This window comes from Vibrio sp. Vb0888, assembly GCF_033338835.1.
GTDB classification, from domain to species: Bacteria; Pseudomonadota; Gammaproteobacteria; order Enterobacterales; family Vibrionaceae; genus Vibrio; species Vibrio alginolyticus.
This window is the reverse complement of sequence record NZ_JAWOTL010000011.1, coordinates 115,343-173,013: the sequence shown is the minus strand read 5'-3', so window position 1 is coordinate 173,013 and position 57,671 is coordinate 115,343. Positions and strand designations below refer to the sequence as shown.

The 57,671-nt window shown below is 45.1% G+C and carries 50 protein-coding genes (2 of these 50 running past the window's edge); 41 read left to right on the top strand and 9 right to left on the bottom strand.

The features are described 5' to 3' along the window. A protein-coding gene (rdgC, locus tag R7P72_RS16360; RefSeq protein ID WP_193837474.1) for a recombination-associated protein RdgC crosses the window boundary here: on the bottom strand, positions 1-780 show its 5' portion. The gene continues 135 nt to the left of window position 1, outside the view; 780 of the gene's 915 nt are visible here — the first part of the coding sequence; its start codon is at positions 778-780; its stop codon lies off the left edge, out of view. A gap of 224 nt (positions 781-1,004) precedes the next feature. Between rdgC and phoB the strand changes: the two genes are divergently transcribed. Genes phoB through R7P72_RS16345 form a run of 3 tightly spaced genes read left to right on the top strand, consistent with a single transcriptional unit; the run spans position 1,005 to position 3,992 of the window. Continuing rightward, complete coding sequence (gene phoB, locus R7P72_RS16355) at positions 1,005-1,694, top strand: phosphate regulon transcriptional regulator PhoB (RefSeq protein ID WP_104975874.1); 690 nt, start codon at positions 1,005-1,007, stop codon at positions 1,692-1,694. Positions 1,695-1,734: 40 nt separating this feature from the next. Then, positions 1,735-3,033 (top strand): phosphate regulon sensor histidine kinase PhoR, encoded by a 1,299-nt coding sequence (gene phoR, locus R7P72_RS16350; protein WP_005383667.1) that lies wholly within the window; start codon positions 1,735-1,737, stop codon positions 3,031-3,033. Continuing rightward, positions 3,033-3,992, top strand: a complete 960-nt coding sequence (locus R7P72_RS16345; protein ID WP_285437743.1) for a PstS family phosphate ABC transporter substrate-binding protein — start codon at positions 3,033-3,035, stop codon at positions 3,990-3,992. The genes phoR and R7P72_RS16345 overlap by 1 nt, the downstream gene beginning before the upstream one ends. A gap of 34 nt (positions 3,993-4,026) precedes the next feature. Here the strand turns inward: R7P72_RS16345 and ppx are convergent, their stop codons facing one another. Both ppx and ppk1 read right to left on the bottom strand, forming a co-directional pair. Next, the gene (gene ppx / locus R7P72_RS16340; RefSeq protein WP_033905789.1) at positions 4,027-5,532 is read right to left on the bottom strand and encodes an exopolyphosphatase; all 1,506 of its coding nucleotides are present in this window, start codon (positions 5,530-5,532) and stop codon (positions 4,027-4,029) included. Beyond that, a complete protein-coding gene (gene ppk1 / locus R7P72_RS16335; protein WP_005381748.1) occupies positions 5,516-7,606 on the bottom strand; it encodes a polyphosphate kinase 1 in 2,091 nt (696 codons plus the stop codon). The genes ppx and ppk1 overlap by 17 nt, the downstream gene beginning before the upstream one ends. A 207-nt stretch (positions 7,607-7,813) precedes the next feature. Here ppk1 and R7P72_RS16330 point away from each other — a divergent pair, with 207 nt between their 5' ends. Genes R7P72_RS16330 through phoU form a run of 4 tightly spaced genes read left to right on the top strand, consistent with a single transcriptional unit; the run spans position 7,814 to position 13,272 of the window. Further along, positions 7,814-10,018, top strand: coding sequence for an ABC transporter permease subunit (locus R7P72_RS16330; protein ID WP_047102164.1), 2,205 nt, complete (start codon positions 7,814-7,816; stop codon positions 10,016-10,018). A 30-nt stretch (positions 10,019-10,048) separates the two neighbouring features. After that, on the top strand, positions 10,049-11,722 hold the full coding sequence (gene pstA, locus R7P72_RS16325; RefSeq protein WP_025768855.1) for a phosphate ABC transporter permease PstA: 1,674 nt from the start codon (positions 10,049-10,051) through the stop codon (positions 11,720-11,722). A 2-nt stretch (positions 11,723-11,724) separates the two neighbouring features. Continuing rightward, the gene (gene pstB, locus R7P72_RS16320; protein WP_005381745.1) at positions 11,725-12,543 is read left to right on the top strand and encodes a phosphate ABC transporter ATP-binding protein PstB; all 819 of its coding nucleotides are present in this window, start codon (positions 11,725-11,727) and stop codon (positions 12,541-12,543) included. Positions 12,544-12,573: 30 nt separating this feature from the next. Further along, the gene (gene phoU / locus R7P72_RS16315) at positions 12,574-13,272 is read left to right on the top strand and encodes a phosphate signaling complex protein PhoU (RefSeq protein WP_025768856.1); all 699 of its coding nucleotides are present in this window, start codon (positions 12,574-12,576) and stop codon (positions 13,270-13,272) included. A 62-nt stretch (positions 13,273-13,334) separates the two neighbouring features. Here phoU and ppk2 read toward each other — a convergent pair whose 3' ends face one another. The 3 genes from ppk2 to R7P72_RS16300 form a co-directional block, all read right to left on the bottom strand. After that, positions 13,335-14,111: a polyphosphate kinase 2 gene (gene ppk2, locus R7P72_RS16310; RefSeq protein WP_005381743.1), complete on the bottom strand. Its 777-nt coding sequence runs from the start codon at positions 14,109-14,111 to the stop codon at positions 13,335-13,337. A 70-nt stretch (positions 14,112-14,181) separates the two neighbouring features. Beyond that, on the bottom strand, positions 14,182-14,925 hold the full coding sequence (locus tag R7P72_RS16305) for a copper homeostasis protein CutC (protein WP_148299889.1): 744 nt from the start codon (positions 14,923-14,925) through the stop codon (positions 14,182-14,184). 283 nt (positions 14,926-15,208) lie between these two features. Further along, positions 15,209-15,820 carry a peroxiredoxin C gene (locus R7P72_RS16300; RefSeq protein WP_005381738.1) on the bottom strand — a complete coding sequence of 204 codons (612 nt, stop codon included), beginning with the start codon at positions 15,818-15,820 and terminating at the stop codon, positions 15,209-15,211. 199 nt (positions 15,821-16,019) lie between these two features. Here R7P72_RS16300 and R7P72_RS16295 point away from each other — a divergent pair, with 199 nt between their 5' ends. The 3 genes from R7P72_RS16295 to aceA all read left to right on the top strand — a co-directional run bounded on the left by R7P72_RS16295 (position 16,020) and on the right by aceA (position 20,594). Then, positions 16,020-16,925 carry a hydrogen peroxide-inducible genes activator gene (locus tag R7P72_RS16295; protein ID WP_005383681.1) on the top strand — a complete coding sequence of 302 codons (906 nt, stop codon included), beginning with the start codon at positions 16,020-16,022 and terminating at the stop codon, positions 16,923-16,925. Between the two features lie 606 nt (positions 16,926-17,531). Further along, positions 17,532-19,160 (top strand): malate synthase A, encoded by a 1,629-nt coding sequence (gene aceB, locus R7P72_RS16290; protein ID WP_017820561.1) that lies wholly within the window; start codon positions 17,532-17,534, stop codon positions 19,158-19,160. Between the two features lie 120 nt (positions 19,161-19,280). Then, positions 19,281-20,594 carry an isocitrate lyase gene (gene aceA, locus R7P72_RS16285; RefSeq protein ID WP_005381733.1) on the top strand — a complete coding sequence of 438 codons (1,314 nt, stop codon included), beginning with the start codon at positions 19,281-19,283 and terminating at the stop codon, positions 20,592-20,594. A gap of 124 nt (positions 20,595-20,718) precedes the next feature. Here aceA and R7P72_RS16280 read toward each other — a convergent pair whose 3' ends face one another. Further along, positions 20,719-21,168, bottom strand: coding sequence for a CBS domain-containing protein (locus R7P72_RS16280; protein WP_017820562.1), 450 nt, complete (start codon positions 21,166-21,168; stop codon positions 20,719-20,721). Positions 21,169-21,480: 312 nt separating this feature from the next. Between R7P72_RS16280 and R7P72_RS16275 the strand changes: the two genes are divergently transcribed. From R7P72_RS16275 to secF, 6 genes are all read left to right on the top strand, one after another. After that, positions 21,481-22,647, top strand: coding sequence for a trypsin-like serine protease (locus tag R7P72_RS16275; protein WP_042521159.1), 1,167 nt, complete (start codon positions 21,481-21,483; stop codon positions 22,645-22,647). A gap of 267 nt (positions 22,648-22,914) precedes the next feature. Next, positions 22,915-23,967: a tRNA preQ1(34) S-adenosylmethionine ribosyltransferase-isomerase QueA gene (gene queA / locus R7P72_RS16270; RefSeq protein ID WP_213907327.1), complete on the top strand. Its 1,053-nt coding sequence runs from the start codon at positions 22,915-22,917 to the stop codon at positions 23,965-23,967. 147 nt (positions 23,968-24,114) lie between these two features. Further along, the gene (gene tgt, locus R7P72_RS16265; protein ID WP_005381727.1) at positions 24,115-25,251 is read left to right on the top strand and encodes a tRNA guanosine(34) transglycosylase Tgt; all 1,137 of its coding nucleotides are present in this window, start codon (positions 24,115-24,117) and stop codon (positions 25,249-25,251) included. A gap of 177 nt (positions 25,252-25,428) precedes the next feature. Further along, positions 25,429-25,758 carry a preprotein translocase subunit YajC gene (gene yajC, locus R7P72_RS16260; protein WP_005381725.1) on the top strand — a complete coding sequence of 110 codons (330 nt, stop codon included), beginning with the start codon at positions 25,429-25,431 and terminating at the stop codon, positions 25,756-25,758. A 21-nt stretch (positions 25,759-25,779) separates the two neighbouring features. After that, positions 25,780-27,636: a protein translocase subunit SecD gene (secD, locus tag R7P72_RS16255; protein ID WP_005381724.1), complete on the top strand. Its 1,857-nt coding sequence runs from the start codon at positions 25,780-25,782 to the stop codon at positions 27,634-27,636. A gap of 14 nt (positions 27,637-27,650) precedes the next feature. After that, positions 27,651-28,598, top strand: a complete 948-nt coding sequence (gene secF, locus R7P72_RS16250) for a protein translocase subunit SecF (RefSeq protein WP_005383689.1) — start codon at positions 27,651-27,653, stop codon at positions 28,596-28,598. A 209-nt stretch (positions 28,599-28,807) separates the two neighbouring features. Here the strand turns inward: secF and suhB are convergent, their stop codons facing one another. Beyond that, entirely contained in the window at positions 28,808-29,611 is an 804-nt protein-coding gene (gene suhB / locus R7P72_RS16245; RefSeq protein ID WP_005381722.1) for an inositol-1-monophosphatase, read from the bottom strand. 231 nt (positions 29,612-29,842) lie between these two features. Here suhB and trmJ point away from each other — a divergent pair, with 231 nt between their 5' ends. The 20 genes from trmJ (at position 29,843) to R7P72_RS16145 (ending at position 48,627) form a co-directional block, all read left to right on the top strand. Next, positions 29,843-30,562 carry a tRNA (cytosine(32)/uridine(32)-2'-O)-methyltransferase TrmJ gene (gene trmJ, locus R7P72_RS16240; RefSeq protein ID WP_005383693.1) on the top strand — a complete coding sequence of 240 codons (720 nt, stop codon included), beginning with the start codon at positions 29,843-29,845 and terminating at the stop codon, positions 30,560-30,562. Positions 30,563-30,687: 125 nt separating this feature from the next. Continuing rightward, on the top strand, positions 30,688-31,194 hold the full coding sequence (gene iscR, locus R7P72_RS16235) for a Fe-S cluster assembly transcriptional regulator IscR (protein WP_005381720.1): 507 nt from the start codon (positions 30,688-30,690) through the stop codon (positions 31,192-31,194). Positions 31,195-31,222: 28 nt separating this feature from the next. Further along, positions 31,223-32,437, top strand: a complete 1,215-nt coding sequence (locus tag R7P72_RS16230) for an IscS subfamily cysteine desulfurase (RefSeq protein WP_005381719.1) — start codon at positions 31,223-31,225, stop codon at positions 32,435-32,437. A gap of 38 nt (positions 32,438-32,475) precedes the next feature. Further along, entirely contained in the window at positions 32,476-32,859 is a 384-nt protein-coding gene (gene iscU, locus R7P72_RS16225) for a Fe-S cluster assembly scaffold IscU (protein WP_005381718.1), read from the top strand. A 70-nt stretch (positions 32,860-32,929) separates the two neighbouring features. Continuing rightward, complete coding sequence (gene iscA / locus R7P72_RS16220) at positions 32,930-33,253, top strand: iron-sulfur cluster assembly protein IscA (protein WP_005381717.1); 324 nt, start codon at positions 32,930-32,932, stop codon at positions 33,251-33,253. A gap of 55 nt (positions 33,254-33,308) precedes the next feature. After that, positions 33,309-33,824, top strand: coding sequence for a co-chaperone HscB (gene hscB / locus R7P72_RS16215; RefSeq protein WP_005381716.1), 516 nt, complete (start codon positions 33,309-33,311; stop codon positions 33,822-33,824). 21 nt (positions 33,825-33,845) lie between these two features. Further along, positions 33,846-35,699 (top strand): Fe-S protein assembly chaperone HscA, encoded by a 1,854-nt coding sequence (gene hscA, locus R7P72_RS16210; RefSeq protein ID WP_005381715.1) that lies wholly within the window; start codon positions 33,846-33,848, stop codon positions 35,697-35,699. A 13-nt stretch (positions 35,700-35,712) separates the two neighbouring features. Then, the gene (gene fdx / locus R7P72_RS16205; protein ID WP_005381713.1) at positions 35,713-36,051 is read left to right on the top strand and encodes an ISC system 2Fe-2S type ferredoxin; all 339 of its coding nucleotides are present in this window, start codon (positions 35,713-35,715) and stop codon (positions 36,049-36,051) included. 44 nt (positions 36,052-36,095) lie between these two features. Continuing rightward, a complete protein-coding gene (iscX, locus tag R7P72_RS16200) occupies positions 36,096-36,290 on the top strand; it encodes a Fe-S cluster assembly protein IscX (RefSeq protein ID WP_005381711.1) in 195 nt (64 codons plus the stop codon). Between the two features lie 161 nt (positions 36,291-36,451). Continuing rightward, positions 36,452-37,750 (top strand): aminopeptidase PepB, encoded by a 1,299-nt coding sequence (gene pepB, locus R7P72_RS16195; RefSeq protein ID WP_005381709.1) that lies wholly within the window; start codon positions 36,452-36,454, stop codon positions 37,748-37,750. 95 nt (positions 37,751-37,845) lie between these two features. Beyond that, on the top strand, positions 37,846-38,271 hold the full coding sequence (gene ndk, locus R7P72_RS16190; RefSeq protein ID WP_005381702.1) for a nucleoside-diphosphate kinase: 426 nt from the start codon (positions 37,846-37,848) through the stop codon (positions 38,269-38,271). A 374-nt stretch (positions 38,272-38,645) separates the two neighbouring features. Next, positions 38,646-39,773, top strand: a complete 1,128-nt coding sequence (locus R7P72_RS16185) for a bifunctional tRNA (adenosine(37)-C2)-methyltransferase TrmG/ribosomal RNA large subunit methyltransferase RlmN (protein ID WP_017633913.1) — start codon at positions 38,646-38,648, stop codon at positions 39,771-39,773. 436 nt (positions 39,774-40,209) lie between these two features. Then, complete coding sequence (gene rodZ, locus R7P72_RS16180) at positions 40,210-41,160, top strand: cytoskeleton protein RodZ (RefSeq protein WP_005381700.1); 951 nt, start codon at positions 40,210-40,212, stop codon at positions 41,158-41,160. A gap of 6 nt (positions 41,161-41,166) precedes the next feature. Continuing rightward, positions 41,167-42,285: a flavodoxin-dependent (E)-4-hydroxy-3-methylbut-2-enyl-diphosphate synthase gene (ispG, locus tag R7P72_RS16175; protein ID WP_005381699.1), complete on the top strand. Its 1,119-nt coding sequence runs from the start codon at positions 41,167-41,169 to the stop codon at positions 42,283-42,285. 26 nt (positions 42,286-42,311) lie between these two features. Then, positions 42,312-43,580, top strand: a complete 1,269-nt coding sequence (hisS, locus tag R7P72_RS16170; protein ID WP_005381698.1) for a histidine--tRNA ligase — start codon at positions 42,312-42,314, stop codon at positions 43,578-43,580. 126 nt (positions 43,581-43,706) lie between these two features. Further along, entirely contained in the window at positions 43,707-44,321 is a 615-nt protein-coding gene (locus tag R7P72_RS16165) for a YfgM family protein (protein WP_005381697.1), read from the top strand. A 12-nt stretch (positions 44,322-44,333) separates the two neighbouring features. Then, positions 44,334-45,494 (top strand): outer membrane protein assembly factor BamB, encoded by a 1,161-nt coding sequence (gene bamB / locus R7P72_RS16160; RefSeq protein WP_005381696.1) that lies wholly within the window; start codon positions 44,334-44,336, stop codon positions 45,492-45,494. Between the two features lie 167 nt (positions 45,495-45,661). Continuing rightward, complete coding sequence (der, locus tag R7P72_RS16155) at positions 45,662-47,158, top strand: ribosome biogenesis GTPase Der (RefSeq protein ID WP_005381694.1); 1,497 nt, start codon at positions 45,662-45,664, stop codon at positions 47,156-47,158. Positions 47,159-47,217: 59 nt separating this feature from the next. Next, positions 47,218-48,093: a metal-dependent hydrolase gene (locus R7P72_RS16150; RefSeq protein ID WP_031779073.1), complete on the top strand. Its 876-nt coding sequence runs from the start codon at positions 47,218-47,220 to the stop codon at positions 48,091-48,093. Between the two features lie 309 nt (positions 48,094-48,402). After that, the gene (locus tag R7P72_RS16145; protein ID WP_005381691.1) at positions 48,403-48,627 is read left to right on the top strand and encodes a zinc ribbon domain-containing protein; all 225 of its coding nucleotides are present in this window, start codon (positions 48,403-48,405) and stop codon (positions 48,625-48,627) included. 13 nt (positions 48,628-48,640) lie between these two features. Here the strand turns inward: R7P72_RS16145 and xseA are convergent, their stop codons facing one another. Further along, positions 48,641-49,972 (bottom strand): exodeoxyribonuclease VII large subunit, encoded by a 1,332-nt coding sequence (gene xseA, locus R7P72_RS16140; RefSeq protein WP_005381689.1) that lies wholly within the window; start codon positions 49,970-49,972, stop codon positions 48,641-48,643. Between the two features lie 231 nt (positions 49,973-50,203). Between xseA and guaB the strand changes: the two genes are divergently transcribed. The 5 genes from guaB to R7P72_RS16115 form a co-directional block, all read left to right on the top strand. Continuing rightward, positions 50,204-51,670: an IMP dehydrogenase gene (guaB, locus tag R7P72_RS16135; protein WP_017633908.1), complete on the top strand. Its 1,467-nt coding sequence runs from the start codon at positions 50,204-50,206 to the stop codon at positions 51,668-51,670. Positions 51,671-51,769: 99 nt separating this feature from the next. After that, positions 51,770-53,323: a glutamine-hydrolyzing GMP synthase gene (guaA, locus tag R7P72_RS16130; RefSeq protein WP_005381685.1), complete on the top strand. Its 1,554-nt coding sequence runs from the start codon at positions 51,770-51,772 to the stop codon at positions 53,321-53,323. 165 nt (positions 53,324-53,488) lie between these two features. Then, complete coding sequence (locus R7P72_RS16125) at positions 53,489-55,012, top strand: Na+/H+ antiporter NhaC family protein (protein ID WP_005381684.1); 1,524 nt, start codon at positions 53,489-53,491, stop codon at positions 55,010-55,012. A 212-nt stretch (positions 55,013-55,224) separates the two neighbouring features. Then, on the top strand, positions 55,225-56,907 hold the full coding sequence (locus R7P72_RS16120; protein ID WP_005381683.1) for a chitinase: 1,683 nt from the start codon (positions 55,225-55,227) through the stop codon (positions 56,905-56,907). A 182-nt stretch (positions 56,908-57,089) separates the two neighbouring features. Then, a protein-coding gene (locus R7P72_RS16115) for an acetate uptake transporter (protein ID WP_005381682.1) crosses the window boundary here: on the top strand, positions 57,090-57,671 show its 5' portion. The gene runs 9 nt beyond the window's last position; only the first 582 of its 591 coding nucleotides appear in the window; its start codon is at positions 57,090-57,092; its stop codon lies off the right edge, out of view.

Here is a 57,671-nt window from a genome sequence, read left to right as displayed (position 1 = left end):
ATCTTTCAATTCATCAGAGAATTTTAGACGTTTGATGCCTGCATCTTCCGTCATAATGAACTCAATACGATCTTGCCAATTAAGCGCAAGTTTTGTCACGACTTTATCCGCAGCGATGTGGTTGCGGATTTCATCAGTGGTTAGCTCTTGCTTCTTACAGCGAATCACACCACCTTCTTCAAGTACGGATTTTAGCTCAGCTTCGTCCATCATGCTGATACCTTGAGGTGTGTCACCGCTTTTCACCCACTCGGTTAGCGTAGTTTCAATCGCCACTTCTGGAATAGCAGGAACAACAGGTAAACTACCCATGGTTTTACGAAGCAATGCTAATACATCTTCTGCTTTTTTATAGCTGCTTGCATCAACAAGGATAAAACCTTCTTTTGGCATGATGAGCACGTGAGTGTGGCTGCTGCGGCTGAATGCGCGCGGCAGTAAATCCATTACGATGTCATCTTTCAGGTTGTCTTTCTCTTTCTTCTTCAGAGGACGACCTTCTTGCGCTTCCATTGCTTCTACTTTTGCATTCAATGATTCTTTGATCACAGAGGCAGGTAGCATTTTCTCTTCTTTCTTGGCGCAAATCAGAATGCGGTTTTCTGACACGTGAGTCATCATATCGCCATGTCTACCCATTGCACTGACCCAGCCAAATTTCTGTTTGTCTTGACTGCCACACGGGGTGAATCGGAATTCAGACAGCTGAGTTTCTAGTTGTTCGGCGTTAAAAGTAACCTCGCGGTTAACGCGGTATACCAGACAGTTTTTAAACCACATAAATCTTCTCTAGGCTTGATGACAAGGGACTAATCATAGGGAATTTTTGTGCTGATGTCTTAATAGAAATGAAAAATATCCGAATGAACCTCAAAAGAAAGTTATATGAAAATTTGTTTTCAAAGGTCACAAAAGTGTCATAATTGGTAGTGATAATGCTTATGCATAGAGAGGCGCTTTGTCTCTTAAATTCATTAGCTCAACGAACATAAGGTTACTCAATTATGTCTAGAAGGATTCTGGTTGTTGAAGACGAAGCTCCTATTCGCGAAATGCTGTGCTTCGTACTTGAGCAGAAAGGTTACCAAGCGGTAGAAGCGGAAGATTACGATACTGCAGTAACCAAACTGTCTGAACCCTTCCCTGATTTAGTTTTACTGGATTGGATGTTACCAGGCGGTAGTGGCATTAACTTCATCAAACATATGAAGCGAGAGGAATTAACGCGCAACATTCCAGTTGTGATGCTTACCGCTCGTGGTGAAGAAGAAGATAAAGTGCGCGGTTTAGAAGTCGGTGCGGATGACTACATTACCAAGCCATTCTCTCCTAAAGAGTTGGTTGCACGCCTAAAAGCGGTGATTCGTCGCGTTACCCCTACTGCACTAGAAGATGTAATTGATGTACAGGGATTGAAGCTTGATCCTGTATCGCACCGTGTTACGGCTAATGATGCGCCATTAGACATGGGCCCAACAGAATTTAAGATGCTTCATTTTTTCATGACGCATCAAGAACGCGTATACAGCCGTGAGCAGCTATTAAACAATGTTTGGGGCACCAACGTGTATGTCGAAGACCGTACAGTCGATGTTCATATTCGCCGTCTGCGTAAAGCATTGGAAGCTGCAGGGCATGATAAGCTGATCCAAACTGTTCGTGGTGCTGGATACCGCTTCTCGACGAAGGCATAAATTAACACGCAGCTTATCGGTACCATTTCTGGAGTTATGAGTGGTTGAAAGATTAACGTGGAAAAAGCTGGCCTGGGAGCTGGCTTTTTTTTACACCCCATGGGTGATAGTAGGTTGGATATTCGGTTATATGCCGTGGTTGCTTTTGGCAGCTACGGCATTGCAGCTTGTGTGGCATTTGCATAACCAAGTACGTTTATCTTCTTGGTTATGGGATGAAAAACGCCTCACGCCACCATCTGGTAGCGGTAACTGGGAATCTTTGTTCAATGGGTTGTATCGCTTACAACAGCGCCAACGCCGCAAACGAAAAGAGCTTACTAATCTTATTCGTCGATTCCGAAATGGTGCAGAATCGCTACCCGATGCGGTAGTGGTATTCCGTGCTGAAGGCAATATTGTTTGGTGCAACAAGCTGGCTCAGCACTTACTGGGCTTCCATTGGCCAGAAGATTCAGGTCAACCTATCTCCAATCTCATTCGTACACCTGATTTTATCAAGTACCTCAACAAGAAAGACTTTTCAGAGCCATTAGAAATGCGTTCACCACTCAATGTCGAACGCATGCTAGAACTACGTATCGTACCGTATACCGAAGGTGAACATTTGATGGTGGTGCGTGATGTTAGCCAGTTAAAACAACTTGAGGGAATGCGTCGCAATTTCTTTGCCAACGTATCTCATGAACTGCGTACACCAATGACGGTGCTACAAGGTTATCTTGAGATGACAGAAGACCCTGATATGGTCGTGGGTCCAATGTGGAGCAAAGCTCATGGTGTCATGACGGAGCAGCTTAACCGCATGAACAGTTTGGTGAACCAACTACTGACACTATCTAAAATTGAAGCGGCACCTATGCATGAGCTTGAGGAAGTCGTGAATGTGCCCGCGATGCTTGAAGTGTTAGAAAAAGAGGCGGTTAGCCTTAGTGGGGACAACCAACATAAATTGAAATTTGATGTTGATGCAAGCCTACGCGTGTTGGGCGATGATGACCAGTTACGTAGTGCTATCTCTAACCTCGTTTATAACGCCGTCAAATACACACCACCTGGTGCGAACATTAATGTTCGTTGGTTCCAGACCTCTCAAGGCGCATGCTTAGAGGTGGAAGATAGCGGTGATGGTATTGAACCTCAGCACCTACACCGACTTACCGAGCGTTTTTATCGAGTAGATAAAGCAAGATCACGTGATACTGGAGGAAGTGGTTTAGGGCTAGCCATTGTAAAACACGCGCTGAGTCACCATGACTCTCATTTAGAAATTCACAGTGAAGTAGGCGTGGGCAGTAAGTTTTCTTTCGTATTGCCTGAGCGTTTGGTGGTGAAATAATGGCGTTACGATTGGCAAAAACATTCAGTTTATTCGCGCTTGTTTGTTCCTGTATGGCTGGCGCTCAAGATAAACCATTGCCGAATTATCATAAAACGACTGGGATTGTCGGGAATTTGCTCTCTGTTGGATCCGATACACTTGCAGGCATGACAACACTTTGGGTGGAAGAGTTTAAATCCATTTACCCGAATATTAATGCGCAAGTCCAAGCGTCTGGCTCTTCCACTGCTCCCCCAGCATTGACCGAACAAACAGCTCAGTTTGGTCCCATGAGCCGTCCTATGCGTTTAAGAGAGGTTGAAGCGTTTGAACGTGAACATGGTTACAAGCCAACGGCGCTTAGGGTAGCTATCGATGCTATCGGTATTTTTGTCCATCAAGACAATCCAATTCAAGGGCTCAACTTTGGTCAGTTAGATGCTTTGTTTTCTGCAACTCTGCGCTGTGGTGAAAGTCAATTTGTCACAAACTGGCAGCAACTCGGTCTTGAATCACAGTGGGCAAAGCGAAACGTACAGTTGTTTGGTCGTAACTCCGTTTCTGGAACTTATGGTTACTTCAAAAGCAATGCCTTGTGTGGCGGCGATTTCAAGACTCGAGTTAACGAGCAGCCAGGCTCCGCGTCAGTTGTGCAAGCTGTAGCGTCAACCATCAGTGGAATTGGTTATTCCGGTGTCGGTTATCGAGTGGCAGGCGTGCGCTTAGTCCCTGTGGCTAAAATGGGAAATGACTACGTGACTCCAACGCGAGAACATATTGTTAGTGGTAAGTACCCACTATCACGTTACTTATATGTTTACGTGAATAAGCACCCTGATTACCCATTAACACCAATTGAAGCTGAGTTTATTCGCTTTATCTTTTCTGCTCAGGGACAAGCGTTGGTTGAGAAAGATGGTTATGTGCCCATTACGGCAGACTTTGCAGAAGAAGAGTTAAAAAAAGTCGGCCTGTAAGCCGACTTTTTATTTAGGTATGGACTGTACGAGATCAGAAAGTGAGTGTCCACTTCGCGCTGTCCCAACGTTCTTGTTCTTCCTGTAAATCCGCGTGAAGTAATTTATTGTTTTCTAGCCATGCTTCATCTGTGCATGTGAGAATCCATTCGTCATTTTTGATAGATAAGGTGATATCAGGCAATGGATCTTCATTACGCTGCCCATTTAATACGATAGAAAGTCGTAATATTTTGATGAGGCTTATAACGTCACTCTGTTTATAGAGGTTGAAATCTGGTAGTTCTTGCAATTTGAGCGCTTTACGCTGGAAGCGAGCTAATGTTGCGAGCACTAATTGCTGCTCACGGTTGAAGCCTTGTAGGGTGGAGTGCAACAGAATATAAAAAGAGTGGCGATGGAAACTACGCAAGTTGATACTTAATCCGACTTCATGAAGCAACGCTGCCCACTCTAGTAAGTCAAATAACTCACTCTTTTTCTTAATGCCTAGTTCAGAGCGTACCTGACATAACATCTCACGTGCATGCCCCTTCACACGAGCGGCATGCTCTAAGTCGACCCGGTGCTTGTTGGCTAAATTTTCTGTGGTGCGCATACGAATATCGGAGCGCGCAAAACGCTCTTCCATTTCGTACAACAGGCCTTCGCGTAGAGCACCATCGGAGAAAAACATTTGCTCAATGCGAAGCGCTTTGAAAATCGCGGACAAAATCGCTACGCCTGCTGCGAATACGGGTTTACGTTCTTCTGTTAGACCCGCCAGTTCAATATCTTCAATGGAATCAAATTTACACAGAGTTTCGATAAGTGTATCCAGTCGACTCGCTGTGATCAGGCCATCTTCAAAACCTAATCCTACTAGCACTTCTTGAATCGCTTTGATGGTTCCTGATGAGCCGAGAGCAATATCCCAGCCCTTTTTACGATATGTTGAAGCGATGGACTCGAGTTTTTGTTCGGCCGCTAACATCGCCTTGCTGAAGTTTTTTCCTGACAGTTTGCCGTTTTTAAAGTATTGCTCTGTAAAACTGACGCATCCCATCTGTTTACTGTTGAGAAGCTCAGGCTCAAATTCTTGTCCAATAATCATCTCGGTACTGCCGCCTCCGATATCGATGACTAGTTTGGAGTTGGATTCTACTTGAGTGTGCGCGACGCCTAAGTAAATCAGGCGGGCTTCTTCTTCTCCAGGGATAATTTCTATCGGGAAAGGCATCACTTCTTTCGCACGCTCAATGAAAAGGTGGGCATTTTTAGCGCGTCTTAGTGTGTGTGTGGCGGCGATACGTACATTTGACTCATCAAGCCCTTGCAGCCTCTCAGCGAACATGGCTAAGCATTCTAGCGCACGCTCCATTGCGGCGTGACTTAAGTTCAATTCACTGTCGAGTCCTGATGCTAAGCGAACACGTTGTTTATGACGACTAACCAGTTGTAGGTCACTGCCGACAACTTTGGCCACCACCATATGGAAACTGTTTGAGCCGAGGTCTATCGCGGCAATGTAGCGAGTATCTTGTTCAAGTATTTGAGGCATCTGAATTTTGTTTTCTAGTTTGCTTTTCTATATTTTTAAGATAGTCATAGATAGCGATTTGAGAGCGAACTTTTTTGCGATTACCTCGTGGTACGTAAGCGTTACTCATTTCTTTATCTATTAAACGAGCCTTTACTGTATCGGTAAAATGGATATTCGTTATATCAATAATTCTCTGTTTCAAACGTGGATCACGGACTGGTACTGCTACCTCGATACGGTGATCAATATTTCTTGTCATCCAGTCTGCGGAGGAGATATAAACTTGCGGATCGCCATCATTGTGGGTGATCACCACGCGAGGGTGCTCAAGAAAGCGGTCAACAATACTGATGATGCGAATATTGTCGCTGATCCCCTCAATGCCCGGTACTAATGAGCACATACCTCGAATGATCATGTTTATTTTTACACCGGAAGTACTTGCTCCATAAAGCTTATTGACGATGCCTTTATCGACTAGGTTATTGACCTTGATCGTAAGAGCGGCTTTTTTCCCTAGCTTGGCATTCGCAATTTCATTATCAATTAAGCGGTAGATTTGGGTTCGAGAATTACGAGGAGATACCATAAGGTGATTGAACTTCACTGGTCGGTATGGATTCTCAATGTAACCGAAGACATTACGGACTTCATTAGTGATTTCTTGATCTGCCGTAAGCAGGGAGAAGTCGGTATAAATTCGTGCCGTCTTCTCATGGAAGTTGCCTGTGCCGATGTGTGCGTAGCGAATAATTTCTTCACCTTCGCGGCGGCTAATCATCAGTAGCTTTGAGTGAATCTTAAGACCAGGCGCACCAAAGATGACGTGCACACCCGCTTCGGTTAATACTTTTGACCATTCGATATTGGCTTCTTCATCAAAGCGAGCTTGCAGTTCGACGACCACAGTGACATTTTTGCCGTTGTGCACTGCATCAATTAAAGAGTTCATCAAGCGAGAATCTTTCGCGACGCGATAAATGTTAATCTTGATACTAAGTACTTTGGGATCGAAGGAGGCTTGGCGCACTAACTCACTAATGTGGTCAAAAGTGTGGTAGGGATAATAGAGCAGAATATCTTTCGCTTTAATCGCGTCAAAGCTGTTGGCATAACCTTCGAAATCGGCACATTTCATTGGCGGGAGAGGTTTATTTTCAAGATACTCTCGTCCAACATTTGGAAAGCCGATGAAGTCTTTAAAGTTGTGATAGCGTCCGCCGGGGATAAGGTTATCGTAGTTAGAGATATTAAGTTTGTTACACAGAAACTCTAACATTTGAGGCGGCATATCGCGTTCGTAGACGAAGCGAACGGGCTTTGCTGTCAGTCGCTGATTGACACCCTCTGACATTTGTTCAAGCAAGCTGTACTCGATTTCATTGCGTAAATCGTATTCAGCGTCACGCGTCATTTTCATCGCATAGCCGCTAAGCTCATCATAATCAAAAAAGCCTTTGAACAGCTCGTCCAAACAGTGGCGGATAATATTATCAAGTAAGATGATGGTTTTTCGACGCTTTCCTTTCTGTTCTGGTACCATCACAAAGCGGGGAAGGTGATCGGTCGGAATTTCGATCAGAGCGTACTGGTAATGTTCTTCTTTACGCAGTTCTACGGCGATGTAAGCGTACTCGTCTTTGAGAAATTGCAGAACATCGATCTCGTCTTTCATTAGGAGGGGAGTGATATGCGGCATTACCTCTCTACGGAAGTATTTCGCGATCCACTTTTGTTGCGATTCATCCAGTTGTTGCTCGTTGACCAAGAAAATGCGACGTCGCGCCATTTCTCGAATCAACTCGCTGTAAAGCTCATCAAATTGTTCGTTAAGCTTTAGTGCTTTCGACTGCATTTTGGTTAACAGTCGTTTAGGGCTATCACTGCCACCGCGCTCTTGGCTGATTAGGATTCTGCGCTTCACGTCCGCAAAGCGTACTTTGTAAAATTCATCTAAATTGTTGGAAAAGATCCCAAGAAAGCGAATACGTTCGATCAAAGGGACGGTTTTATCGGCAGCTTCTTGTAATACTCGTTCGTTGAAAGACAACCAACTCAGTTCTTTTTCTATATATAGTTTTTCTGCGCTCATAACCTTACCTAGCCAAAAGTGAAGTATTACGTACTCATCTTGGAAAAATGGATGAGTGAGAACATTATGAGATTTTCATTACAGATTTATTTCATACCACGCATTGCATAAGAGTTGTATTCTTTTCAGGTGTTTAATGTGATCTGTAATATAATTGTCATCTTAACGACATATTCTAGTACTAAGTCAAAAAAGGTAGAGATTTAAATGGCACAAGCCGAGTTTTCATTGCAGGAAAAAGATAAGAAACGACTGATAAAAGATCGTTTAGTTCGACTTGCAGTGACATCCGGTGGTGTCGGCGTACTCGCGGCGCTTATTTTGATCTTTGTCTACCTCGCCATGGTGATCATTCCGCTTTTTTCTGATGCGGAGATCAAAACCAACCAAGCCATTCGAGCCACTCATATTGAAACACCACTTGCGATTTCAGTGGATGATTACGCTCAGCTTGCGTTCGTCCTAACCCAAAGTGGTGAGATTCAATATTTGTCGATGGACGAGCCTACGAAACCTGCGGTGTATACACAGCAAATCGTCCAGAAACCCGTCGCTTTCTCTCAATCTGCTCCTGGGCTAGGTTGGTATGGATTTGTTGATGGGCAGGGTAAAGCGAACCTTTTCAAGCCAGAATTTAATGCCACGTTGAGAGAAAATACACGTCCTCCGGAAGTGATTGAGCTAGACACCAGCATGGATCTGACACTAAGTACGCCTCAAGATCCTGTGACTCAGTTTGTATTCGCAGCTTCGACGCCCTTACCAACGGTTGTTTGGCAGACACAAAGCGGTGAAGTGAAAGCTCGCTGGCAAGTGGCTTCGTCTTTGGGTACGCCTCCTACAACGATTGATTTTACGTTCTCTTCAGGTTTTGATACGCCTCAGCAAATGTTATTGACACCTGACGGTGAAACGCTTTATTTGCGCGATGGCTCTGAGTTGATCGTGTTAAAGAAAACCGCACGTAAATTTGCTGTGCGAGAGGTGGTCGATCTCACTCAAGGTGATAAGAAGCATTCCGTTCGTACGATAGACTTATTGGCTGGTGCTTACTCGCTTTTGGTGACGCACAACGATGGTCGGGTGTCGCAATGGTTTGATACGCTGCAAGAAGAAAAACGCACGTTAACGCATATTCGTGATTTTAAATTGGCGTCAGAGCTTAAGTATTTGTTGCCGGATTCTCATCGAAAAGGATTTTATAGCTTTTACACCAACGGCACGTTGCAAAGCCATTATACAACCAGTGAAAAACTGGTGTTGTTTAAGCGTGCGTACAATCAAGCGCCCGCAATCGCAGCAATGTCTAACAATGAACGCTACTTAATCACTTGGCAAAATAATGCGTTAAATGTTGCGGAAGTGGACAATGCCTATCCGGAAATTTCATTGTCTTCATTATGGCAAGAAGTGTGGTACGAAGGGTATCCTGAGCCTGAATTTGTGTGGCAATCGACTTCGGCGAGCGATAACTTTGAGGCTAAGTTCAGCCTAGTACCTATTGCGTTTGGAACGATAAAAGCGGCGATGTTTGCGATGCTGTTTTCAGTACCGCTCGCAGTGCTAGGTGCTATTTATACGGCTTACTTTATGTCGCCACGCATGCGTCGTGTAGTAAAACCGTCGATTGAGCTAATGGAAGCACTGCCAACGGTGATCATAGGTTTCCTCGCGGGATTGTGGTTCGCGCCTATTGTCGAAGATCATTTGATTACGATCGTCGTTATGCTGTTTGTTTTGCCCTTGAGCACCATGATTATGGGCGGGCTATGGGCATTAATACCGCAACCTTTGCGGAATCGTCTGCCTAATGGTTGGCATGCTTTAGTGCTCATGCCTGTCATATTGGTACTGATTGGGCTTGGAGTGTGGATTTCGCCTACGATTGAGCAGACGTTCTTTGGTGGCGATATGCGCTTATTCTTAACCGAGCATGGTATTGGTTACGATCAACGCAATGCATTGGTGGTGGGGTTAGCGATGGGGTTTGCTGTTATCCCGACGATTTTTACCATTGCCGAAGATGCCATTTTCTCTGTACCGAAGCATTTATCGGATGGCTCTTTGGCATTAGGGGCCACGCCTTGGCAAACTTTAATCTATGTTGTCTTGCTTACTGCAAGCCCAGGTATTTTTTCTGCCATTATGATGGGCCTGGGACGCGCTGTTGGCGAAACCATGATTGTATTAATGGCAACGGGCAATACGCCATTAATGGATTGGAATATTTTGGAAGGATTGCGCAGCCTGTCGGCGACCATCGCCGTTGAGTTGCCAGAGTCGGAAGTTGGAAGTTCGCATTATCGCCTGCTGTTCCTAGCTGCATTGATTTTATTTGTGTTTACGTTTGCAGTAAACGCGCTTGCGGAGTGGGTTCGTCAGAGACTGAGAGATAAGTACCGTGCGTTGTAATAATGGTTTGAATAAAGAGCGAGTAATAACGTGTTAAATTGGATTCGTTCTGGCGCACCGTGGATATGGCTAACAGGCGGTGCAGTCAGCATCAGTTTGTTGTCGGTATTAGGGTTGTTACTCCTTATCGGCTGGAAAGGCCTGACTTACTTTTGGCCAGCGCCTTTGTATCAGTGGAATGTTGCAGCGCTGACTCCTGTACAAGGTGAAGTGCTACATGAAAATACTATTCTGATTGGTCAAGTGTATGAGCGCAGCTTTGTACCGAAGAGTTATTTGCCTGAAAGCGCAGCACAACAGTTAGAAGACGATGAAGATTTTGCCACGCGACTCAACATCAAAATCGCTAACCGAGAGTTGTATCCCGCCGATTTTATCTCCGTATTGCAAATGCAGTTGGATGAGCCCACGACGCCAAAAGAGTGGGCGGTGATAGAGCGCAGTAGCGGTGGTTATTTCTTTGGTAAGCTGGTGGCGTTTCAAGATGGCGATAATATATACACCAGTGATATTCAATCGATACTAAATAAAAAGCTTGATGATGCAGAAACTCTGCGCCATGAGATTGATTCTTTGGTGGTCGATCAGCTTAAAGAGCTTGGTTGGAAGCTAGAGCAGTTGCGATTAGAAAAGCGCAAGCATGAATTGAATGACACGCTGACAGAAAGCTTCTTAAAGGAAAATCAGACGAAAAAAGAGCAGATAGAAAAAGCGCTTGCGACGTTAGATTTGCAACTTGATGGTTTACGACTTCAGCTCTCTGACTATGCCTTGATTGCCGAGGATATGACGGGGTCACAAGTATCGATTCCGCTCGAAGACATTTTGGACTACTGGTATCCAAACCAAATGTCACTGCCTGATAAAGTCATGCATTGGGGAAAACAGGTTTGGAAGTTTTTATCTGAAGATCCAAGAGAGTCTAACTCCGAAGGAGGCGTGTTCCCTGCGATATTTGGTACGGTTTTCTTAGTACTCATCATGTCGATCATTGTGATGCCACTCGGGGTGATCGCCGCTATCTATCTACATGAATACGCTAAGAATAACGCTCTAACCAGAGTTATTCGTATTGCGGTTATAAACCTAGCGGGTGTTCCATCGATTGTTTATGGCGTGTTTGGTTTAGGTTTCTTCGTTTATACGATTGGTGCCTCTATCGACAACGTATTCTATGCGGAGAAGCTACCGGCACCAACCTTTGGTACGCCGGGTTTGTTATGGTCTGCACTAACTCTTGCCGTGCTGACGCTTCCAGTTGTGATTGTGACTACTGAAGAAGGTTTAACTCGTATTCCGAGCTCAGTACGACATGGTTCTCTGGCGCTTGGTGCAACTCAGTTCGAAACACTATGGCGTGTGGTTTTACCTATGGCGACGCCAGCTATTATCACAGGTTTGATCCTTGCGATTGCACGTGCAGCTGGCGAAGTAGCGCCACTGATGCTGGTGGGGGTCGTGAAATTGGCATCCAGTTTACCGGTTGACGGACAATTCCCTTATGTGCATTTGGATAGAAAGTTCATGCATTTAGGTTTTCACATTTACGATGTTGGCTTTCAAACCTCCAACATCGAAGCGGCGCGACCATTAGTTTATGCCACCTCTTTCTTACTCGTGACAGTGATTGTCGGGCTAAACTTAACAGCAATCAGTATTCGCAATAATTTACGAGAAAAATACAGAACGTTAGGACAAGATTAAGTATGTTTAATTTTGATAGTACATTAGGTTATGAGCCACCATTGGATGTTCATAATTTAACGGATGAACAAACAGCCATCTCAATCGAGAACCTTAATCTGTTCTATGGTCAAACTCAGGCGCTGCATGATATTTCGATGCGAATTCCCAAAGGGCGAGTCACCGCTTTTATCGGTCCTTCAGGGTGTGGAAAGTCGACGTTATTACGTTGCATCAATCGCATGAACGACTTAGTGGAAGGGTGTCGAGTCACAGGCAAAGTGCGTCTCCATGGCAAGAATGTTTATCATCCTAATGTCGATGTTGCGACACTTCGACGCCGAGTGGGGATGGTGTTTCAAAGACCCAATCCATTTCCTAAGTCTATTTATGAAAATGTAGTTTATGGCTTACGCTTACAAGGTGTAAAAAACAGCCGCAGTTTAGATGACGCAGTGGAGCGATCCTTGCGCTCGGCGGCGTTGTGGGATGAGGTAAAAGACCGCTTGCATGAGAACGCATTTGGTTTATCTGGTGGTCAGCAACAGCGCTTGGTCATTGCGCGTGCGGTGGCGATTGAGCCGGAAGTCCTGTTATTGGACGAGCCAACATCAGCGTTGGATCCAATCTCAACTTTAACTATTGAAGAGCTTATCAATGAGCTGAAGACTCAATATACTGTCGTTATCGTTACCCATAACATGCAACAAGCGGCGAGAGTGAGCGATCATACTGCATTCATTCATATGGGTAAGTTAATTGAATACTCTGACGCGGACTCGATCTTCACTTCGCCAATGAAGAAACAGACCGAAGATTACATTACGGGTCGCTACGGTTAAGTCGCGACTCTATACGGAATAAGGAACATCATGCACTTTGGACGTCATATTTCAGGACAATTTAACGTAGAGCTAGAATCGATTCGTACTCATGTATTAACCATGGGTGGCTTGGTAGAACAGCAGCTTTCGTATGCTATTCAAGCCTTGCATAAAGAAGACATCGAACTGGCGCGTAAGGTTGTGCGTGACGATCATAAAGTGAATGCGATGGAAGTCTCGATCGATGACGCCTGTACACGCATTATTGCTAAGCGTCAGCCAACGGCAAAAGACTTGCGCTTAATCATGGCTATCATCAAAACGATCACGGATTTAGAACGCATCGGTGATGTGGCGACACGCATTGCTTACGTTGCCATTGAAAGCCCATCATCAAAAGAACGACAATTCCAAGTGTCGTTAGAGCCTCTCTGCCGTCAGGCAATTAATATGCTGCATCAGGTTTTAGACGCGTTTGCCCGTATGGATGTAGAAGCGGCAGCAGAGGTGCACAAACAAGATGACAAACTAGACGCCGCGTATGAAGCGGTGATTCGTCAGTTGATGACTTACATGATGGAAGATCCAAAAAATATCCCTAATATTCTGCAAGTGATGTGGTCTGCACGCGCGATTGAACGCGTGGGGGACCGCTGCCAGAACATCTGTGAATACATTATTTACTTTGTGAAAGGGAAAGATGTACGCCACCTAGGTGATCAAAGTATTGATGACGTACTGAAGTAACTGACTTCAACAAATAGACCAGCTTTTAGGCTGGCCTATTTATTAGAGAGAAGGAAAGCACGTCAATATTTATCAGGAACGAAGGTCTGATCATCAATGGGCGCTCTGACGTAACCTTCTTTATTGAGTTCAGGTAATTCGATGGGTGAGTACTCAAGTGCTTTGTAGTCAATCTGGCTTAGTAAATGACTGATACAGTTCAAGCGCGCTTTCTTTTTGTCATCAGAAGGGACGACCCACCAAGGGCAGTTTTTCGTGTCTGTATAGGCAAACATCTTATCTTTTGCTTCCGAATACTCCGCCCAGCGATGACGTGACTCTAAATCCATTGGGCTGAATTTCCAACGTTTGATCGGCGTATTAATTCGACCTAGAAAACGTTTTTCCTGCTCTTCGTCTGAAACCGAAAACCAATACTTAATCAGAATAATCCCAGATCGTTGCAACATTCTCTCGAATTCAGGGCAAGAGCGTAAAAACTCCTCGTATTCGTCTGGAGTACAGAACCCCATGACTTTTTCGACACCTGCTCGGTTATACCAACTTCGGTCAAATAAAACGATTTCACCAGCAGATGGTAAATGAGCGACGTAACGTTGGAAGTACCATTGCGTTTTTTCTTTTTCTGTCGGTGCAGGCAGAGCCACTACGCGACAAACACGCGGGTTTAGCTTTTCTGTAATTCGCTTTATCACTCCGCCTTTGCCCGCAGCATCACGTCCTTCAAACAGAACCACCACTTTTAACCCTTTGTGTTTGACCCACTCTTGAAGTTTTACGAGCTCAACTTGAAGGTTTTTGAGCTCCTTTTCGTATTCCTTTTTCTTCAATTTAGACATACACATTTCCTCACTCCTTGATAAACAATATGTTAGCACTCAAAAGCTATGCGCGTGAGGTTACGGTGGTCTATTTGAGAGCTGCTACGACATCGGTAATGGCTTGTGTACTTGTGATGGGGATTAAAAAATCATCGACATCGGATGCGCCCATTTTGCTTTGTTCAGCAACAAAGGTCATTTGGCTAGGGCGTGTGGTTTTGCCTGACAGATGGATTTCAGGAACTTGAGTGTCTTCTACTAGCTCACGTACGTTACTCGCATTAACGCCAGCACCCGCCATGATTGCTATGCGTCCTTGGGCTTGCTTAACCAAAGCTCTAAGCACATCGATCCCTTGTGGTGCTGAAGGCGCAAGACCGGAGGTTAAAATACGTTCACAACCTAAGCTGATCACTTCTTCCAAAGCTTTTTCAGCGTCACGACACTGGTCAAAGGAACGATGGAAGGTCACGCCTAAGCCAAGCGCTTGAGCAAATTCACACAGCGCAGCCGCGTAAGGCATATGAATATCACCGTCTTGAGTGAGCACGCCGAACACGACACCGCTCAAGCCTGATTGGTGAGCTGCTTCAATATCCCAACGCATCATTTCGATCTCTTCTTCATTGTAGAAGAAGTCACCTTGGCGTGGGCGGATCATGGCATAAACTGGAACACTAGAAAGCTTAGCCGCTTGCTGCATAAAGCCATAACTGGGTGTTAGTCCGCCTAAAGCCAAAGAGGAGCAAAGTTCAATCCGAGTGGCGCCGCCAGCAATGGCGTAGTGCAGAGATTCAATATTATCAATACAGACTTCTAGGTGAGTAACCACGTTCATTCATCCTGCTAACGTTACAAATAAGTGTTGTGGCTAAGATATTAACAGGGCCAGTAAGCAGAATCTGTATGGAGGGGATGATAAATAGAGGTAAAGTTTACGCTAAAGCGTTACCTCATTTTGGCGGTTTATCTGAAGGAAAAAGAAAGCCCAGAGCAGAGGCTCTGGGCTTTGATAGGACTTTACTTAGACTGATTGGCGTTTGCGGTTTTCCGCATTAGCTTATTGCTTTATATACATCCAACCATCACACCCGTTGAGCTAGGGTGAAGGTCTATTATTTTTTGCCTAGGTCAGCTGCGTGCTCAGATAGGAACGCTGCAACACCTTTTGGAGATGCGTCCATACCTGCTTTACCTTCTTCCCATTGTGCAGGACATACTTCGCCGTGCTTCTGGTGGAAGTTAAGAGCGTCAACCATGCGTAGCATTTCGTCGATGTTACGGCCTAGTGGTAGGTCGTTAACTACTTGGTGACGTACAACGCCTTCTTCGTCGATTAGGAAAGAACCACGGAAAGCAACGCCTGCTTCTGGGTGCTCAACGTCGTAAGCTTTACAGATTTCGTGCTTAACGTCAGCAACTAGTGGGTACTTAACTTGACCGATACCGCCATCTTCGATAGCAGTGTTACGCCATGCGTTGTGAGAGAACTGAGAATCGATAGAAACACCGATTACTTCAACACCTTTAGCTTGGAAGTCAGCTAGACGGTTGTCGAATGCGATTAGCTCAGATGGGCAAACGAAAGTGAAATCTAGTGGGTAGAAGAATACTACTGCTTTCTTACCTTTAGTGAACTCTGCAAAGTTGAAGTTTTCAACGATTTCACCGTTACCTAGAACAGCTGCTGCAGTAAAATCAGGGGCTTGACGACCTACTAGTACCATTTTTTTGCTCCTAAAAAGTATGGTTAGCTCCAAACCGAATTCAGTTGTGTCGGTTTGGTTCGTGTTTGTACGAGACAAACTATAGTACAGATTGTAGTATTGAAAAAAGCGAAATAAATAGATTGAGTTAATCGAAAAAAACGATAATAACAAAACTCTTAACTCGATCACTGGAACGGCGGTAGATACAAATACAATTATGAATAAATGGCCCAGTTTGAAGCAGTTACACTATTTAGTCACACTGCATGAAACAAGACATTTTAGTGACGCTGCAGAGCGTTGTTTTGTCAGTCAGTCGACTTTAAGTAAGGGTATTCAAAACTTAGAGGAGTTGATTGGCTGTCCATTATATGAAAAGAAAGACAAGAAAAGTCCACTGGTTTTTACCCAAACAGGAGAAATGGTAGTAAAGCAGGGGCGAGAGCTGTTAGCAAAAGGGCAAGATTTGGTCGAGCTTGGACGTATGTGCCAAGGCGACGATATGCAAGGCCAGCTAAAAGTAGGATGCATACCAACAATTGCTCCGTTTTTACTGTGTGATTTGGTACAAGAGGTGAACTACCGTTTCCCACAACTGAACCTTTTATTAAGAGAAGACACGACGACAAACTTACTCCAAGCGCTCAGACATGGTGAGCTGGATGTGCTTATTTTAGCGTTACCAGTCGAAATTGATGGGATGGAAAGCCGAGTAGTGGGTAAGGATCCGTTTCGAATGGTTATAAGCGCTAATCAAGCCCAATCGGTCCCTGTGCCGATTCGTTACGCGGATTTACCTGACGAATCCGTCTTTCTACTAGAGAAAGAACATTGCTTAACGGAACATGCGGTATCAGCGTGTAAATTAACAGACAAAGAAAAAATCAATCCGTTTACGGCAACCAGCCTCCATACACTGGTGCAAATGGTTGCGAATGGTTTGGGAACAACGTTCATTCCTCAAATGGCTATCGACCATGGCTTGCTGCATAACCAGAATTTAGTCGTGATCGATCCTCCAGGTAAACAAGCTTATCGCGAAATCGGCTTAGTTTGGCGTCCGAGCTCGTCAAGAACGAAAACATTTAATCAACTTGCAGAAGTCGTTTCAGAGCTGCTTTAGCTATTAGTATTAGCCCTTACTTCTCCATTATTTATCTAAAAGCGCACTGGAAACAGTGCGCTTTCTAGTATTTTATTCTGTTGGTAAACTTTGACTTGTAAAATTTTACAGCTCTTCTTTGATGAAGCTTTCATAAAATAGTGAAATTTCACAATGTTAATTTTACACAAAGCCCTGCATACCTTGTTTGACCCCTGTTTAAATCCATCTCTTCAGCCCTTGTGAATACAAGGTGTTTGTTTACCAGTCTATATTCATACGCTTGTTTGAAATGATAAAACGACTTTAAATTTAATGTAATTTTATTACGTAATAACTTACAAAATAAGGCGCTTGATAGATGGTTTTTACCTTGCGGGATAAAACTTTGAATTTTCTGTTTTGTTTATATTGGGGGTTTCACTAAACCCTTTGTTGATATAGCTTATTTAAAGGCCGATACGACTTATGTCTAGATTGAAAATACACGTAGCATTACGCAATCTATCGGCATGGCTAGACGAGTTGAACACAAAGTTAAAGGATGTAATTTGTTGTTCATAACTTACAAATGTAGCTTTACGCTGACTGCCCAAGATTGATAAAGCACGTTAAGGATGAATGATTATGCTTGCTCAGACAGAACAAAAAACACAACAACTAAAGCAAACCCAAGGCATGCTTGAGGTGAATGGAGTCGTTGCTCCAGAACATCAAGCAATTTTCCCTGTTGAAGCCCAAACCTTTTTATCTCTACTGTGTGAAAAATTTGCCGGACGCGTTGAACAGTTGCTGGAAGCAAGAGAAGAGAAGCAAGCACGTATTGATGCTGGTGAGCTACCAGATTTTCTACCAGAGACACAAGACATCCGTGAAGGAAGTTGGAAGATCCTAGGAATCCCACAAGATCTGCAAGATCGCCGTGTGGAGATTACCGGACCAACTGACCGCAAGATGGTGATTAACGCACTGAATGCGAATGTAAAAGTGTTCATGGCAGACTTCGAAGATTCAATGTCTCCTGCATGGAGTAAAGTGCTGGACGGTCAAATTAACTTGCGCGATGCTGTTAATGGCACCATCAGTTACACCAATCCTGGCAATGGCAAACATTATCAGCTGGAAGATGACCCAGCGGTGTTGATCTGCCGTGTTCGCGGCCTTCATTTAAAAGAAAAACACGTTACGTGGCACGGTCAGATCATTCCAGGTGCGCTATTCGATTTCGCTCTGTATTTCTATAACAACTACAAAGCGTTACTTCAAAAAGGCAGTGGCCCTTATTTCTACCTTCCAAAACTGCAATCGCATCACGAAGCGAAGTGGTGGAGCGAAGTGTTCCATTTCACGGAAGACTACTTCGGTTTGGATACAGGCACCATCAAAGCGACTGTGCTGATTGAAACCTTACCAGCGGTATTCGAAATGGACGAGATTCTGTTCTCGCTTAAAGAACACATCGTTGGTTTGAACTGTGGTCGCTGGGATTACATCTTTAGCTATATCAAAACATTGAAAAAACACTCAGACCGAGTACTGCCAGATCGCCAAGTGGTAACGATGGACAAGCCATTCTTAAACGCTTACTCGCGATTATTGGTACGTACTTGCCATAAACGAGGTGCTTTCGCGATGGGAGGAATGGCCGCATTTATCCCAGCTAAAGACCCGAAAGAGAATCAAAAAGTATTAGACAAGATCCAGACTGACAAATCGTTAGAAGCTAACAACGGCCACGACGGTACTTGGGTGGCTCATCCAGGTTTGGCTGACACTGCTATGGAAGTCTTTAGTGCTGTGCTGGGTGAACGCACCAACCAGTTGGATGTGAGCCGTGCAGAGGATGCGCCTATTACAGCCGCTGAACTGCTTGAGCCTTGTGAAGGCGAGCGCACTGAAGGCGGAATGCGCCACAATATTCGCGTTGCGCTGCAATACATCGAAGCTTGGATTTCTGGCAATGGTTGTGTGCCGATTTACGGACTGATGGAAGACGCAGCAACGGCAGAAATCTCACGCGCCTCTATCTGGCAATGGATTCAACACGGCAAGTCGCTAGACAACGGATTAAAGGTCACTAAAGAGCTGTTCGAGCTCTATCTCAAAGAGGAGATTGAAGTCGTGAAGCAAGAAATTGGCGAGCAGCGCTACCATGCGGGTCGATTTGAAGAAGCAGCAGACTTAATGGCAAGGCTGACGACGAGCGATGAACTGACCAACTTTTTGACAGTTCCTGGTTATGACTACCTGGATTAATAAAGAATAACTGTAACACCAATAACGTGAAGGATTTTCAAGGCAGATAGGGAAGTACTGCCTGAGAACGGAAACTCAACGCACACGCATAAAGTGCAAATTATAAAGAGGGATAGACCAATGACTAACTTAACTCGCCGCCAACAAATTGAAGCTCTGGAAAAAGACTGGGCAACTAACCCACGCTGGAAAAATGTGAAGCGTACTTACACTGCCGAGGAAGTGGTGGAACTGCGTGGCTCTATGGTGCCTGCAAACACAATTGCACAACGTGGTGCAGACAAACTTTGGTCACTGGTCAACGGTAGTGCGAAAAAAGGTTACGTAAACTGTCTTGGTGCGCTAACGGGTGGTCAAGCGGTTCAACAAGCTAAAGCAGGTATTGAAGCGATTTACTTGTCAGGCTGGCAGGTAGCGGCGGATAACAACACCGCCTCGACGATGTATCCAGACCAATCTCTTTACCCAGTAGATTCTGTACCGTCAGTAGTAAAACGCATCAACAACTCATTCCGTCGTGCAGACCAAATTCAGTGGGCTGCTGGTAAGACGCCTGAAGATGAAGGTGGAATTGATTACTTCCTACCTATCGTAGCGGATGCTGAAGCGGGCTTTGGTGGTGTGCTTAACGCTTACGAACTAATGAAATCGATGATCGAAGCCGGTGCCGCGGGCGTTCACTTTGAAGACCAGTTAGCATCGGTGAAAAAGTGTGGCCATATGGGTGGTAAGGTATTAGTTCCTACGCAAGAAGCGGTACAAAAGCTCGTTGCAGCTCGTTTGGCTGCTGACGTAGCGGGTACAACAACATTAGTTATTGCTCGTACTGATGCGAATGCGGCGGATCTCATTACTTCAGATTGCGACCCATATGATAAAGACTTCATCGAAGGTGAGCGTACTCAAGAAGGTTTCTACCGCGTTCGCGCGGGTATCGACCAAGCTATCTCTCGCGGCCTGGCTTACGCACCATATGCAGACTTGATTTGGTGTGAAACGGCTACGCCATGTTTGGAAGAAGCACGTAAGTTTGCAGAAGCAATTCACGCTGAATACCCAGATCAATTGTTGGCGTACAACTGCTCGCCTTCATTCAACTGGGAGAAAAACCTAGATGCAGAAACTATTGCTAAGTTCCAACAAGAGCTTGCAGACATGGGCTACAAGTACCAATTCATCACGCTAGCAGGCATTCACAACATGTGGTTCAACATGTTTGAACTGGCGCACGCTTACGCTCAAGGTGAAGGTATGCGTCATTATGTTGAGAAAGTTCAGCGTCCTGAATTCCAAGCAGCTGAAAAAGGCTATACGTTTGTTGCGCACCAACAAGAAGTAGGTACAGGTTACTTCGATAGAATGACCAATACTATCCAAGGTGGTAACTCTTCAGTGACAGCATTGACAGGTTCGACCGAAGAAGACCAATTCTAATTGGCAGAGAAACACTTCCTTAATCAGCGTCAGTAATGGCATTTTGAGCGGCAACCCTGCCGCTCTTTTTTTCGTTTAACCGGTGTAAAAACGAAACTTACAACAAAGAGAATACGCTTGCGTACTACTCTTCCTGCTCGATTTCTTCAGGTTCCACTTCTTCTTGCAGTTCCAATAAGTTAATCGCAATCGTCACGAAGTCACTATCAGTAATAATGCCGACCAATCGACCTTTGGTGACAACAGGTAGACAGCCAACTTTATGCTTTTGCATATAGATAGCGCTCTCTTTGAGCCCCGCGATAGGCTCTGCCGTCATGATGTTGGTGTGCATCATTTCGTAGAGCGGTGTGTCTAAAGTAAAAGATTGTTCAGCCTCATCTGGGTGCAAGCTCGATTCTTGAGCAGCAAGAATGTCGCGTTGAGTCACCAAGCCTTGTAAGTGGTTATTGGCATCAACAACCGGAATGTGTCGAATATCAAGCGCATCCATCATGCTTTTTGCATCACGCAAGGTGTGCGTGCGCAGTAATGTATGAGGATTACGAGTCATCATGTCTTCAACCTTGATCATAGAGACCTCCAGCGGCATTGTCCTTCTCTTAAATATAGAGAATATTTTTCTGTATATCTGGGAGCTAACTCGTTTTTCATCAATTAAATAGCACAATGCTGATGGGCTGCGTAATCTGTGTTTTATTGGTGTTTTTATTAATTTGAATAAGTCGGTTTGTGTGCGAGTCAGTTGGCATTTTTAGTTGATATTGAATGTGTCCCCAAGGTAATCCAATGAATTGAATCGCACATTTTTATTCGCTGGATTTTCCAAGATTCTTCTCTCGAAGAAGATACGTCCAGGCTTACCAAATTGAAGACAGCAACCTAGATGAAACGAACAACGTGTAACAAACTTATTGCGCTGGCAGTGGCGGCATTCAGTGTGCCATCAACACAGGCGATTGTGTTAGGAGATGAACAAACCGATCCTGTTGACCGCGTTACTTTGCGAGCAAGTAATATGGCAGAGTTTCCGCTGTGTGGTGGAACGATGCTGACAGAGCAATGGGTACTGACTGCGGCGCACTGTGTGGTGATGGGACAAGGAACCAATGAAGCAACCTACTATGTGACCCCGCCGGGTGAGCTGTCGGTGAATGCGAATGTGTATGAACTTAATTCTGCAGGGCTTGATAACTTTTATCCGGTGTCTCACGTTGTGGTTCATCCGGATTACACCCGGATTTCAAAAGCTGAGACCGACAGTAATGGCAACGTGAAACCTATCCAAACCGGTTTAGATTCAGACATCGCGTTGCTGTATCTCACGCGCCCAGTGGCAAACGCGAGCTTTGCTGACCTAGCGAGTAAAGTTGACATGGAGAGTATCGAAGCACGTTTGGCGGCGGATTGGAACGATAATTACCTGACCAATCAACGTGTCGAAAATGTGCAAGTGTTTGGATGGGGGGCTACTCAGCCGGATGCTTCTGAACCTTCTAATACGCTCAAAACCACCATTAGCACATTTTTACCCATCGACAAATGTTATGAGCGTTTAGAAATTGGCAGCAGTTTTCCGGGGATCATTGATTCAAGAGACAACCAAACCAAAATTTGTACGCTACCAACACAAAACCATGTATTGGAGCCAGATAGCCATACTCAATATGGCAACTCTGCATGTAAAGGTGACAGTGGTGGCCCGTTGGTCGATGTGGCGACCGGCAAACAAATTGGTATTGTTAGTGGCGGCCCCCTTATTCTACCAACGTGTGGCTCTTTGACGATCCCAAGTTTCTACACCAAGGTGAGCCACTATTACGACTGGGTACAGTCTTACATCACTGCCGATGCGCCACCAAGTCGTTACATCATTGCGCCGAATTTTATCAAAAGTGCTAACAATGAAAGTGGTGACAATAAAGAGTGTCACGATGGCATTGCGACCAATAACTGTGATTTCAAAGGCTCAGATGATGAAGGTGGCAGTCTAGGGTTTTGGTTATTGGGTTTATTCGTGCCGTTATTCTTGTGGCGAAAGCGTGAGGTTTGATAGGGCGATTGGAATGCCAAACTAATAAGCAGCGGTATACGCTGCTTTACTTTTTTATGTTCTCTCTTTTGGGCTCAAATTAAAAATAGTGCTAAGTAATCGAGGCTTTTCACGTTTTATTACACTCTTCACCATGGCTTTTACTGCTATATTCTGGTGATTTGCTTGCTATTGCAGCATGTAAACATATACTAGTCTGCTGCGAAAAACTCGTCGCAATTTTATCGTCGCCTAGACGTGATTTGACCAATAGATAAGACAAGTAACATGCAAGTATCAGATTTCCATTTCGACCTTCCAGATGAACTCATCGCTCGCTACCCTCAACCAGAGCGTACCGCTAGCCGACTGCTGCAAATGGACGGCAATACCGGAGAGCTCATTGATGGCACATTTACTGATGTATTGGGCCAAGTTCAACCCAGTGACTTAGTGGTGTTTAATAATACTCGTGTTATTCCTGCTCGTCTTTTTGGCCGCAAGGAATCGGGCGGTAAATTAGAAGTGCTAGTGGAGCGCATGTTGGATGAGAAAAGCATCCTCGCGCACGTTCGCTGCTCTAAGTCACCAAAACCAGGTACAACCATTATTGTTGGCGAGAATGATGAATATTCAGCAGAAATGGTGGCACGCCATGATGCTTTATTTGAACTGAAATTTAGTTCAAATAAGACGGTACTAGAAATTCTGGAAGAAATCGGCCATATGCCGCTTCCTCCTTACATCGACCGTCCAGACGAAGATGCAGATAAAGAGCGTTACCAAACGGTATATAATCAAAAGCCAGGTGCGGTTGCGGCACCGACAGCGGGCCTTCACTTTGATGATGTTCTCTTGGAGAAAATCAAAGCGAAAGGTGCAGAGTTTGCTTACGTTACTTTGCACGTTGGGGCGGGTACATTCCAGCCGGTAAAAGTGGAAAATATCAACGATCACCACATGCATGCCGAGTACGTAGAAGTACCACAAGAAGTCGTCGACGCAATTAAAGCGACGAAAGCGCGTGGCGGACGAATTATTGCTGTTGGTACCACATCTGTGCGTTCACTTGAAAGTGCAGCGCAAGACGCATTGCAAAAAGGGACTGAGCTGGCCCCATTCTTTGGCGATACTGAAATCTTTATTTTCCCTGGTTACGAATATCAGCTAGTGGATTGCTTGATCACAAACTTCCACTTGCCTGAATCAACACTGATCATGTTGGTGAGTGCATTTGCTGGATACGAGAACACCATGAATGCTTACAAACATGCGGTGGAAAACAAATACCGTTTCTTCTCGTATGGCGATTCAATGTTCATCAAGAAGAAAACGGCGTAGTTAAAAATAGATTTACGAGTGCTAGCAGTAAGCTAGGAAATAAAGCATCCATTGCTTTGTCTCTCGCAAGGAAAAGCGACCGCTCCTTAAAGTAGGGTAGAGCCCTAAACACTCAGTCAGACTGTTTCTCTGACACCCGGAGGCATCGTGAAATTAAAATTCGATCTTAAGAAGAAAAACGGCAATGCACGTCGTGGTCAACTGACTTTCGAACGCGGCACTGTTCAAACTCCTGCGTTCATGCCAGTAGGTACTTACGGTACCGTTAAAGGTATGACACCAGAAGAAGTAAAAGGTACTGGTGCAGAAATTCTGCTAGGTAATACGTTCCACCTGTGGCTACGTCCTGGTCAAGAAGTGATGAAAATGCACGGTGACCTGCACGATTTTATGAACTGGCACGGTCCTATTCTTACTGATTCAGGCGGCTTTCAAGTATTCAGCCTTGGTAAGATGCGTACGATCACTGAAGAAGGTGTTCACTTTCGTAACCCAGTAAACGGTGACAAGATTTTCATGGACGCAGAAAAGTCGATGGAAATTCAAAAAGACCTGGGCTCTGACATCGTTATGATTTTTGACGAGTGTACGCCTTACCCAGCGACACACGATGAAGCGAAGAAATCGATGGAAATGTCATTACGCTGGGCACAGCGTTCACGTGACCACTTCGAGAAGCTAGAAAACCCGAACAACCTATTTGGTATTGTCCAAGGTGGTGTTTACGAAGATTTACGTGATGTGTCGGTAAAAGGTCTAACGGAAATCGGTTTTGACGGTTACGCGGTTGGTGGTTTGGCAGTAGGTGAGCCTAAAGAAGACATGCACCGTATTCTTGAGCATACTTGTCCTCAACTTCCTGAAGACAAACCTCGCTACTTGATGGGCGTAGGTAAGCCAGAAGACTTGGTTGAAGGTGTTCGTCGTGGTATCGACATGTTTGATTGTGTAATGCCAACGCGTAACGCACGTAATGGTCACTTATTTGTGACTGGTGGTGTGATCAAGATCCGTAATGCGAAACATAAAACGGATACAACACCATTGGATCCGCATTGTGACTGTTACACTTGTCAAAACTACAGCAAGTCGTACCTTCACCATTTAGAGCGTTGTAATGAAATCTTAGGCGCTCGCTTGAATACAATCCATAACCTGCGTTACTACCAACGTCTGATGGAAAGCATTCGTAAAGCAATTGATGAAGATCGCTTCGATGAATTTGTTACTGAGTTCTATGAGCGTCGTGGCCGTGAAGTGCCACCACTAGCAAAAGAGCAGTAATTGAAAAACTAAAAGAATTAAAGCCTTTGGCATGTCGCCAGAGGCTTTTGCTAATAAAGTAGGCTAACGCACGTTATTTTTGAGAGAGCGATCTCTATTAGTTACTCTCAGACTTGAATCTAAAATGCGAAAGCCCAATTTGTTTGATTATCAATAAAATATAATGAGGATGTTTTAATGTTTATTTCTCAGGCTCACGCAGCAGCAGAAGGCGCGCCAGCAGGCGGTGGTTTTGAAATGCTAATCATGCTTGGCATGTTCGCAGTGATCTTTTACTTCATGATTTATCGCCCACAAGCGAAACGCGTAAAAGAACACAAAAACCTAATGGCTTCTATGGGCAAAGGCGACGAAGTTTTAACTAGCGGTGGCCTAGTGGGTAAAATCACTAAGATTGCTGAAGACAATGACTACATTTCAATTGAGCTTAACGCGAACAATGAAGTAGTAATCAAGAAAGACTTCATCACTGCAGTGCTACCAAAAGGTACGCTTAAGTCTCTATAAAACAGCTAAAGGATCCTCGCTGTGCTAAACCGTTATCCATTATGGAAGTACTTGATGGTGCTTTTTGCCATCATCACCGCTGCGTTATACGCACTTCCAAATATCTACGGTGAAGATCCGGCTATTCAAGTTACAGGGGCGCGTGGCGCCTCTGTAGATATGTCAACGCTGGATGCTGTCACTACTGCTCTTAACAAAGAGCAACTTTCTCATAAATCCATTGCTCTCGAAGATGGATCAATTCTTGTTCGTTTTAACGACACTGACACACAAATCAGTGCTCGTGATGTCATCAGCGAAGCGCTAGGCAAAGACACAATTGTTGCACTTAACCTTGCACCTTCTACACCCGATTGGCTAGAAGCGATTGGCGCGTCACCATTGAAGCTAGGTCTTGATCTTCGCGGTGGTGTTCACTTCTTAATGGAAGTGGATATGGATGCAGCGATGGAAAAGCTTGTTGGTCAACAAGAAGAAGCTTTCCGTAGCGAACTTCGTGACGCCAAGATTCGTTACCGTGCAATCCGCCCTTCTGGAAAAGAAGCGGTAGAAGTGTTGTTGCGTAACGAAGAGCAATTAGCAGAAGCGAAAGCAACGCTAGAAAAGAATCACCCGGACATGATTTTTGTCGATTCTGATTCAAATGGCCGTTACGCTCTTACTGCAACCTTTACTGAGCAACGTTTACAAGAGATCCGTAACTATGCTGTTGAGCAAAACATTACGATTTTACGTAATCGTGTCAACGAACTAGGTGTTGCGGAACCATTGGTTCAACGTCAAGGTGCTAGTCGCATTGTGGTTGAACTGCCTGGTGTTCAAGACACTGCTCGTGCAAAAGAAATTCTCGGAGCTACGGCAACGCTTGAATTCCGTGAAGTTGATGATAAAGCTGACCTATCGGCAGCGGCAAATGGTCGTGCGCCAGCAGGTAGTGAAATCAAGATGGACCGTGATGGTCGCCCAGTTGTGCTTAAGAAGCGCGTTATTCTTGGCGGTCAAAGCATCACAGATGCAAGCTCAAGTGTTGATGAATATGGTCGTCCACAAGTTAACATCTCGCTAGACAGCGAAGGTGGTAATAAGATGTCTGCGTTCTCTAAGAAGAACATTGGTAAGCTAATGGCTACCGTGTTTGCAGAATACAAAGACAGTGGCCGTCGTACGCCTGAAGGCAAAGTTATTCTGGATAAGCATGAAGAAGTCATCAACCAAGCAACGATTCAATCGGCTCTTGGTCGTAACTTCCGTATCACAGGTATCGACTCTGCTGCAGAAGCACACAACCTAGCACTTTTACTACGTGCTGGTGCACTGATTGCACCTATCTCTATCGTTGAAGAACGTACCATTGGTCCATCAATGGGCCAGCAAAACATCGATATGGGTATCCAAGCATGTATCTGGGGTATGGTTGCCGTAATGCTATTTACGCTGCTTTACTACCGCGGCTTTGGTTTGATTGCAAACATCGCTCTAATGGCAAACTTGGTGCTTATCATTGGTGTTATGTCGATGATTCCAGGCGCTACCATGACGCTTCCGGGGATAGCCGGTATCGTGTTAACAGTCGGTATGGCGGTTGATGCGAACGTACTGATCTTCGAGCGTATCCGTGAAGAAATTCGTGATGGACGTAGTCCACAACAAGCGATTCACCAAGGTTATGCGAATGCATTCAGCACGATTGCTGATGCGAACATCACAACACTAATTACTGCAATCATTCTATTTGCGGTCGGTACAGGTGCGGTGAAAGGTTTCGCAGTTACTCTATCTATCGGTATCTTAACTTCAATGTTCACCGCCATTATTGGTACACGTTGTATCGTGAACCTGATCTACGGTGGCAAACGCGTTGATAAATTGTCGATCTAAGGCTGGGAATTAATATGTTTCAAATTCTAAAAGCAGAGAAGACGATCGGCTTTATGCGTTGGTCGAAAGTAGCATTCGTTTTTTCAATTATAATGATTGCTGCTTCTATCTTCACTTTGTCAACCAAGTGGCTTAATTGGGGTCTAGATTTCACTGGCGGTACGCTTATCGAGGTAGGTTTTGAACAGCCAGCAAACCTTGAAGAGATTCGTGCAGCACTAGATTCAAAAGGCTTTGGCGATGCGACAGTACAAAACTTCGGTAGTGCTCGTGAAGTCATGGTTCGTCTTCGTCCACGTGATGACGTTTCTGGTGAAACGCTAGGTAACCAAATCATTGGTGCTATCAAAGATGGTACTGGCGAAAGCGTAGAAATGCGTCGTATTGAGTTCGTAGGTCCCAACGTTGGTGATGAGCTAACAGAAGCTGGTGGTCTAGCGATCTTGGTATCGCTGATCTGTATCCTGCTTTATGTATCGATGCGATTTGAATGGCGTCTAGCGGCTGGTGCGGTAATGGCATTGGCTCACGATATTATTATCACGCTAGGTGTCTTCTCGTTTCTACAAATTGAAGTTGACCTGACCATCGTAGCTGCGCTACTGACGGTTGTGGGCTACTCACTCAACGATACCATCGTTGTATTTGACCGGATTCGTGAAAACTTCCGTAAGATGCGTAAGGGCGAACCTTCAGACATTATGGACGCCTCAATCACTCAAACGTTGAGCCGTACATTGATTACATCTGGTACGACGTTGTTCGTGGTAATTGCACTGTTCATGCAGGGTGGTGCTATGATTCACGGCTTTGCAACCGCACTTTTACTCGGTATCACTGTAGGTACTTACTCTTCTATCTACGTAGCATCAGCACTGGCTCTAAAACTGGGTATCCAGAAAGAGCACTTGATGCCACCTCAAGTAGAAAAAGAAGGTGCAGAGTTCGACGAAATGCCATAAGGCAGATTGAGAACCGAAAACAAAAACCGCTGAGCAATCAGCGGTTTTTTTGTATCTGAATAGAGTCGTGAGCTTGTAGAGCCTCTCTGTATGAAGAGCCTTCAGCTACAGCTAAGTCGATACGAAGCAGTAGATACAAAAAAGCCCTGCTCAATGAGCGGGGCTTTCTAAAGTCATCAGCGTGACGGGCTATATATGACTTTCAAATATTACTTAAGGATCGCGCTGTTACCGTTTTCGCGAATGTGCTTAAGGATAGATTTTACGCCACGAGCGCTTGAAGCAACGATGTTACCAGACTTCATGTAGTCAGTGCCGCCAGCAAAGTCTGTTAGGATTGCGCCAGCTTCACGAGCAATAAGCTCACCTGCTGCCATATCCCAAGGTTTTAGGCCTAGCTCGAAGTAACCATCAACACGGCCAGCAGCCACGTAACAAAGGTCTAGAGCAGCAGAGCCGCTACGACGGAAATCAGCACACTCAGTGAATAGCGCACCAACGATCTTGATGTAAGACTCAGCGTGTTGTTTCTGCTTGAATGGGAAGCCTGTTGCTAGAACAGTGCCTTGAAGGTCTTTTAGTTGAGCAACACGAATACGTGCACTGTTTAGTTGAGCGCCGGCACCGCGTTGTGCAGTGAATAGCTCGTTTTGCATTGGATCGTAAACACAAGCAACTTCAGTTTTGCCCTTAATACGAACAGCGATAGAAACCGCGAAAGTTGGGTAACCTTTTACAAAGTTAGTGGTGCCATCCAGTGGGTCGATGATCCATTGTACGTCTTTATCTTTACCTTCGATAAGACCTTGTTCTTCAGCAACGATACAGTGCTCAGGGTAAGACTGCTTGATAGTATCGATGATGATGTATTCTGCTTCTTTGTCTACGTTAGTGACAAAGTCATTAGTGCCTTTAAGAGTAGATTCTACTTTATCAGTGTTTTCTAATGATTTAGCAATATGATTGCCTGCCTTTCGCGCAGCGCGAATAGCAATGTTTAGCATTGGATGCATACGAATTTCCCAACGGATGTTAAAGAACAAATGAAAGCGGCGGCGAGTATACCAGAGATAATTAAAAAGGGAAGTGGTTATTTTTTGTTCTAAATGCGGCTGGTTGAGTGTACAGAGCATACTGCGGACGAGAACAATAACCAAGAATGAGAAGAGAGGTCTGCTTGCCTCTAGGGTGTCTTAAAAAACTATGATAACATTCTGCGGTTTTAATTTAGGTAGCAAACACAGATGTTGGATCAAGTAAAAATTGTACTCGTAGGTACCTCTCATTCAGGCAATATTGGCTCAGCAGCTCGAGCAATGAAAGTGATGGGTTTAAACCAACTAGTATTAGTCGATCCACAATGTGAAGTGGATGAACAAACTCTTGCTTTAGCTGCGGGTGCTGGTGATATTGCTCAAAATGCAAAGATTGTCGGCACATTAGAAGAAGCGGTTGAAGATTGTGGCCTTGTTGTGGGTTCTAGCGCCCGCTCTCGTACATTAGAATGGCCAATGCTCGAGCCACGTGAATGCGGTGAGAAATTTGCAGTTGAAGGCCGAAAGCATCCGGTTGCGCTCGTGTTTGGCCGAGAAAGAACTGGTTTGACAAACGAAGAGCTACAAAAGTGCCACTACCATGTTTGTATTCCCGCTAATCCTGAGTACAGCTCGCTTAACCTAGCTATGGCTGTACAAACTCTCAGTTACGAAGTGCGAGTTGCACACTTGAACTTAGAGCAAAGCCAGTTTTCCCCAAATGAATCGGAAGAATACCCGCGTCATCGAGAACTCGAAATGTTCTTCGAGCATCTTGAAAAGGTGATGGTTGAGACCCAGTTTATTAACAAAGAGCAACCTGGACAGGTGATGAATAAGTTGCGCCGTTTGTTCTCTCGTGCTCGACCAGAAACCCAAGAACTTAATATTCTACGAGGCGTTTTGACTTCGATAGAAAAGAAGTTCTGAGTAAATAATAACCACTTTAGGTGTAAGGATGAATACCTGAGTAAAATGGTCAAATAAATACTTGACCAAATTACTCAGGTATGGAAAAATCTTAACCATTACAAACCATGTGGATACGGTGTGGTATGAAACTTACATCTAAAGGAAGATATGCGGTGACAGCCATGCTGGATGTGGCACTGCATTCGCAACAAAACCCTGTACCTCTGGCTGATATTTCAGAGCGTCAAGGGATCTCGCTCTCTTACTTAGAGCAGCTATTTTCAAAATTGCGTAAAGCAGGTCTCGTTGCCAGCGTTCGTGGTCCTGGTGGTGGTTACCGACTTGGTGCCGACGCTCACAGTATCGCTATTGGTACCGTGATTGCTGCCGTTGATGAGTCAGTAGATGCAACCAAATGCCAAGGTAAAGGAGATTGCCAAGGTGGAACACGTTGCCTTACTCACACGCTGTGGCGTGACCTAAGCTCTCGCATTAGTGACTTTTTGAATAACATCACTCTTGGTGAGTTGATGACAGACAATGAAGTACTCGAAATTTCTGATCGTCAGGACATTGATCTGGCGGTAACCCATGGGCTATCAAACAAAAATACAACCGCCGCGCCCATCGGTGTAAACGTCCGCTCTTAGCGGTCAGCTTTTTACATTGGAGTAGAGAATGAAACTGCCGATTTATCTTGATTATTCCGCTACATGTCCAGTTGATCCACGTGTTGCTGAAAAAATGGTTCAGTACATGACAATGGATGGCACATTTGGCAACCCAGCGTCACGTTCGCACCGTTACGGCTGGCAGGCAGAAGAAGCGGTCGATACTGCTCGTGAGCAAATTGCTGACCTTCTAAATGCAGATCCTCGCGAAATCGTATTTACATCTGGTGCGACAGAATCAGACAACCTTGCGATTAAAGGTGCAGCGCACTTTTACTCGAAGAAAGGCAAGCACGTAATCACTTGTAAAACAGAGCACAAAGCCGTTCTTGACCCATGTCGTCAACTTGAGCGTGAAGGCTTTGAAGTGACTTACCTTGAGCCAGAATCAAATGGCTTGATCGATCTAGAGAAGCTTAGAGCAGCCATGCGTGATGACACCGTGCTTGTGTCTATTATGCATGTAAACAACGAGATTGGTGTGGTTCAAGACATTACAGCGATCGGCGAACTGTGCCGTGAGCGTAAAATTGTTTTCCACGTGGACGCTGCGCAATCTGCAGGTAAATTACCAATCGACGTTCAAGAGATGAAAGTTGATCTAATTTCACTTTCTGCTCACAAAGTTTACGGTCCTAAAGGTATCGGTGCACTTTACGTACGTCGTAAGCCTCGTATTCGTCTTGAAGCGCAAATGCACGGTGGCGGTCATGAGCGTGGTTTCCGCTCTGGTACACTACCTACTCACCAAATCGTAGGCATGGGTGAAGCATTCCGCATTGCAAAAGAAGACATGCAAAAAGATTACGATCATGCTTTAGCGCTTCGTAACCGTCTTTTTGATGGCGTGAAAGACTTAGAAGCAGTGACGGTAAACGGTGACTTTGAGCAGCGTGTACCACACAACCTAAACATCAGTTTCGCATTCGTAGAAGGTGAATCACTACTAATGTCGCTTAAAGATCTAGCGGTATCTTCTGGTAGTGCTTGTACGTCTGCAAGCCTTGAGCCTTCTTACGTTCTTCGTGCCCTAGGCATGGATGACGAATTGGCTCACAGCTCGGTTCGTTTCTCGTTTGGTCGTTTCACGACTGAAGAAGAAATTGATTACGCAATTGAACAAATCCGCGTTGCAGTGACTAAGCTACGCGACATGTCTCCTCTATGGGATATGTACAAAGAAGGGATTGATTTGAGCACTGTTGAATGGGCTCACCATTAATCTCAGGGATTGAAATAGAGGATTCGAGGTAATTTATCATGGCATACAGCGAAAAAGTAATTGATCACTACGAGAACCCACGTAACGTTGGTTCATTCGATAAAGAAGATCCATCAGTAGGTAGCGGCATGGTTGGCGCTCCTGCGTGTGGTGACGTAATGAAGCTTCAAATCAAAGTGACACCTGAAGGTATCATCGAAGATGCGAAGTTCAAAACATACGGTTGTGGTAGTGCAATCGCATCAAGCTCACTAGTAACTGAGTGGGTAAAAGGTAAGTCAGTTGATGAAGCGGCAGCAATTAAAAACTCTGAGATTGCTGAAGAGCTAGAGCTTCCACCAGTGAAAGTTCACTGTTCTATTCTTGCTGAAGATGCAATCAAAGCAGCGGTTGCTGACTACAAGAAAAAACACCAAGAATAATTATTCCGTAATATAATGGGAGCTTTGACGCTCCCATTCCAATCGAAATTTAGACAGACTAAGGTGCAGTATGGCCATCACAATGACAGAATCAGCGGCAAGTCGCGTAAGAGCATTCCTAGATAACCGAGGCAAAGGTATCGGTTTACGTCTTGGAGTGAAGACGACTGGCTGTTCCGGCATGGCATACGTACTTGAGTTTGTTGATGAGCTCAATGAAGAAGACGAAGTATTTGAACTCTCTGGAGTGAAAATTATCATCGATCAAAAGAGCTTAGTGTACCTAGATGGTACTGAATTGGATTACGTGAAAGAAGGGTTGAATGAAGGTTTTGAATTCAACAACCCTAACGCGAAAAGTGAATGTGGTTGTGGTGAAAGCTTCAACGTCTAATTGATTGTCCTTCTGGGCAAACGAGTCCGGAAGGCTTTACTAGGACCCGAACTTAATGAATCACTTTGAATTATTTGGGCTACCAAGTCAGTTTAAGCTGGATGGTAGCCTTCTTTCTTCTCAGTTCCGAGAACTACAAAAACGCTTCCACCCGGATAACTTTGCAACGGGCTCAGAACGTGACCGTTTGATGGCGGTGCAAAAGGCGGCGCAAATCAACGATGCCTATCAAGTTCTGAAAAATCCTATTTCTCGCGCCGAGTATATCCTCGCAGAGCAAGGTGTTGAGATCCGAGGTGAACAGCAAACAATGCAAGATCCGATGTTCTTAATGGAGCAAATGGAACTGCGCGAAGAACTGGAAGAGATTGCTGACAAGTCCGATCCTGAATCGGCGCTTTTTGACTTCGACTCTAAGGTCAGCAAAATGTACAAACAGCATCTGGCAAGCGTCGAGCAAGAGCTTGATGATGGTCTATGGACTGAAGCCGCAGACCGAGTTCGTAAGCTAAAATTCATTGCCAAACTAAAGAACGAAATTGAGCTAGTCGAAGACAAACTCCTCGGCTAGTAAGCGTGACAAGGACCTATCATGGCACTACTTCAAATCGCAGAACCGGGCCAAAGCTCGGCACCTCATGAGCATAAGTTAGCAGCGGGTATCGACTTAGGTACTACCAACTCTTTGGTTGCTTCTGTACGTAGCGGCGATGCAACTCCACTTGCGGACGAGCAGGGCCGTACTATTTTACCTTCAGTCGTTAATTACGCTGAGGAAACGTTAACGGTCGGCCACGAAGCCAAAGCCAAAGCAGAGTTTGAACCAGAGAACACGATTATCTCTGTAAAACGTTTGATCGGTCGTTCATTAAAGGACATTCAGTCCCGTTACTCTTCACTTCCTTATCGTTTTAAAGAGAGTGAAAACGGCCTGCCAATTCTGCAAACACCTCAAGGTGACAAAAACCCGATTGAAGTATCTGCGGACATCCTAAAAGTATTGGGTAAGCGAGCTGAAGATACGTTAGGTGGTGAGTTAGCTGGTGTAGTTATTACCGTTCCTGCTTACTTTGATGACGCGCAACGTGCAGGTACAAAAGATGCGGCGAAATTAGCTGGTCTTCATGTTCTCCGTCTACTTAACGAACCAACCGCTGCGGCAATTGCTTATGGCCTAGACTCTGGTCAAGAAGGTGTGATTGCGGTTTACGATCTAGGTGGCGGTACTTTTGATATCTCTATCCTACGTTTATCGAAAGGCGTATTTGAAGTATTAGCAACAGGTGGCGATTCTGCATTAGGCGGTGACGACTTCGACCATCTATTTGCCGATTATTTAATGGAGCAAGCGGGTCTAGAAGCGCCGCTTTCTGCAGAAAAGAACCGTATACTGTTGAACATTGCTACTGAAGCTAAGATTGCTTTCTCTGAGCAAGACAGTGTTGACGTTGACGTTTTTGGCTGGAAAGGCACCGTGACTCGCGAGCAGTTCGAAGATCTGATTCGTCCGCTAGTGAAGAAAACACTGATGTCTTGTCGTCGCGCATTAAAAGATGCGGATGTCGACGCAGATGAAGTACTCGAGGTCGTCATGGTTGGCGGCTCAACCCGTACATTGTTGGTTCGTGAAATGGTAGGCGAGTTTTTTGGTCGCACACCTCTGACAAGCATTAACCCAGATGAAGTTGTTGCAATCGGTGCGGGTATTCAAGCTGATATCCTAGCGGGTAACAAACCTGACTCTGAAATGTTGCTTCTTGATGTGATTCCACTGTCGCTCGGTATTGAAACCATGGGTGGTTTGGTCGAGAAGATCATCCCCCGCAACACTACGATTCCCGTTGCGCGTGCGCAAGAATTTACCACATTCAAAGATGGCCAAACGGCGATGAGTGTTCATGTGGTACAAGGTGAACGTGAAATGGTTGATGACTGTCGTTCACTTGCTCGCTTCTCGTTAAAAGGTATTCCTCCGATGGCAGCGGGTGCGGCACATATTCGCGTGACTTACCAAGTTGACGCAGATGGCCTTCTTTCTGTTACGGCAATGGAGAAGAGCACTGGTGTTCAATCAGAGATTCAAGTAAAACCTTCTTACGGCTTAAGTGACAATGAAGTGGCGGATATGTTGCGTGATTCAATGACGCACGCAAAAGAAGACATGCAAGCTCGTGCCTTAGCTGAGCAGCGTGTTGAAGCCGACCGAGTGATAGAAGGTTTGATTGCAGCGATGCAAGCTGATGGTGATGACTTACTATCAGAACAAGAGAAACAAAACTTGATTAAAGCCATCGAAGCCTTGATTGAGCTGCGTAATGGTGATGATGCAGATGCGATAGAGCAAGGCATTAAAGATACCGATAAAGCGAGCCAAGATTTCGCATCACGCCGTATGGATAAATCGATTCGAGCTGCGTTGTCAGGTCAATCAGTAGACGATATATAAGAGATAAGTAGTTATGCCTAAGATTATTGTATTACCACACGACGATTTGTGCCCAGAAGGTGCAGTGTTGGAAGCAAACTCTGGTGACACCGTTCTAGACGTAGCGCTAAAAAACGGTATCGGTATTGAACATGCGTGTGAGAAGTCATGTGCGTGTACTACCTGCCACGTAATCATCCGTGAAGGTTTTGATTCACTCGAAGAAAGTGAAGAACTAGAAGACGACATGCTAGATAAAGCGTGGGGTCTAGAGCCTGAGTCACGCCTAGGGTGTCAGGCGAGAATTGCTGATGAAGACTTGGTAGTAGAAATTCCTAAATACACACTCAACCACGCTTCAGAAGATCACTAAAACTATCTCCCCAATATAGGGAAGAAGCAAAAGGAAGATGAGCAATGAAATGGACAGATTCTCGCGATATCGCGATTGAACTTTGTGACAAGTTTCCAGATGTCGATCCAAAAACAGTGCGTTTTACCGATCTTCATCAATGGATCATGGAGTTAGATGAGTTTGACGATGAGCCAAACCGTTCTAATGAAAAGATTCTAGAAGCCGTTATCATGTGCTGGATGGACGAAGCGGACTAAGTCTGTAAAACACAGCCTAGTTAACAATTCTTACTAAAAAAAGCGGACCTTTAGGTCCGTTTTTTTATCCAATTGACATTTTTGCCCTACATAATGCTAACATCCGTGAGTTATTAAAAAGAAGCAGCGTAGGCAACGCTGCTATAAGACAAGGAGAAACCATGTCTACACAGATGTCTGTATTTTTAAGTCAAGAGTCGGCAGCACCACATTGGGGTGAAAAAGCACTGCTTTCATTCGCTGAAAACGGCGCAACTATTCACTTAGGTGAAGGTCATGATCTCGGCGCAATTCAACGTGCAGCTCGTCAGCTAGATGGCCAAGGAATTCGTTCTATTTTTCTTTCTGGTGATAACTGGGATCTAGAGAGCGTATGGGCTTTCCACCAAGGGTTCCGTAACCCTAAAAAACATGGCTCAGTTGAGTGGGCAGCATTGTCTGATGAAGATCAAGCAGAGCTTCAAGCTCGTATTACTTCGACTGATTTTACCCGCGATATTATCAACAAAACGGCAGAAGAAGTTGCTCCTCGTCAGCTAGCGACAATGGCTGCTGAATTCATCAAATCTGTTGCGCCGAAAGGCACGGTGACAGCACGTATCGTCAAAGACAAAGACTTGTTGGCAGAAGGTTGGGAAGGTATTTACGCAGTAGGCCGTGGTTCTGAGCGTACTTCTGCGATGCTTCAGTTAGACTACAACCCAACTGGTGACGAAAACGCACCTGTATTCGCATGTCTTGTGGGTAAAGGCATCACCTTTGATTCCGGTGGTTACAGCTTGAAGCCTTCTACCTTCATGAGTGCAATGAAAGCAGATATGGGTGGCTCGGGTACTATCACTGGTGGCCTAGGATTAGCTATCTTGCGCGGTTTAAACAAGCGCGTAAAACTGATCTTGTGTTGTGCTGAGAACATGGTTTCTGGCCGTGCCCTTAAGCTTGGCGACATCATCACTTACAAAAACGGCAAAACCGTTGAGATTATGAATACCGACGCGGAAGGTCGCTTGGTGCTTGCAGACGGTCTTATCTACGCCAGTGAGCAAAAGCCTGAGTTAATCATTGACTGCGCGACGCTAACAGGCGCAGCGAAGAATGCGTTAGGTAACGATTACCATGCGCTAATGAGCTTTGATGATGAGCTATCGCATCAAGCGCTTACGGCGGCAAACCAGGAAAAAGAAGGCTTGTGGCCGCTACCACTTGCTGATTTCCATCGAGAAATGCTGCCATCTAATTTTGCCGATTTATCGAATATCAGCTCTGGTGATTATTCTCCGGGTGCAAGTACTGCAGCTGCATTCTTGTCTTACTTCGTTGAGGACTACAAAAAAGGCTGGTTACATTTCGACTGTGCGGGTACGTATCGTAAAGCCGCTTCTGATAAATGGGCTGCGGGAGCAACGGGTATGGGTGTTCGTACACTTGCTCGTTTCCTCAATGAGCAAGCTGGAAAATAAGATTGATTGCAGCACTCTCTTGTTTGAGTGCTGCTCTTACCCAGTAAGTCACTTTAAAAGCACAACTATTATTACAAGTACAGAAAGGAAATTTTATGGCTCTAGAAAGAACATTTTCAATCATTAAGCCTGATGCTGTAGAGCGAAACCTAATTGGTGAAATCTACAATCGTATTGAAAAGGCTGGCCTACGTATCATCGCTGCCAAAATGGTTCACCTGACAGAAGATCAGGCAAGCGGCTTTTATGCAGAGCATGAAGGTAAAGAGTTTTTCCCTCCTCTAAAAGAGTTCATGACATCTGGTCCTATTATGGTTCAGGTATTGGAAGGCGAAAATGCGATTGCACGTTACCGCGAGCTAATGGGTAAAACCAACCCAGAGGACGCGGCATGTGGCACTTTGCGTGCTGATTACGCACTCAGCATGCGTCACAATTCAGTTCATGGTTCAGATAGCCCTGAGTCTGCCGCTCGTGAAATTGAGTTTTTCTTCCCTGAATCAGAAGTTTTCTCTCGCTAACTCGTTCATGCATCACTTTTGCGTGATGATCTAGTTCGTAACAACCTCGGATTTGTCCGAGGTTTTTTTATTCCGCGTTCTCCATTTCACCGGCGAGTTCATTCGTAATTATTCGCGAAGACGTTGGCTAATCTGAGCATCTTACAGGGGGGAAAGCTTAGTTACGTGTGTTTGTTCTCATTGTTTTCTCTGTACCACTTCTACGCTTTTGCTGTCGGTTGTCTAATCATTATTCTCACCGTAAAGTCTGGTTAAAATTTAAACGTTTTTATTTTAATGCCTTAGCAAACTCAGGGTCTTACACCCCTTGTTGTAGCTGAATAAAGGCTGTACAATTCGCGCCCTTATTCTTGTTTCAGTCATTGAGAGGCAACATGACCACTGAAAAAATCAATCTACTCGACTTTGATCGCAAAGGCATGCGTCAGTTTTTCGCGGAAGAACTTGGCGAGAAAGCGTTTCGTGCCGATCAGGTTATGAAGTGGATCTACCATTTCGGTGTAGATGACTTCGAAAAAATGACAAACATCAACAAGAAGCTGCGCGAAAAGCTTTTACACAAGTGTGAAATTAAAGCACCAACTGTAGCAGAAGCTCAGCATTCTTCAGACGGCACGATCAAGTGGGCAATGAAGGTTGGTGATCAGGATGTAGAAACGGTTTACATTCCAGAAGATGATCGCGCAACGCTTTGTGTATCTTCTCAAGTAGGTTGTGCATTGGAATGTAAGTTCTGCTCAACAGCACAGCAGGGCTTTAACCGTAACTTGAAAGTTTCAGAGATCATCGGTCAGGTGTGGCGTGCTGCACGTGAAATTGGTCTTGAGAAAGAAACAGGCCGTCGCCCAATTACGAACGTCGTGATGATGGGCATGGGTGAGCCGCTTCTTAATATGAAGAACTTGATTCCAGCACTGGAGTTAATGTTGGATGACCTTGGCTTTGGTTTGTCGAAGCGTCGCGTAACCGTATCAACATCAGGTGTGGTTTCTGGTCTTGATCAGATGACGGGCAAAATCGACGTTGCGTTGGCGATCTCTCTTCATGCGCCAAACGATAAGCTGCGTAGTGAAATCATGCCAATTAACGATCGTTGGGATATTCAAGATTTCCTAGCATCCGTTCGTCGTTACATTGCTTCATCGAATGCAAACCGTGGCAAAGTAACAGTCGAGTACGTGTTGCTTGACCATGTGAACGATGACATGGACCATGCACGCGAGCTGGCTGAATTGATGAAAGACACACCATGTAAGATTAACTTGATTCCGTTTAACCCGTACCCTGGTTCACCTTACAAGAAACCAAGTAACTCACGTATTGATCGCTTCCAAAAAACATTGATGCAATACGAGCACACAGTTACGGTTCGTAAAACGCGCGGTGATGACATTGATGCCGCATGTGGTCAGTTGGTCGGTGATGTAATTGACCGAACTAAACGTACGGCAATGCTGAAAGCGTCACGCGGTGCCGATACCATTGAAGTGAAAGCTGTATAAACGACCGGAATTCAAAAATAGCCAGAGCCATTCGCTCTGGCTATTTTGTTTATTGTTTAGGACATTTTCGCCAAGATTTGGGACTATCACTCTTCAACCTAAGGTTATTTGGGTATAATTTCGAATTCCTTTGTCAAAGTTTGGACAAAAGCTTGAGCTATCTGTTAGTTTGAGTGTAAAGAGTTTTTGTCTTCGTTGCGCATTCGCTTATCATGATATGTAACACTAACGATGACACCGATAATTCTCAGCACTTTCTCACATACGTTTTGCTGATTTTTGCAAAACGGGTATTCGCACTCAGATCGCTGAGAGTTTCTTAAAATTATTATTTTTGGTTAACGCGTTTAGGCTAGCTATCTTTTAAAGAGGCTTAAGAACAATAACGAAAATACATGACCACGTTAGCCACTAAAACAGATTAAATACCGCCATTATGACAGAACACGAAAATACGAATGAAGTGCCACTCTCTATTGAAGCTGGCACATTACTGAAAAACAAACGTGAATCCTTGGGAATGAGCCAAAAGCAAGTTGCCGATCGCCTGAGGCTTCGCATTTCTGTGATTGAAGATATTGAAAATAACCGATTTGAATCTCAACAAGTCGCGACATTTACGCGTGGTTACTTACGCTCTTACGCTAAATTCGTAGGTCTTGATGAGAAGGTGGTTTTGACGGCGTTAGAGCAGACTGCCGATGCTCAGCCTCAAGAGCAAGAAATTGAAATGCAAAGCTTCTCTCGTAAAACAAAAGACGAGAAGCACAATAGCCGTATTATGCTCCTTACTTGGGTTATCGGGCTGGTTATTATTGGCATCTCAGCGGCATGGTGGTGGCAAAACCAACAAGAGAATAGCCTAACTAAGGAAGTAACGGATTCAAGTGTTGAAGCGCCGCAGCCCACTGCTCAAGAATTAGCTGATATCGATTTGATGACGGCTGAAGAGTTAATCGCAAGCACTCCTGAAGAAGTTGCTTCAACTAATGAAGGCGTTGCTGAATCGACTGAAGCATCCGTTGAGCAAGGGGCGGATCCTTTGCTGACTGAAACTGAAAATACAACAAGCGTAGATTCTGAAGAACCTGTTGCCGTGATTGAAGCGGCGGAAGAGGAACAGCCTGCGCCAGTAGTACCTGAAGGCATGACACTTCTTACTATGAAGTTTAAAGCGGACTGTTGGATTCAAGTAAAAGACACCAATGGTAAAACGCTGGTAAGTGGTACTCATAAGCCAGGACAAGATGTAGAACTTACCGGAAAAGCGCCATTTAAAGTGATATTAGGCGCACCGGAAGGGGTTACAATGACATTTGCAAGTGAACCTGTCGACCTTTCTGGGTATACTTCAGGCAAAGTAGCTAGATTCACTCTACCGTTATAAAAAATTATGCAACACGAATCTCCAATTATTCGTCGTAAATCGACGCGTATTTATGTGGGTGATGTGCCAATTGGTGATGGTGCGCCAATTGCAGTACAGTCAATGACTAACACTCGCACGACTGACGTAGAAGCGACAGTCGCTCAAATCCGAGCACTAGAAAAAGTCGGCGCAGATATCGTTCGAGTTTCTGTGCCTACGATGGACGCAGCAGAAGCTTTCAAACTGATTAAACAGCAAGTTTCTGTACCATTAGTGGCTGATATTCATTTCGACTATCGTATCGCGCTGAAAGTTGCGGAGTACGGAGTTGACTGTTTACGTATCAACCCAGGTAACATCGGCAATGAAGAGCGCATTCGCGCTGTTGTTGATTGCGCTCGCGATAAAAACATCCCGATCCGTATTGGTGTCAATGGTGGATCTTTGGAAAAAGACCTACAGATGAAATACGGTGAGCCAACGCCAGAAGCCTTGGTTGAATCGGCGATGCGTCACGTAGACCATCTCGATCGTCTTAACTTTGACCAATTTAAAGTTAGCGTGAAAGCTTCAGACGTTTTTCTTGCGGTGGATTCATATCGTCTGCTGGCGAAGAAAATCGATCAGCCTCTTCATTTAGGTATCACAGAGGCGGGTGGTGCTCGAGCTGGCGCTGTTAAGTCATCTGTTGGCTTAGGTATGCTGTTATCTGAAGGGATAGGCGATACGCTGCGTATCTCTTTGGCTGCCGATCCAGTTGAAGAAATCAAAGTCGGTTTCGACATCCTTAAATCTCTGCGCATTCGCTCTCGAGGCATCAACTTTATTGCGTGCCCAAGCTGCTCACGCCAAGAATTCGATGTGATTGGTACGGTGAATGCACTGGAGCAACGTTTAGAAGACATCATCACGCCAATGGATGTGTCTATCATCGGTTGTGTGGTAAACGGCCCTGGTGAAGCAGAAGTTTCTCACTTAGGTCTAGCAGGTAGTAACAAGAAGAGCGCATTCTACGAAGATGGTAAACGCCAGAAAGAGCGCTTTGATAACGATGACCTTGTGAATAAGCTAGAAGCTAAGATCCGTGCGAAAGCAGCTATGATGAATGGCGAAAACCGCATCGAAGTTAAAGTACAAGATTAATCTCAACGAGAATTACGGTAAGTATTGTGGCAAAAACAATTCAAGCAATTCGAGGCATGAACGATTGCCTCCCAACTCAGTCGCCACTGTGGCAAAAATTAGAAAACACAGTGAAAAATGTAATTAGCGCATACGGTTATAACGAAGTGCGCATGCCAATCGTTGAAGAAACAAACCTATTCAGCCGCGCTGTTGGTGAAGAAACAGACGTCGTTTCAAAAGAAATGTACACCTTTGATGACCGTAACGGCGACAGCCTAACACTTCGCCCTGAAGGTACGGCGGGTTGTGTACGTTCATGTATCCAAAACAGCCTGATCAACCGTGATGAACAGCGTCTGTGGTACATGGGACCTATGTTCCGCCATGAACGTCCGCAGAAAGGTCGTTACCGTCAATTCCACCAGTGTGGTGTTGAGGTGTTTGGTCTAAATGGTCCAGATGTTGATGCAGAGCTTATCATGATGACGGCGCGTTTATGGCGTGAGCTAGGTATCAATGAACATGTCCGTCTTGAGCTGAACTCTATCGGTTCTCAAGAAGACCGCGCAGACTACCGTACTGCACTGGTTGCATTCCTTGAGCAACATATTGATGTGCTAGACGAAGATTGTAAGCGTCGCATGCACACGAACCCATTGCGTGTTCTGGATACGAAGAACCCAGACGTTCAAGCTATTTTAGGTGATGCGCCTCGCCTTTCAGATTACTTGGGTGAAGAATCTAAAGCACACTTCGCAGGTCTATGTGAACTTTTAGACGCCGCAGGTATCAAATACACAGTTAACGAACGTCTAGTTCGTGGTCTGGATTACTACAATCGCACGGTATTTGAGTGGATCACTGAGAGCCTAGGTGCTCAAGGCACTGTATGTGGTGGTGGTCGTTACGATGGCCTTGTAGAGCAATTAGGTGGTAAACCAACACCAGCGGTTGGCTTTGCAATGGGCCTAGAGCGTCTAGTACTGATGCTAGAAACGTTGGAACTGACAGACGTTCGTCGCAGTGTTGACGTGTACGTAGTCACAGCGGGTGAAGGCACCATGATGGCAGGAATGAAGCTAGCAGAACAGCTTCGCGAGTCTGTTCCAGGCGTTCGTGTGATGAATCACTTCGGTGGCGGTAACTTCAAGAAACAGTTTAAACGCGCAGACAAAGTTGGTGCTGTTGTAGCATTAGTTCTGGGTGAAAACGAAGTTGCGGATAATACCGTAGTACTGAAAGACTTGGCTGGTGGTGAGCAAGAGACTTACAACCAAGCAGAAGTTGCAGAAAAGATCGCAGCACTGATTTAAGTCTTTTAGTAATCTAACAAAATTACATCCTAGTTCGTAAGCTAAGGCTCCCAAATGTGGAGCCTTTAAACGAAATAGGAACAATGGCAGCTAAGCTGCCATTTACATGTTTTAAGAGGACAGGAAGTGGAACTTTACGATACTGAAGAACAACAAGTTGAAGCCATTAAAGACTGGTGGAAGGAAAACGGCAAAGCCGTCATCATCGGTGCGGTTGTTGGTTTAGGTGGTCTATTCGGCTGGCGTTACTACCAGGATTCTGTGATTCAGGCGAGTGAAGCAGCTTCTCAAAGCTACACGACAGCAATGAATGCTTTGCAAGACAAAGGCACTGATGCTCAAGCTGACGTGAAAGCTTTCATTGAGTCAAATGAAGTAAAAGAATATTCAGTATTGGCTGCGCTACAACTTGCTAAAGCACAAGTTGAAGCTCAAGACCTTTCTGCTGCATTGGAGCAACTGAAGTGGGCGCAAAGCAACACTCAAGATGCTGCGTTGTTACCATTGATTAGTTACCGCATTGCGCGTATTGAGACGGAAATGGGTAACTTCGACGCTGCAACGGCAGAGCTAAGTAACGTCACTGATACAGCATGGACAGGTCGTATTGCTGAACTTCGTGGCGATATTGCGATTCGCCAAGGTGACAAAGATGCTGCGTACGCTGCGTATACTGAAGCTCAGCAAGCGGCAGATGCAAGCCCGACACTACAAATGAAATTGGACGATCTGGCGAAATAAGGACCGCATTGGATGAAAAGAGTCTTTAAGAAAGCCTTGCTAGGGGCGTTAACAATGGGAGTACTTGCCGGTTGTGCAGGTGAGAAAGACACCATTGTAATGGCGCCACTACCTCAGGTAGACAGTCAGTTTACAACCAGTAGTGAGTGGAGCACATCGGTTGGCGATGGTGTTGGTCATTACTTTTCAAAACTATCCCCTGTATTTGCGAATGATACATTGTTCGTGGCAAGTCGTGATGGCTTAGTAAAAGCGCTGGATCCTGAGAATGGTAAACAACGTTGGCAAACGGACCTAGAAGAAGATGTCATTGCTCGTCTCTCTGGTGGTATCACAGCGGCATACGGAAACCTTTACATTGGCTCTGAGAATGGTGAAGTCATCTCTCTTGACCAAGAAACAGGTGAAATTGTTTGGCGTGTAAAAGTTGGTGGTGAGGTACTGGCGAAGCCAGTTGCAGATTCAGGCCTTATTATCATCAATACTAGCCGAGGCATGTTGATTGCCCTTAATGAGAGTACAGGTGAGCAACGCTGGGCATTGAGCACAGAAGTGCCGAACTTAACTTTACGTGGCGACAGTACTCCGACTGCAATTGGCGGCGGTGTATTTTGGGGAACGGCAAATGGCCGACTCGCAGCTGCTATCGTTGAGCGTGGTCAGTTGATTTGGCAACAGCCTGTTGGTACGCCAAAAGGCGCGACAGAAATTGATCGTTTGGTTGACGTTGATTCATCGCCAATTGTGCTAGGCGGTACTCTTTTCACCATTGGATACAATGGTCAACTTATCGCCATTGACTTGCGTTCAGCGAACCCGATTTGGAAGCGTAATTACTCATCTGCGACAGACATTTCTACAGATGGTAGTCGCATCTTTGTGATAACGGAAAAAGATCATGTTGTTGCCGTTGATTCACGAAGCGGGACTGAGTTGTGGGAAAACAGCTTGCTTGAGCACCGACAACTTACAGCGCCAGTTATTGTTGGCAATTATCTCGTTGTCGGTGACACGCTTGGTTACCTTCACTGGATGGATCGTTCAACGGGCGAATTTGTTGCGCAGCAGTTTGTCGATGATAGCGGCTTGGCTGTTGGCCCGACGTTATTGTCGGATGGTTATGTGATTACAACTCGCAACGGCGATGTAAAGAAACTAACCATTAACGAATAATATCGTGATATAATTCACATTCGGCTCCTGGCTGGTGACAGCTAGGAGCCGTTTTGTTGTTTGAATTTATTAACCCTGACGTGGTTATAGGTAAAAAGCTGGTTTGATTTGGCATCGAGCAAGTCGTTACCTATAACTACAGAAGAAAGATTATTGTAGAGGTTGTTATGGTACCTGTTGTAGCTCTAGTAGGGCGTCCGAACGTAGGTAAATCTACACTATTTAACCGATTGACTCGCACTCGTGACGCGTTGGTTGCGGACTTTCCAGGCCTAACGCGAGACCGTAAATATGGCCAGGCGAGACTTGGTGAAGAGCACGAATTCATTGTGATTGATACTGGTGGTATCGATGGCACAGAAGAAGGCGTGGAAACAAAGATGGCAGAACAGTCATTAGCCGCGATTGATGAGGCTGATGTTGTATTGTTCCTTGTTGATGGTCGTGCTGGTCTGACACCTTCAGATGAAGCAATTGCTGCTCATCTGCGTAAAATTGAAAAGCCAGCGATGCTGGTAGTAAACAAAATCGATGGTATTGATGCCGATGCGGCGTGTGCTGACTTTTGGCAGCTCGGCGTGGATGATATGTACCAGATTGCGGCCGCTCATGGCCGTGGTGTGACCGCTTTGCTTGAGCGTGCTTTATCTCCATTCTTTGATGATCTACTAACAAGTGAGTCTGAAGACGGTGAAATTGAAGACCTGACTGGATTCGAAGACGAAGAGCCTCTTGTTGAAGATTACACTGAAGAAGACGCAGAAGCAGAGTTCAAACGCCTTCAAGAGCAGCCGATTAAGTTGGCGATCATCGGTCGTCCTAACGTAGGTAAATCGACACTGACTAACCGTATTCTGGGTGAAGAACGTGTGGTTGTATACGATATGCCTGGTACGACGCGTGATTCTATCTATATCCCGATGGAGCGTGATGGACGCGAATACGTACTAATTGATACCGCAGGTGTTCGTCGTCGTGGTCGTATCAATGAAACGGTTGAAAAGTTCTCTGTTGTTAAGACGCTGAAAGCGGTAGAAGATGCAAACGTCGTTCTACTGGTGATTGATGCACGTGAAAATATTTCAGACCAAGACCTAAGCTTGCTTGGTTTTGCACTGAATGCTGGCCGCTCAATTGTCATCGCCGTTAACAAGTGGGATGGTCTAGACAGTGACGTGAAAGAAAGTGTGAAGAAAGAACTGGACCGCCGTCTAGGATTCGTCGACTTCGCGCGTATCCACTTTATCTCTGCGCTGCACGGTACTGGCGTTGGTCATTTGTTTGAATCTATCCAAGAAGCATATAACTCGGCGACAACGCGTGTGGGTACGTCAGTACTGACGCGTATCATGAAGATGGCAGTGGATGATCACCAGCCGCCAATGGTTCGTGGTCGTCGTATCAAACTCAAATACGCACACGCAGGTGGTTACAACCCACCGATCGTTGTTATCCACGGTAACATGGTTCGTGAATTGCCAGATTCGTATAAACGTTATCTGATGAACTACTTCCGTAAGTCTCTGGAAATTATGGGAACACCGATTCGCATTAACTTCCACAACAGTGATAACCCATACGAGAACCGTACGAATAAGCTTACGCTATCACAAGAGCGTAAACGCAAACGTATGATGTCGATGGTGAAAAACCGCAATAAATAATGAAATTCGAATACCCAAGTTTCTACTTGGGTATTTTTTTATCAAAAGTAATCGTAAAAATGACTATCACAGCAACAAAGACTCGTTTTTGTCATCAAACATGGCAATTAGAAGCACAAATACAGCTCGTTCAATCTACGGAAGAAGTGACTTACGTTATTACAGATGTCACGCCGTTCCATCCCGTTAGTCACATATGGCCGGATCACCCTGCAGACAAAGGAACGTTGAAGGTGAATGGGGCTGAGCATGACGTAGTAGATTGCCAAGTTGGAGCAGTGGAGCAGGAGAGTGGTGCTTTGTATGTGGGTAGTGACATCCCTGTAAAGCGTGATGATGAAGGTTGGGTGTTTGTCGTCGTGCATGTTTTATCACGTACGGAATCATTTGCAATTAATGACTTGGTAACATTAGCGGTAGATAAAGACTATCAAAATGCTTTGAGTCGAGGCCACACTGCAGGACACTTAGCGTATTTGGCGTTGAATAAAGTACTATCGGAAGACTATTGGCGAAAAGACGCAGACCGCAAAGACCCACATGGTTATTATGACTTTAATAGCTATGCGCAAGTTACTAGTTATGTCACTCCAGACAAGTGCCTCGATACGTACCGTTTAGGCAAAACACTCCGTAAAAGAGGATTAAACAGTGCAGATATGCTGAATGACCTCCAGGCGATTGCAGAAAAAGTGAATGGCCAACTGGTTGAATGGCTTCAAAGAGATGCGATGATCACCATGGAATGCCACGGCGATAGATTAACGGATTCTCGCTATTGGAAGTGCGATTTAGGGGAAGGTCAATTAGCGGTAATCCCTTGTGGTGGAACGCATGCGAGCCATTTAAATGAGTTTGCTTTTATCCAAGTTAAACTCGTTAAGCTCGACGCTCAAACTATCGAAATGCACACCAATGTAAACACTGCTTTTTGAATAAGATCTTTTTATTAAATTCTGATTTTTCGTTTAATTAAATCTCTCTAGGGTTTTTTATTCTGTCTTAAATTGGAATGCAGAATATGTAACTTATGCTTTCGGTGTGTGGTTATATAAATATTCTTTTAAGGGGTGATCGCTGATCAAGGAGTAAATATCAGACGATCAGTATAAGATCCTACGTATCAAGTATGGTTAACGCCTCGTGAAACTTGTTGGGGCGGTGATGAAGATCAACATACTTGTTCGTTATTTTGAGTAGCATGCGTTACTCGAAATTGCTTAGTTTAGAGAGAGGAACGGGATATGCAGCAGAACATTTGCCCGACTTGCAATGTCGAACTGGAATGGACAGGACAATACCATTGTGCACAGTGTGAATCGGATTTTAAAAAGGTAGGTTTTTGCCCTGATTGTGAGGCGGAGCTGGAGAAGCTGCAAGCATGCGGTGCTGCGAGTTACTTTTGTAATGTGTGTAATGAACTCAAATCAAAATCACGTGTCCGATTTGAGTTCCAGAAAGTCAGTTAACCAGAGTTTGTATTCAGTTAACGGTAGAACGAACGTCGCCTTCGGCTAACCGGGTAATCAATACATCTCCCGACTTTACATCTGAAGATTGCGTAATTACTTTACCTTGCTCAGTTTGAGTAATTGAGTAACCTCGTTTCAATGTCGCTAGTGGGCTGACGGTGTCTAACTTCTCTGCAGCAATCGCGAGTTGATGGCGCATAGTCAGTAACTTGCGATCCATTGCATCCATGAGCTTTTGCTCAACACGTTCTAGCTTCGACTTCTGCTCGGCAAGGCGTGTTACAGGAGAATTTAATTGCAGCCGATAATGTTGACGCTCGATTCGCTGTTGACGCAAGGCAATAAAACGACTCATCGCTCGCTGTAAGCGCATGTCCAACTCATCTAACTGTTGCGTCTGACGCTGCAAGCGATAGCTTGGGTGCTGTCTCTCTAGACGGTGCACTAATTGCGCAGATTGCTGCTTTTGTTGTGCTAGGTAGTAACGCATCGCGCTCGCTAACTTATGCTGGCGGGTAACTAAAGCTTGATCTTTGTGGCTGTTATCACGGCTTACTAGCTCAGCTGCTGCTGATGGAGTAGGCGCGCGTACGTCGGCGACAAAATCAGCTATTGTCACGTCGACTTCATGTCCAACGGCGCTAATTATAGGAATTTGGCTTGCTGCAATCGTGCGAGCTAATATCTCGTTGTTAAAGCACCATAAGTCTTCCAATGAACCACCACCTCGGCCCACAATTAGCACATCACATTCATCACGGCTGTTAGCGCGACCAATGGCTTGTGCGATTTGAATGGCTGCATCTTCACCTTGTACCACTGTCGGATAAATCACAACGGGTAGGGAAGGATCACGACGTTTCAATACGTCTAAGATATCGTAAAGCGCGGCACCAGTTTTCGATGTGATGACGCCAACACGTTTTGGGTGTTCAGGCAAAGGTTGCTTATTGGTTTGAGCGAACAACCCTTCTGCGGCAAGCTTCATTTTCAGCTCTTCAAACTCTTGCTGAAGACGGCCGTCACCTTCCGGTTGCATGCTTTCGATGATCAATTGGTAGTCACCGCGAGGCTCATAAAGAGAAAGACGAGCTTTTACTAGGACTTGATTACCGTTAGCGGGTTTGAAAGTAACGCGGCGATTGTTACCACGAAACATGGCACATTTAACTTGAGCGCGAGAGTCTTTAAGAGTGAGGTACCAGTGACCAGAGACAGGAGCTGAAAAGTTGGATATCTCTCCGACGAGCCAAACGATCCCCATTTCGTTTTCAAGGAGTAAACGAACTTCTGCGTTGAGACGAGAAACAGTAAAGATGTTTTGATTGGTCTTGGAGAGCACAGCTAATCTCTTAGACGTGAGTATGGAAATTAGCGGCAATATAATACATAGCAAGGGGGTAATTGCAAGAAAAAAATTAAAAAATTTGTGGTCAAGCGATTGCGTTAACCGTATAATCCCTCCGCAATATCTAATCCAAATGTAGCTTGTTGCTAACACAGGTTACCCTCATTATGCGAAACGATGAGATTGGATTGTTCTTTTTACTCCTCTAATTGTGAGATATTGCAAATGCTAAGAATTGCCAAAGAAGCGCTGACATTCGATGACGTACTACTTGTGCCAGCACACTCCACCGTTCTCCCAAACACAGCTGATCTTCGCACTCAGCTAACTAAGAACATCACCCTAAACATCCCAATGATTTCAGCGTCTATGGACACTGTTACTGAAGCTCGTCTAGCAATTGCGCTAGCGCAAGAGGGTGGCATTGGCTTTATCCACAAGAACATGTCTATTGAGCAGCAGGCAGCCGAAGTTCGTAAAGTTAAGAAGTTCGAAGCTGGTATGGTAACTGACGCGGTTACTGTAAACCCTGACGCGACCATCGCTGATGTTGTTGCACTCACTGAAAAGCATGGTTTTGCAGGTTTCCCTGTTGTCACTGAGAGCAATGAGCTTGTTGGTATTATCACTGGTCGTGACGTTCGTTTTGTGACGGACCTTTCTAAGAAAGTATCTTCAGTAATGACGCCAAAAGAGAAGTTGGCAGCAGTTAAAGAAGGTGCAACACGAGAAGAAGTGCAAGAGAAAATGCACGAAGCTCGTGTAGAGAAAGTATTGGTTGTGAATGATGAGTTCCAACTAACCGGTATGATTACTGCGAAAGACTTCCACAAAGCAGAACGTAAACCAAACGCATGTAAAGATGAGCGTGGTCGCCTACGTGTTGGCGCAGCCGTTGGTGCTGGCGCTGGTAACGAAGAGCGTGTTGCTGCTCTAGTTGAAGCAGGCGTTGACATTCTACTTATCGACTCTTCACACGGACATTCTGAAGGTGTACTAAACCGCATCCGCGAAACTCGCGCTGCTTACCCAGATCTAGACATCATCGGTGGTAACGTAGCAACAGGTGCTGGTGCTAAAGCACTAATCGAAGCTGGCGTAAGCGCAGTGAAAGTTGGTATCGGCCCTGGTTCTATCTGTACAACTCGTATTGTAACGGGTGTGGGAGTTCCACAAATCACTGCAATCGCAGATGCGGCAGAAGTGGCTAATGATTATGGTATTCCGGTTATTGCTGACGGTGGTATCCGTTTCTCAGGTGATATCTGTAAAGCAATCGTAGCTGGCGCATCATGTGTGATGGTTGGTTCTATGTTTGCTGGTACTGAAGAAGCGCCGGGTGAAGTGATTCTATACAATGGCCGTTCTTACAAGTCTTACCGCGGCATGGGTTCTCTTGGTGCTATGTCTCAAGGTTCTTCTGACCGTTACTTCCAGTCTGACAACGCAGCGGACAAGCTAGTACCAGAAGGCATTGAAGGTCGTATCGCATACAAAGGCCGTCTAAAAGAGATCGTACACCAACAAATGGGTGGTCTACGTTCAAGCATGGGTCTAACTGGTTCTGCAACTATCGAAGATATGCGTACGAAAGCTGAATTTGTACGTATCTCTGGTGCAGGTATGCAAGAGTCTCATGTACACGATGTTCAAATTACTAAGGAAGCGCCGAACTACCGTCTAGGGAACTAATTACCCAACGGAAACGTTTGCTTTTTCCTTGAAGCATTAAGAAGAGGCGAGTACACTCGCCTCGGTTTTAATCACTTAGCCTTAAAAAGACTGCTCAAAATGACTAAAAATATCCATGACCAACGTATTCTGATCTTGGACTTCGGTTCTCAGTACACTCAATTAGTAGCACGCCGCGTACGTGAAATCGGCGTTTACTGTGAACTATGGAGCTGGGATGTAGAAGAAGCGGATATTCGCGAATTCAACCCAGATGGCATTATCCTATCTGGCGGTCCAGAAAGCGTAACGGAAGAGAACTCTCCACGCGCGCCTCAATATGTGTTTGATTCTGGTGTTCCTTTGCTTGGCGTATGTTACGGCATGCAAACCATGGCGGAACAGCTAGGAGGCAAAGTAGCGGGCTCTAACGAACGTGAGTTTGGCTACGCTCAGGTTAAAGTTTCTGGTGAATGTGCTCTATTTAAAGACCTTGAAGCAACTCAAGACGTTTGGATGAGCCATGGCGACAAAGTAGTAGAGATCCCAGCCGATTTCGTAAAAGTTGGTGAGACAGACACTTGTCCTTACGCTGCGATGGCGAATGAAGAGAAGAAATACTACGGTGTTCAGTTCCACCCAGAAGTGACACACACAAAAGGTGGCCTACAAATGCTTGAGAACTTTGTTCTTGGCGTATGTGGCTGTGAGCGTTTATGGACATCGGAATCTATCATCGAAGATGCGGTTGCTCGTATTAAAGAGCAAGTGGGTGACGACGAAGTTATCCTAGGTCTATCTGGTGGTGTTGATTCATCGGTAGTTGCGATGCTGGTTCACCGCGCAATCGGCGACAAGCTAACGTGTGTATTTGTTGATAACGGTCTACTTCGTCTAAACGAAGGTCAACAAGTTATGGATATGTTCGGCGACCAATTTGGTTTGAACATTATCAAAGTTGACGCTGAAGAACGCTTCCTCAAAGCACTTGAAGGCAAGTCTGACCCAGAAGAGAAGCGTAAGACTATCGGTCACGTATTCGTAGATGTATTCGATGAAGAGTCTAAGAAGCTGAAAAACGCGAAATGGCTAGCTCAAGGTACGATTTACCCTGATGTAATCGAGTCAGCTGCATCTAAGACTGGTAAAGCGCACGTGATCAAATCGCACCACAACGTGGGCGGTCTTCCAGATGACATGGAAATGGGTCTTGTTGAGCCACTACGTGAGCTGTTCAAAGATGAAGTACGTAAGATTGGTCTAGAGCTAGGCCTGCCTTATAACATGCTTTACCGCCACCCATTCCCAGGTCCAGGTCTAGGTGTTCGTGTTCTTGGTGAAATCAAGAAAGAATACTGTGACTTGCTACGTCGTGCTGATGCTATCTTTATTGAAGAGCTTCACGCAGCTGATCTATACAACAAAGTATCTCAAGCGTTCACGGTATTCCTACCAGTACGTTCTGTTGGTGTAATGGGCGATGGCCGTAAGTACGATTGGGTTGTGTCTCTACGTGCGGTAGAAACTATCGACTTCATGACTGCTCATTGGGCACACCTACCATACGACTTCCTAGGTAAGGTATCTAACCGTATTATCAACGAAGTTGATGGCATTTCTCGTGTTGTTTACGACATTTCAGGTAAGCCACCAGCGACTATCGAGTGGGAATAATTTTCCTCTAGACAGTTGAGTTTATAAGAACCAGCCTTCGGGCTGGTTTTTTTGTACTTCAAGTTTGTGAAGAGGTGGCTCAACTTTTTTGTGAGAGATATATACATGCGGTTAAATTAAATATATATTCATTTTAATTGTTTAATTATCATAAATGGTATTGCTATGGAACAGGCTGACGTTACCTCTCTCATTCCCATCCTTATTACTCTTTTCCTCGCGCTGACCACAAGAAATGTCGTTGTTGGTTTATTCGCGGGTGTGGTGAGTGGTGTCGCTATGCTCGAAGGGACATTTGTCGAAAAAGGGCCACTAGACTCGTTTAGTGCACTGATGAAAAGCTATCTACTGCCGCAATTAACTGACAGCTACAATGCGGGCGTCATTTTGCTCTTGGTCTTTATTGGTGGCTTTGTTGCCTTGATGGAGAAATCTGGCGGTGGTGTGGCGTTTGCTAAAAAGGTTACTCAATGGGTTGCGAGTAAATGCCAAGCTCAACTGTCCGCATGGTTCGGTGGTGTGGTTATTTTCTTCTCAGACCTTGGTACACCACTGATTGTTGGCCCTGTTTTTCGCCCTTTATTTGATAAGTTAAAAGTATCACGCCAAAAATTAGCTTTTATTATCGACTCTACTTCCTCTCCCGTCGCAATCTTGATCCCTTTTATCGGATGGGGCGTTTACATCATGGGATTGATTCAAAAAGAGTTTACTGCCCTGAATGTCAGTATGAGTGATTGGGATGCTTTCATTGGTGCGATCCCGTATCAGTTTTACGCCTTTCTTGCGATCGCGATTGTGCCGATTGTCTCTTTCTTCAAATTAGATTTCGGACCGATGGCGAAGGCTGAACAACTAGCAGAGCAGGGCTCCGACTTTGGGAAAGTGCAGGAGTCCATGAATGTGTTTACGCATAAAAATGCAAAATCTAGTTTTGTATGGGCACCTTTGCTCGTTATGCTGGTGGTTCTATGTACCATCCTCGTGCCACACGGTTTTCCATTTCAAAAAGTGGCAGGATCAACGTTTAGGGCTGCACTTTCTTCTGCATATTTCTTCGCGGCCTTCACTTTAATTGCGCTGATGGCGTTTTATGGCGTAAGAAAGCTTTCGGATGGTATTCAGGTTTATCTGAAAGGGATGTCAAACATGATGTCAGTGGCGGTGATTCTGGTATTGGCTTGGGCGCTTAGCTCGGTTGGGAAAGAATTAGGTGCAGCTGCATACATTGCTGAACAAGCTCAAGCCGGTTTCCCTTACTGGTTATTGCCAGCGGTTGCGTTTTTACTGGCCGGTATTATCTCGTTCGCTACGGGATCATCTTGGGGGACGTTTGCCATCATGATGCCATTAGTGATCCCAACTGCCGTTGCGATTGATGCACCACTGTTGGTTTGTATTGGTGCGGTATTATCTGGTGGCTTGTTTGGCGATCACTGTTCTCCCATCTCTGAAACTACGATTTTGTCGTCGACAGGAGCGGGGTGTGAACAGTATGAGCACTTCCGTACACAATTGCCTTACGCATTACTCAATGGAATGATCGCATTAGGGTGTTTTCTTTTAGCTGGAATCAACGCCTCACCAGTGATTGTGCTTGCCGCAATTATTTCTCAGTGTGTGGTTTATTTTGTGCTGTCTAAACAAAAGTCAACCGCGAAGCTAGAGGTGGTTTCGGCAGAACAATAAAGAGAGAAACATCACAAAGCGGAGGCTCACAGGGTCTCCGCTTTTCTTTTGAGTCAAGGTAACATTTTTCTTGTGACAAAATGTGTGTGAGGACCTATTTATTCATTTTGTCTCGCAGAATCAACGTACTTGGCTCGGTGTTTCGTATATATGATCCACTATATGTCTAGTTATTCCTCGTATATTGTATTGTTGAAATCCGGAGACTAGACATGTTTGCACTCAAACATCTTCCTCTTGCATTGAGTTGTGTCTTAGCAGCACAAGTGAATGCGAGTATGAATATTCAGCCCGATCCGCAAAATCCGAATGGTTATGTTATTGCTCGTGGTGACGTTCAAGCCGTAGAGCAAAGCAAAACTTCTGATCCTATGTATGCCATTTGGTCACAAGCATTAGAGACACGCCCGAACTCAGTGGTTGAAGCGATTGTTCCAGGGGCGACAACCAACCCAGAAAACGTGAAGCGTGTAGAGCGTGTATTCCCCGAAAGTGAGTGGGACTTCCTGACTCAAATGGCGGCACCTGAATACACTTACACGCGTTTCCTACGTGCAATTGGTAAGTTCCCTGCATTCTGTGGTGAGTACACAGACGGTCGTGATTCGGATGCAATTTGTAAAAAATCGATCGTGACAGCGTTTGCTCACTTTGCACAAGAAACCGGTGGCCATATTTCGATTGATAACGTATCGGATAATCCGCTAGGGTTGGAAGAGTGGCAGCAAGCTTTGGTTCATGTGCGAGAAATGGGATGGTCTGAAGGGCAAGAAGGTTACACAACAGGTTGTGGTCAAAATGACTGGCAAAACAAACGCTGGCCATGTGAGTCTGGACAAGGTTACTTTGGACGTGGTGCAAAGCAGCTTTCTTACCATTTTAACTATGGCGCGTTCTCTGAAGTGATGTTTGATGGCGATGCATCTGTATTGCTGAAAAATCCAGGCTTGGTTGCGGATTCGTGGCTGAACTTAGCATCGGCTATCTGGTTCTTCCTAACCCCACAAGCACCGAAACCTGCAATGCTACATGTGATTGACCGTACTTGGGTGCCTTCACAGCGTGAGCTTGATGCTGGCATTGGTTACGGCTTTGGTACCACCATCAACGTGATCAATGGTGGTATTGAGTGTGGAGAGCAAAACAAAGATAAAGGCCAACCTGTTAACCGTATTCGCTATTGGGAAGGACTTGCCGCTCATTATCAAATTCCAATTGAAGCCGATGAGACCAATACCTGTTGGCAGCAGACGCCTTACGGCAGCTTAAATCTGAATGGTGCGACAGACGTGTTGTACACCAACTGGGATGGGAACTGGAAATACTACTCAGATCGTCCGGGAGGCCACTCTTTTGAATGTGAACTTGTTGGTTTCCAAACGGCTTACTCTGCGCTAGTTGCGGGTGACTATGAGAAATGTGTAACTAACTTCTACCAATCTCATGCGGGTTGGCCAGAAGTTCGTGTAGTTGACAAGTTAGACCCAGTGGATCCGGTCGATCCGCCTGTAGGTGGTGTGGCAGCTTGGGATTCTGGCAAAGTATATAACACGGGTGATCAAGTTTCTTACCAAGGTGCTGTTTACGAAGCGAAATGGTGGTCACAAGGTAATGAGCCAACGAAAGGAGACCCTTGGAAGCTGGTTTCAGGCACTCCTACGGAGCCGCCTACAACGGAACCTGAACCACCGGTGACTGAGCCAGAGCCGCCAGTAACCGAGCCAGAACCACCAGTGACAGGCAATTTTATTCAGTGGGAGCCGGGTGTAACGCAAGTCGCTAACGGCGATAAAGTGACGTACCAAAACAAATGTTTTGTTGCGAAAAATGGCCCAGGAGTGTGGGAAAGCCCAACGCAAAGCAACTGGTTCTGGGACGAGATTTCTTGTCAGTGATCGAGTAAAAAACAACCTAACCATCTATAAAGACTCTGCTTTTTTGCAGGGTCTTTTTTTATATATGTAGTGGTTTATTTATGGAATCTAAGTTTTCAATAACAGCTTTTCTCTTTTGTTCTGGAGCCCATTAAAATTCGCGCGCATTTTTTATCAACATTTTTGAAAAAAGGTATTTGTACATGTCGACAAAACTGGCTAACCCAGCACCGCTAGGTCTTATGGGTTTCGGTATGACCACTATTCTGCTCAATATTCATAATGCAGGATTTTTCCCAATTGACTCTATGATTCTAGCGATGGGCATCTTTTACGGTGGCCTTAGCCAAGTAATCGTTGGCATCATGTGCTTTAAACGCGGTGATACATTCGGCACAACTGCGTTTACTTCTTACGGTCTATTTTGGCTAACATTGGTTGGTCTAATCGTAATGCCTCACATGGGTCTTCCTGCAAGCCCTGCAAGCTTTATGGGTTGGTACCTAGCGCTTTGGGGCATCTTCACTGGTTTCATGTTCATTGGTTCTCTATGTTACCCAACAGCGAAGCAAGTGGTATTTGGCTCTCTAACTATCCTGTTCTTCTTGCTTGCTGCTCGTGATTTCACTGGTAGCGAAGTGATCGGTGCTATCGCTGGCTTCGAGGGTATCTTCTGTGGCGCAAGTGCAATTTACTTCGCAATGGCGCAAGTACTGAACAACGAATTTGGTCGTGAAGTGTTACCTGTGGGTAAAGCAAAAATCGCTCGTAAAGTTGAAGCGGTT

What these genes read in the sequence shown, in the direction of transcription:
- yajC (WP_005381725.1), top strand. Translation starts at nt 25,429, where the DNA reads ATGTTTATTTCTCAGGCTCACGCAGCAGCAGAAGGCGCGCCAGCAGGC.
- suhB (WP_005381722.1), bottom strand. Translation starts at nt 29,611, where the DNA reads ATGCATCCAATGCTAAACATTGCTATTCGCGCTGCGCGAAAGGCAGGC.
- R7P72_RS16120 (WP_005381683.1), top strand. Translation starts at nt 55,225, where the DNA reads ATGTTTGCACTCAAACATCTTCCTCTTGCATTGAGTTGTGTCTTAGCA.
- ispG (WP_005381699.1), top strand. Translation starts at nt 41,167, where the DNA reads ATGCAACACGAATCTCCAATTATTCGTCGTAAATCGACGCGTATTTAT.
- ppk1 (WP_005381748.1), bottom strand. Translation starts at nt 7,606, where the DNA reads ATGAGCGCAGAAAAACTATATATAGAAAAAGAACTGAGTTGGTTGTCT.
- aceA (WP_005381733.1), top strand. Translation starts at nt 19,281, where the DNA reads ATGACTAACTTAACTCGCCGCCAACAAATTGAAGCTCTGGAAAAAGAC.
- phoU (WP_025768856.1), top strand. Translation starts at nt 12,574, where the DNA reads ATGCACTTTGGACGTCATATTTCAGGACAATTTAACGTAGAGCTAGAA.
- fdx (WP_005381713.1), top strand. Translation starts at nt 35,713, where the DNA reads ATGCCTAAGATTATTGTATTACCACACGACGATTTGTGCCCAGAAGGT.
- der (WP_005381694.1), top strand. Translation starts at nt 45,662, where the DNA reads ATGGTACCTGTTGTAGCTCTAGTAGGGCGTCCGAACGTAGGTAAATCT.
- R7P72_RS16345 (WP_285437743.1), top strand. Translation starts at nt 3,033, where the DNA reads ATGGCGTTACGATTGGCAAAAACATTCAGTTTATTCGCGCTTGTTTGT.
- R7P72_RS16280 (WP_017820562.1), bottom strand. Translation starts at nt 21,168, where the DNA reads ATGATCAAGGTTGAAGACATGATGACTCGTAATCCTCATACATTACTG.
- ppk2 (WP_005381743.1), bottom strand. Translation starts at nt 14,111, where the DNA reads ATGTCTAAATTGAAGAAAAAGGAATACGAAAAGGAGCTCAAAAACCTT.
- R7P72_RS16145 (WP_005381691.1), top strand. Translation starts at nt 48,403, where the DNA reads ATGCAGCAGAACATTTGCCCGACTTGCAATGTCGAACTGGAATGGACA.
- R7P72_RS16150 (WP_031779073.1), top strand. Translation starts at nt 47,218, where the DNA reads ATGACTATCACAGCAACAAAGACTCGTTTTTGTCATCAAACATGGCAA.
- queA (WP_213907327.1), top strand. Translation starts at nt 22,915, where the DNA reads ATGCAAGTATCAGATTTCCATTTCGACCTTCCAGATGAACTCATCGCT.
- hscB (WP_005381716.1), top strand. Translation starts at nt 33,309, where the DNA reads ATGAATCACTTTGAATTATTTGGGCTACCAAGTCAGTTTAAGCTGGAT.
- secF (WP_005383689.1), top strand. Translation starts at nt 27,651, where the DNA reads ATGTTTCAAATTCTAAAAGCAGAGAAGACGATCGGCTTTATGCGTTGG.
- iscX (WP_005381711.1), top strand. Translation starts at nt 36,096, where the DNA reads ATGAAATGGACAGATTCTCGCGATATCGCGATTGAACTTTGTGACAAG.
- ppx (WP_033905789.1), bottom strand. Translation starts at nt 5,532, where the DNA reads ATGCCTCAAATACTTGAACAAGATACTCGCTACATTGCCGCGATAGAC.
- iscA (WP_005381717.1), top strand. Translation starts at nt 32,930, where the DNA reads ATGGCCATCACAATGACAGAATCAGCGGCAAGTCGCGTAAGAGCATTC.
- pstB (WP_005381745.1), top strand. Translation starts at nt 11,725, where the DNA reads ATGTTTAATTTTGATAGTACATTAGGTTATGAGCCACCATTGGATGTT.
- guaB (WP_017633908.1), top strand. Translation starts at nt 50,204, where the DNA reads ATGCTAAGAATTGCCAAAGAAGCGCTGACATTCGATGACGTACTACTT.
- R7P72_RS16295 (WP_005383681.1), top strand. Translation starts at nt 16,020, where the DNA reads ATGAATAAATGGCCCAGTTTGAAGCAGTTACACTATTTAGTCACACTG.
- R7P72_RS16125 (WP_005381684.1), top strand. Translation starts at nt 53,489, where the DNA reads ATGGAACAGGCTGACGTTACCTCTCTCATTCCCATCCTTATTACTCTT.
- pepB (WP_005381709.1), top strand. Translation starts at nt 36,452, where the DNA reads ATGTCTACACAGATGTCTGTATTTTTAAGTCAAGAGTCGGCAGCACCA.
- hscA (WP_005381715.1), top strand. Translation starts at nt 33,846, where the DNA reads ATGGCACTACTTCAAATCGCAGAACCGGGCCAAAGCTCGGCACCTCAT.
- iscU (WP_005381718.1), top strand. Translation starts at nt 32,476, where the DNA reads ATGGCATACAGCGAAAAAGTAATTGATCACTACGAGAACCCACGTAAC.
- bamB (WP_005381696.1), top strand. Translation starts at nt 44,334, where the DNA reads ATGAAAAGAGTCTTTAAGAAAGCCTTGCTAGGGGCGTTAACAATGGGA.
- phoB (WP_104975874.1), top strand. Translation starts at nt 1,005, where the DNA reads ATGTCTAGAAGGATTCTGGTTGTTGAAGACGAAGCTCCTATTCGCGAA.
- aceB (WP_017820561.1), top strand. Translation starts at nt 17,532, where the DNA reads ATGCTTGCTCAGACAGAACAAAAAACACAACAACTAAAGCAAACCCAA.
- rodZ (WP_005381700.1), top strand. Translation starts at nt 40,210, where the DNA reads ATGACAGAACACGAAAATACGAATGAAGTGCCACTCTCTATTGAAGCT.
- R7P72_RS16300 (WP_005381738.1), bottom strand. Translation starts at nt 15,820, where the DNA reads ATGGTACTAGTAGGTCGTCAAGCCCCTGATTTTACTGCAGCAGCTGTT.
- R7P72_RS16330 (WP_047102164.1), top strand. Translation starts at nt 7,814, where the DNA reads ATGGCACAAGCCGAGTTTTCATTGCAGGAAAAAGATAAGAAACGACTG.
- guaA (WP_005381685.1), top strand. Translation starts at nt 51,770, where the DNA reads ATGACTAAAAATATCCATGACCAACGTATTCTGATCTTGGACTTCGGT.
- R7P72_RS16185 (WP_017633913.1), top strand. Translation starts at nt 38,646, where the DNA reads ATGACCACTGAAAAAATCAATCTACTCGACTTTGATCGCAAAGGCATG.
- R7P72_RS16230 (WP_005381719.1), top strand. Translation starts at nt 31,223, where the DNA reads ATGAAACTGCCGATTTATCTTGATTATTCCGCTACATGTCCAGTTGAT.
- trmJ (WP_005383693.1), top strand. Translation starts at nt 29,843, where the DNA reads ATGTTGGATCAAGTAAAAATTGTACTCGTAGGTACCTCTCATTCAGGC.
- R7P72_RS16275 (WP_042521159.1), top strand. Translation starts at nt 21,481, where the DNA reads ATGAAACGAACAACGTGTAACAAACTTATTGCGCTGGCAGTGGCGGCA.
- iscR (WP_005381720.1), top strand. Translation starts at nt 30,688, where the DNA reads ATGAAACTTACATCTAAAGGAAGATATGCGGTGACAGCCATGCTGGAT.
- ndk (WP_005381702.1), top strand. Translation starts at nt 37,846, where the DNA reads ATGGCTCTAGAAAGAACATTTTCAATCATTAAGCCTGATGCTGTAGAG.